We start from the raw sequence: 57,671 nt of genomic DNA on the forward strand, positions 1-57,671 counted from the left end.
GTTGGGCCGATTGCGCCGCCAATGCCTGCAACAGGCGCTGGGTAAACTGCTGATCCACCAGCCCCAGCATCGCCTTGACCGCATCGGCCATCACCTGACCGGCCCCGTAAGCAATCGCCTGATCCAGCAGACTCAGACTGTCGCGCGCCGAGCCATCGGCGCTTTTGGCGACCATGGCAATGGCCGCGTCCTCAAAGGGCACGCCTTCCTGCTGAAGAATGTGACTCAGGTGTTGGCTGATTTGGGTTGGGGTCAGACGCATCAGATTGAACTGAAGGCAGCGCGAGAGCACCGTGGCCGGCAATTTATGCGGGTCGGTGGTGGCCAGCAGAAACTTCACATGCTCCGGCGGTTCTTCCAGCGTTTTGAGCAAGGCATTGAAACTGCTTTTGGACAGCATGTGTACCTCATCGATCAGATACACCTTGTAGCGCCCCTGAGCGGGCGCATATTGCACATTGTCCAGCAGTTCGCGCGTGTCTTCGACCTTGGTTTTCGAGGCCGCATCCACTTCGATCAGATCGACAAAACGCCCCTGATCCACCGACTGGCACACAGAGCATTGCCCGCACGGAGTCGAACCGATGCCCTGTTCGCAGTTCAGCGCTTTGGCGAAAATACGGGCAATCGTGGTCTTGCCGACCCCGCGGGTGCCGGTAAACAGGTAGGCATGGTGCAGTCTCTGCTGATCCAGCGCATTGCTCAGCGCCTGCATCACATGCACCTGACCAACCAATTCGGAAAACTGTTTGGGACGCCATTTTCTGGCCAAAGCGGTCGCGTTCACACCAATCTCACAACGTATCAAAGTGCGGTCATTTTAACGTGAATTCATCCCGTTCGGTGTCTTTTTCACCAGACAGAACAGAGGAAAAACGGGTTAAGGGTCCGGTACGATAAAATGGGAAGCAAAAAGGCAGAAAACTGGAAAGGGAGGCGACCCCGCCCGCCGGATCTCGGCGCACGAATCAGCTGGTACCGTTGCTCCCTTCCGGGCCTGGCGGGATTCCCAACCTATCGTCGCGAGGGACGAACAGGGTCACCATCATGGAAACAGGAAAGCCTGATGTCACAAAATGGCGCCACAAAGAAAAAAAGCCGCTTGAGCGGCTTCTTCATAAAATCTGGCTCCCCAGGCTGGACTCGAACCAGCGACATACGGATTAACAGTCCGGTGTTCTACCAACTGAACTACTGGGGAATAGCGTTCCTGATCAGGCGATGACTCGCTTGATGGGTGTGTATTATAGAGATAATTTTGGTCCTGACAACCCCTTGCCATCAACTTTTTGGGTCAATCTTACAAATTTGCCGACTCTTTGGGCATTTTGCGCTGATGAACCAAGGAACCCTGTTTTATGGCAAGAGAAAAAGCGGCTTACGATGTTTATGTGACGACACTGTTCCATGATCATTGTCAGCCCTGGCCGCAACAAACGGCATTCCGGGTTCAGTGAAACTTGGTTGAGCAGCGTCATGAAAATGTCATGCTGAAATGGGTGTTTTTTTGAATAATGGCTGAAAAACCCGCTACAGGTGTGTCATGTCAAAAAGTAATACGGATGTAACCCGATTTTTTTCAACGCTAAGTTGCGATGAATTCGATGAGCAGATTCGCCCAGCGCCCGAACAAGTCGATTTTGAAGCGCTCATGGAACGCGCGGTCACGCGCCGCAATTTCTTCCGAGGCTCCGCCATGTTATTGGGTACGGGTCTGTTTGCGAAGTCAGCACTTGCAGAGCCATCGCCAACCAAGGCACCAGAAAAGACATTTCATGATCCGGTTGCCCCCCCTTTTCAGTTTGATCCGGTGGCAGCCAATACAGACGATACCATTACGTTGCCCCCGGGCTATCAATGGAAAACGCTTTTAAGCTGGGGAGATGCGCTTTGGTCAGAAGGCGACGCATTTGATCCGACTCAATTAACGTCTGCGCAGTCTGTAATGGTCTAATAAAGTTGGAAGTTGTGATAGCCTTCCCAAACTGTTATTCAGGAGACCACAATGTCAAAAACAGGATCTAAACGCAAAGGACGACTCAACATCAGTCCAAAACAAAAACTGGAATATGCCAAGCTCATGATCGAGGATGGTTATACCAACAAACAGATCATGGAATTGTCCGGTGCCTGTGCCTCGGCGGTGACTCGCTGGAAACGACAATACCGTCAGGAGCTTAACGGCGAGATCCCTGAAGGCAAAACCGCGCTGACCGAAGAGCATCGACGCATTCAGGAGTTGGAACAGCAACTGGCTGACGCCAAGCGGGACAATGCCCTGTTAAAAAAGGCCACCGCCTTTTTCATTCGCGACAATCCAGCATTACAGTGATTGGGCAGATGAAAAAGGCAGACCCAAAACTGACCACTCACCAGCTGTGCAGGCTGTTTGACGTGGCGATCTCGACCTACTATTACCAGATGCAAACGAAACCCGCCAACCGATCAGATCAAGAGGTCATCCAAGCGATGCACAGGCTTCATGAACAGACCCATGGCACCTATGGTCGCCGACGCATGAAAATCGCTCTGGCGCTGGACGGGATGCAGGTGGGGCACTTTAAAATCAGTCGGTTGATGAAAGAACAGGGACTGGTTGCCAAGGCACCTAAAAAGCCCCATTACTACCGCGGCGGCAATGCACACCCGACGACCGCCAACCTTTTAGACCGTCAATTTAATCCCGGCACCGTGAACACCCACTGGGTTGGTGACATCACCTACATTCGAACGCATCAAGGCTGGAGTTACCTGGCTACTGTGATGGATCTGGGCAGCAGAGAAGTTGTCGGTCACGCTCTGTCGACAACGCCAGATGCTCATCTGGCCAAACAGGCATTAACGGATGCCATTACCCGAATACAGCCTAATACCAGAAACCTGATGTTTCACTCAGATCAGGGCGTGCAATACAGCGCCACAATCTTTACCAATGCTTTGGCATGGCACGAAATTACCCCCAGCATGAGCCGACGGGGCAACTGTTGGGATAATGCCGTTCAGGAACGATTCTTTCGCAACCTGAAAACCGAGCGTTTAAACGATCTGAGTTTTATCAACCACCAATCTGTCGTGACGGCTGTTGAGCAATACATTCGATTTTACAACTATCGCAGATTAAATTCCGCCATAGGTTACTTGACGCCAAACATGAAGCGGCAGGAAATGGCCAATGCGGCTTAGAACGCTTCCAAAAAAACTTGACCATTACAGTCACAAGCGTTTGCTTTTGGTGATAATAACGATGGCATGGCGTCATTTTTTCACCAAGGCAGACAACTGCTCGCCATCAACATGAATACATCAATTTTGCTTCGTTTTATCGCAATCGTGCAAACCATCTGCCGCACAATCGAGATGATGTCATCAAGGCCCAAAAAGCGGTCGGTGTCAGCATCATAGAGGTCAAATCGGGCAAGCAAGGTTGGCAAGTGGTGATGGATTCACCTTTCAACCGTAAAGTGACGGCTCACACCCCGATCGAAATTACCGGCCCGGCAAGAGGTCACACCCTGATGAAAACACAGCAAGACCCCAAAGGGGTTGAAGCCTATGGCACCTGGGCGAACTGTGGCAGTGGGCGAACGCCCTGGGGCACCTACCTGACCTGCGAAGAAAACTTTAATGGTTTCTATTCATCTTCCGACCCTGATCTTAAAATACCCGAAGCATTTCAACGTTATGGCCTTTCCCATCAAGACAGAGGCTATGCCTGGGGACAATACGATGAGCGTTTTGACCTGGCACAAAATCCCAATGAACCCAATCGTTCCGGGTATGTGGTCGAGATCGATCCGAGTCAGCCAGCCACAAAACCGAAAAAACGCACCGCGCTAGGCCGCTTCAAACATGAAAATGCCGAAGTCACGCTGGCCAGAAGCGGTCAGGTGGTGATCTACCTGGGAGATGACGAGCGAGGTGAATTTTTGTATCGCTATGTCTCTCACAATGCCTGGCAGCCGGGAGCCGATATCGATGACCTAATGGACAACGGCACCCTTTATGTCGCCAAATTTCATGACAATGGCTCGGGCGAATGGCGCGCCCTGACCCCGGAGACAACGGGCATGAGTCTGGCTGAAATCTGCATTCATACCCGCCAGGCGGCATCCAAGGTAAAAGCCACTACCATGGACCGCCCGGAATGGGTGGCTGTTCACCCGCACAAGGCACAAGCCTATTGCGCGTTAACCAATAATAAAAACCGCGGTTTAAAGCCCAACAAAGGCGGTGACCCTCAGCCCGTTGGCGGACCCAATCCCCGCGAGGCCAATCAATACGGACAAATCATCCGCTGGGTGCCCGTCAACCAGGATCATGGTGCCGACCGGTTTCACTGGAACCTGTTTGTCATGGCGGGCAACCCGGACGTTCATGCGGAAGGTTTGAAAGCAGGCTCGGAGAACATTCACTCTGGCAACCTCTTTAACTCACCGGATGGATTAAGCTTCGACACACAAGGTCAGCTGTGGATTCAAACCGATGGCAAGACGTCCAACCAAGAAGATTTTGCAGGCATGGGCAACAACCAAATGCTGGTGGCCGACCCAAACACGGGTGAAATCCGTCGTTTTATGGTGGGGCCAAAAGAATGTGAAATCACAGGTCTGACATGGAGCCATGATAAAAAAACACTCTTTGTGGGAGTCCAACACCCGGGAGAAAATGGAGGCTCCACCTTTCCAGACGGTCGTCTGGCACGCTCCTGCGTGGTAGCGATTTGGCGAGACGATCAACGAGCCGTTGGTTGATGCAAGGCTTGTGCTTGATGAACTTTACCGAAGAGCAAAGTGGCCAAGGCTAAGAAGGTCTTGAAACCATGCCATAGCCCGGTTGTGGCGCTTTGGAAACAGGATCGATATGACAATGATTCACCAGCACTTCCAGCGCCGCTTGAAGCTCGAGAATTGCCAGCTTCCTCCCCCCGCATACCCGCGGACCGGTCAAGAACGGTAAATACGCAGCATGTTGTGCATTGATTTTTCCTTCGGACGAGGCAGCCCATTCTGGCCGACCTGGCCAAAACCGCATCGGCTGTTGCCAGTGTTTTGGGTGGTTATGCAATCCCACCAACGAAATCGCAACCGCTTGCCCGGCTTGATACGCATCCTCATCCGGTTTGGCAAACTGACACACTCTCGTGATAAAAGGCACAGGTGGATAGAGTCGAAGCACTTCCAAAATGAACTGCTGTGCCAGCGCTGTCGGCTCTCCTGACTCATCGCTGACGCCGCTTTGTTTTAATTCAGAAAGTAACGCAGGTTGTGCCGCTAACAATCGAGCCATCCACTCAACGGTCGCCGCCGTTGTTTCAGTCGCGGCCATCATATTCTGTACCAACTCCAGCTCCGCAGAAAACTCAGTTGTCAGCTTTTGCAGCCACTGAGCCAGCTCTGTATCCTCTCGCCAACGTTGCACAATCTGATCTCGTGCTTTGTACAAATTCCGTTGCGCGGATTCAACTTCTTGTGTGGTACCACCAAACAGATCAACCGCCTGCAACAACATCAGTTCATTGCGCAAAGCTTCCACTTTGTCCAGCGGCCAATAGATCGGTTTAGACAAACCAAATGCTTCCGACACAGCACAAACGGCCGCTTGCAACGCTCCATGAAACACCGCAGATTTAGCACCTGTTCGGGATGGCAAAAAATCCTGATACAGTGCCTTGAGTCTGGCCAAAGGCACCTTCTGCGTCGCACTGTTATAAAAAACCTGGGTCAAACGGCTGCGCTTTTGCCACGCCTCGTTATTCGTGGTAAACCGCCCCTCAGCCAAACTTTCTAGAAACTGATAATTTTTTATAAAACGCTCAGGTTGACGCAATACGGTTTGAATCTGGCTGGGTTCAGTCATAATCGGAATCGGGAAATTCAAACGCCCATCTTTCCCCGCTGCACGCAAATAAAGGTCGTTCAACAAACCAGATAGCTGCGCATAAGCACGTTGATAGGAAAATATGTGCTGAATTCGCCCCAAAATCGGTGGGCGACGCATATCCGGTCGTCCATCCTGAGAAGATTTCAACCTATATATTTTAAGACCGGCACACTGATGGGAAATCGCTTTCGTAATCAGGGGCAAGTAGGCCCTTGAACGCAAAACAAACACTGAGACAATGACAGCACCCGAATTTTGAGTTTTTGGCGCAGGGAAGGACGATTGCGCCCCCTCATACCAACTCTGTGCCTCTGTGGCGTCCGCATGACTCCAACCGGCGTAGCCCACCAATTGACCGTCAGCCCACAACATGACATTGGTCTCCAGTTGCAGATGCTCGCGAACTTTTCCAACCATCAACCGATAAGAAAATCCACTGAAAGGCGGGAACGCCGACACCAGGCGATGCACCGCCATTTCGGTTTCATCGTTTGGCTCCCCCACGATGACTTCAGCGTCTAACGGAGACATGGTTATTGACGTTGCACCACAATGCTTTTAAAGCGCTTGGTGTCAACGCCTGCGCGTTTGGCAGCTGCCACACCCAATAAGGTTACCTGGTTTTCATCCGCCAGTTCTGCGTCCTGGGGAATCTCAATCACCAGGGTACCGTCTTCGGTCATGCTCACGTCAATCTGGCCTGTTTGACCGTTATCAAACGTCACATCAGCCTGAGTGCGTTCTGTTATCACCGCATCAGCCAAATTCGGAGAGCCAACATTCGTTGTTGGCGCTTCAGAGCGGGTTGCCTGCAACGAATTACCGCTGTCCTTAACCGTGACCACACTGTCGAGCGTTAAATCAGCACCTGTGGCTGATGAAAAGATCGGTAATCCTTCAAGGCTCACTTCTTCGGTTTGCACAGAACCCTGACCCAAGTCCATGGTCGACGTGTTTCCATCGACCACGATATTCATGGAAGCCATTGGCTGAGGGACTGTTACTGTTGGTGAACGACTGTCCGTAATCACGGATGCATTATCCAGCCCCGCCAAAGCATTCACACCTGAGTCAGAGCCAATATTGGCGTTTGTTGAATCCCCTGTTTGATTTGATGATGTCTCAGGGTTGTTCAACTCGTTATTGTCTCTAACCGGCTCGATAGGTGCTGGAGTCGGTTCCGGTTCCGGTGCTGGCTCCGGTGCTGGTTCCGGTGCTGGTTCCGGTGCTGGTTCCGGTGCTGGTTCCGGTGCTGGTTCCGGTGCTGGTTCCGGTGCTGGTTCCGGTGCTGGCTCCGGTGCTGGTTCCGGTGCTGGTTCCGGGGTTGGTTCCGGGGTTGGTTCCGGGGTTGGTTCCGGGGTTGGTTCCGGGGTTGGTTCCGGGGTTGGTTCCGGGGTTGGTTCCGGGGTTGGCTCCGGCGCAACATCAGTCCCGATCACCCAGGCTTTGGTGTATTCACCTTCACCCTTATCCTGCCAAGCTAAAAAGGGATAATCTATGGCAAGCGTGCTATTAGCCTCGATATCCCATCCTTCAGAGCCATCTTTAAACGTAGCCAAGGATTGCAGTTCAGCCGTGGTTTTACCATAGTCCGCTTCATCGGCCATACTAGGGTTAGTTGTTTTGTCAAAATAGCTTGTTGTTACACTACCTGTGTTAGACCCAACTAACCCGCGAACAAGCGATGCATCGCTAACAAGCCCTATCGCATAGCTGTTGCTTATTTCACCTGTGCTAGTTCCAACTAAACCGCCACCAATATAAAACTCACCAGTGACATTTCCAGTAGCGTAAGACTGCTCAATGTTGCCGTTCATATTGTGGCCAACTAAACCACCGACAATACCGCTATTTACTCCACCACTTACCATCCCACTAGAATAACTGTTGCTGACAGTTGAGTCTTTATTTCTTCCAGCCAAGCCGCCGACATAACTATTCCCGCTAACATCACCAGTGGCATAACTCTGCTCAATGGTTGAACTATTATTTACTAAACCAACCAAGCCACCAACATAGTCTCCTGTTGCGCTCACGTCGCCAGTAGCATAACTTTCACTAATCTGACCGCCCATTTTATTTTCACCATTCAGCCCGACAAGCCCACCTACATTAGATACATTTGCTGTGTCTTCTTCAAGACCGCCAAAAACATCGCCCGTCGCATAGGAATTTATAATCTTACCAACTTTATCGCCACCAACTTCTTTACTACCAACCAAACCACCGACATTTTCATTACCTCTAACAGTGCCGGTTGAGTAACTATTGCTGATTTCCGCGTCTTCACTCTTCCCAACCAAGCCACCAACATCGGCTGTTCCCACAACATCAATGGATGCGTCTGAGTCTGTTACATCTGAGTCAGAAACACTGCCAAATAAGCCACCCACGTGGTTAGTACCGGTCACACTGCCCGTCTGACCAATAACACCTTCAATCGTATCGCCGGCATTGGCCAGTCTTCCGACCACCAAACCAACATGGTCACCACCGGTTACCTCACCAGAAACCGTGATATTTTTGATGGTTGCATGATTTGAAATGCCGAACAAGCCGACATAATCCTCGTCAGGTCGATTGATGTAGAACTCGCTGATGCTTCTATTCGCACCATCAAACGTTCCCTTAAATTGTCTGTCAAATTGATCAGAATTGTCACCGATGGGCTGCCAGCCACGGTAGATGGGGTTGTTTTCACTATCCACTCCGTCCTGGTTCCAGCTGGCGGTTGCTGAGGCATCAATATCCGCGCCGAGGGTGTAGCGCCCGAACACGGCCTGGTTCATGCGTTGCAGTTGGTTGACGTTGTGGATTTCGACGGAGCCTTGCTGACCAAACACCACATCGTCTTCTCCAGTGTCGGCGGCTTCAAAACGCACGCCACCGTCGTTGGAGCTGGTATTGGCGATTTTGGCGTTGACATTAATTGTATCCGCGTTGAGCGTCAGGGCGTGGTCTTCTGCCCATTCAACATCGGTTAGCAGGACAATTGATGCGGAGCCGCCGGTATTCTCTGTGCGAATTTCGACACCATTCTTGCTTAATCGGTTTTGCAGCGCCGTGGCGGTGATGCCCGAATGTTGTTCCGCAGGCTCTTGCTCATCGACAGCGAAATCAGAGGAAGCTACGAAGGTTAGGCCGCCGTCACCCAGTGTCCAGTTTTCTGTGGTGCCGTTGATGGTGATATGGCTATCACTGTCCGGCGCTTCAAAGTTCAGCGTGTCATTGTTGAAATCGGTTTCATTGATTTGCAGGTTTGATGCGACCAGGCCTGCGACATCAATCTGCGAGTTCGCGCCGAATATAATCCCGCTGGGGTTGGTCAGGTAAACCTGCCCATTGGCCGTCAGGTTACCAAGTATCTCGCTGGGATTATTATTGGTCACGCGGTTCAGCGCCACGGCATTGGCATCGGGCTGGGCAAAGGTGACGGTATTGTCCGCGGCAATATCAAACTGGTTCCAGTCGATGATCAGTTTGGCACCGTTTTGGGTGATGGTCAGGTTATTGCCGTCAATCTCACCAATCTCGCCATCGCCGCTGGTCACCGTGCCACAAGAGGGCATACCGGAGATAATGGCACAAGGTTCTGGTTCTGGGGTTGGCTGAGGTGCAGTAGAACCATCCACCTGGGTAATATTTGTAGGTTTCGTACTGAAAGCAAAAAGAGCGTCATTAGTTGTTGTAGGGTTTACTACATTCAAAGCGTCGCTCGCATCAGTAAAGGTACCTATGGTGCGCGTTGCTGACGTTCTATCGGTATCAGTGCTGAACGCGCTAGCATCGCCCCATAAGTTTAAAATCCCCGAGCCACTTTTAGCAAATGTATAACTATCAATGCATCCATCAGGATGGGTGCAGCTTATTATTGGTGCTTTAATATCACTATTTTCTCCTACCTCTATATTCAAAGTTCCACCTCGTAGCATTATACTATCACCATCAAAGTATAATGATCCTGCTGTCTTTATTGAGGCTTCACCACTTGGAGAAAAACCATAGGCTTCCTTGGTGTTATCAATGGTGTTGGAGCCTTTTATGCTTATAGAGCCATTGCCAGACATAATCTCTTTTGTTCCACCTCCTCCCATGGTGATTCCGACGGATGCTACGCCATAATAGGTTTGTGTTTTATATCCTCCATGCCCTTCAATTTCTATTGTTCCTTCTCCTCCTGTGTAGATACCCGCAGGGGATAGATAAACTCCCCAGTTTCCACCAGTAGCATTAATGGTCGGGCTTCCTTTGCCCCTCATCACTATATTGCCGCCTGTTTGTGAAGCGAGTTCAGATGTGGTACTTTTATCGGCATTCGGGTCTGTTCTGGCATCTACTATTACTGGAGTTGTTGTATCACTTGCTGTTCTAAAGCCTATGCCCATTATTGAGCTTTGGCCAGAAGCTGCCATTCCTCGCATAGAGTCATTGTTTCCTATTGCAAACCCGCTTGCCTGCAAATCACCACCACCCATGGTTATATTTCCACCATAGCTTTTTATATCACTCAACACGGTAATCGAACCATCGACACCGCCTGCCATTCGAGCAGCCAAAATGACATTTAGAGGAGACCCAGTGCTACCCGAAATAGGGGCAGCAATATAGATATTTCGATGAGCCGCCAGGGTTAGTGTTGTTGAGCCGCTGGTTTTGGTAATACTGGAATCCACCGTGATATCGCCATTGCCCTGACCATCGCCCGATGTGCCACCAGTCTGGATGGTCACGTTGTTGCTATTGAGCGCGGTAGATAGGGTGTTGGCACCCATCCCATTATCAGTCAGCTCAGCACCACCGGCACTGATCGTAAAGTCTGTTGGGTCAATCAACCACTCACCGGTTTTACCGTTTTCGGCTTTAGTAGTGACTTTCAAGTCCGGCTGTATCTGGACATTGGCGGCGGAGGTTTCAATAAACCCGCCATCGCCTGTTTCGGGTGCGCTGGCATCAAGCTTGCCATCGGCGACCACCTCGCCCTGACTCATGCCGCCCATCAGCATGATTTTGCCGTCTTTGCTGGCGAGGGTTTGCGCTTGAATCACGCCTTCGTTATTGACCACGTTTTTGTAAATGTCGTTTTGCGCCTGGGTGGTCATGACAACATAACCGCCATCGGCTTGAATCAGCCCGCCGTTTTCCGCCAGCGCATCCAGCACGCCCTGTTCGACTGTGACGGTCATTAAGCCGTCGCCGGTAAAGTCAAGGGTGACGTGATCACCAGCGGCAAGGGCGACATTGCCTTGACTGGCGTCAATCGTGCCCTGGTTATTGACTTTATTGGCAATGAGCGCGACCACTCCGCCGTTGGCTTTGATGGTGCCAAGGTTTTTGATTTCGCCATCACTGAGACCGAGGTTTTTGAAGTTGAGGGTGTTGTTCAAAAAATCTTCGTCAGACAATTCCAGGGTGGAAGCGATCAAGCCTCCCACATCGACTTGAGCATTCTGACCAAAGACAAAGCCGTTGGGATTGGTCAGATAAACCTGGCCGTTGGCATTGAGATGGCCCATAATCTGGCTTGGATTTTGATCTTGAATTCGGTTCAGGGCCGCACTGTTGCTGTCGGGTTGGTGAAAGTTGACAGTGGCGTTTTCGCCAATGTTGAAACTTTGCCAGTTGGTGATGAGTTTGTCGGTGTTTTGATGAATGTTGAGCGTGTTGCCATCCCGGCTGATTTGGGCCTGACCGTGCTTGACGGTCTCGCCTTGCGGCAAGGTATCGGGGTCAATGGCGTAGGCGGCACCTCCACTGCCGATTAACAGGGCGGCGACCGCTCCGACCACACCACTGCGCGGTTTGCCTTTGCCGGTATTGAATTCGGCGACGGCCACAAACATCTGTCTGGCTTGTGACCAGACCAGACGAAAAGTATGGTTAAGGGAGGCGCGTTTGGGTTGGCGGTGTCGGTTGTTCATGAGCAAAACCTCGTGGTATAAATTTCAGAGTGCAACAGTTTTCGGTAAGGGTGACTGGCCTGGTGGCCAGGTCTTAAAATCGGGCCATGGCTTGTAACCAAAAGCGCCCGGAGGTGTCCTCTCCGTCTGAATTGGTGTCAACCAGACTGCGGTCATCAATGTCGTCGTTTATCTTCCATGCGTAACTGGCGCGAAGGCTGTAGACCTGTGATTTGCTTAAACTGAAACCCAGACCGCCGCTGGTCAGCTGGTAGTCATTGACGCCATTGGTGTTTTGATTGGCAGGGTCATAGCCATCCCAGGGGTCGGCTTGCAATGACACATGACCGGTATCGACAAAAGCTTGCAGTTGCAGTGTGGCACCATCCAGATTCAACTCTGGCACTTCGTAACGTGTCTCAAGCGTGGCTTTCCAGCCTTTGTCGCCGGAACCTTCTCCTGTGGTATAGCCACGCACGCCGTTAGGTCCCCCCAGAGTGAATTTTTCACTGGAGTCGAGATTGTCATTGGTCCATTGACCACTGGCACTGGCCAAAAGGCTTAAACGGCTGGTGATTTTCTGCAGCCGCGTCGCCGACAGTTGCAGTTTTTTGAAAGCCCCATGTGTTTGAGCAGAGGCTTGGTCGGCTGAATAATCCAGGCTGTTGCCGGACCGATCCAGATCGCCACGCGTGAGCGCCAGACGGTAGTTGGTCAGGCCGCCTCCATAGAAACGGTCGAGATGATCCCCATGAAGGGTAAGACTGAGGTTGTGATATTTACGATCCTTGATCTGGGCACTGCCTTGCTGATCTTCCAGTGTTTTGTACACATACCCACCGCCCAGATACACATTCTGACGACGGCTGCGAATCAGCGGATAGGTCAGGTCGGCATTGGCCGTGGTGGCGCTTCCATTCAGGTCCAGGTTGCCCAGATCCTTGCCCAGTGCATAAGTCATGTGACTGGCACCAAGGTTGGCGACCAGCCCGGTGTAGCCAACTGGCAGACGGTAGCCCAAGCGACCGTATTTCAGCTCCATGTCTTCGCTAAACGTCTCTGTGGAGACATTTGCCATCACGGACAGTTGGTCTCCCATACCGCTGAGGTTGTTGATCGCGGCTGTGCCATTGGCTCGCCAGCGCCCTGTGTAGCGGCTACCGTAGTTATCCGTCCAGACCGAACCGGTATAGCGGTCGGTTGGGTTCAGTTCTATGTCAACACGTGTGGTACCAGGCTGGCTGCCTTTTTTTAAATCGGACTTGGCACTCACGCCCGCCAGGTCGCTTAATGTTAGAAGGCCTCGCTCAATTTGAGTGCTACGAATGGCCGCGCTTTGCTCGGGATCAAGAGCATGGATCAGGGTTTGGTTCACACGCTTGTCGGTCACATCGACACCGTTTTTTTTGATGTAGCCCTGTGGCCAATTCTGGGCACCATCGATGCGCCCGGGCTGGATCATAATGATCAAATGCCCTTTGCCGATATCCTGTTCGGGCAAAAAGGCATAGGCCAGGAAATATCCCTGGTCTTTCAGATACTGGGTCACGCGATCAGCCAGGTGCTGCAAGCCGTTAAAACCCAGCTCTTTTCCGATGGCATCCTTGATGATTTTTTGCAACTCGGGTTCTGTGGCCAGGCCCTCATGTCCTTGAAAACGGACTGACTGCAGCGTGATGGTTTGGCCTGTGTCAGGCAAAGGAGGTGGCAATTTACCCTGCCTGGCGTCCTGTTCATCCATGCCCTGGTTTAATGATTCCAGGTCTTTCAACAGGGAGCCCGCATCAGGCGTTTGCGCAAAAGCGGGAGACGAGATGGCAGCACTGCCGATACCGGCCAATGCCATGATCGCTGAAACCAGGGCTTTTCTGGAAATAGAGGGGGATTGATTGACTATCACACTGTTCACCACTTTTCATGTTTGTATTTGAAAAGTGTAGTGAATGTGCAAAAGAGGAGTTCTCACCTTTTCTGACAACTTCCATAAAAAGCACGGGGGAAGTGCATTCGGCTTACAGCGTTTCTGACCAGACAAAGCCCAGGCGGTTGTAGGTTTCGACTGGCAATGAAACAGAACTGGTCTGAGCCACCTTTTGCCGCAAACGATAAATCATGGAATCCATATTGCGCAGATTGGACAGGTCCTGACCCATATATAACTCTTCCAACAAAGCTTTTCGACCGAACGCTTGCCCTGGTTGGTGACGCAAACATGCCAGAAAGCGTTTTTCACGGGCCGTTAAATGTACTGAGGCGCCATCCGGACAAATCAGATTTTGTTCAATAATCTGCCAGGCGCTCTGCGCCGATGGTGTGGATGATTTTTTGATGCTCTGTAACTGAATAATCGCCAACAGCTCATCCAAGTCCACAGGTTTGGGCAAATAATGATCCACCCCTTTCTGATAACCTTTGATCCGCTCCGGTGTTTGTCCCAGAGCCGTCATCATTAAAATTTTTCCGGGATGTTTTTGTGCCACTGTCTCGTAATGGTCTAATATATCGCCATCGGGCAATAAACGGTCCAGCAACAGCAAATCAAAACGGGTTGTGTCCAGTTGTGCCAATGCCTGTTGAATAGAACTGACATGGGTCACCTGTACTTTGCGTTTTTGCAGGAAGATGATCATTTCTTCAGCCAGATCCTGGTGATCTTCCAAAAAAAGCAGGCTTAACTGGGTGGATGACGAACATGGCTTGACTGACTTTTCCATAAAAAACATTTACAACTTATGCGACATTTAAAAAATTGGCAACAGCCCTTGTTCATCCACCTGTTTTGGGCAATGTTCCTTGTGGTGGTCTGCAGTCACAACGTTTTGGCCGAGACCAAGCCCGACAACGATTGCCCTCAGGCGGTATCCCTGAACAATGACATGGCTCTCTGGATCGAATCGTCTCCGCTTAATGACGTAAAACAAATTATAGAACAAAAGTTTGACCCCATTGTAAAAAATGTGGGACTCGGGTTTCGTGACGAACCCGTTTGGGTGCGTGTGATGCTGAGCCGCCCTGAAAAGTGTGACCGCACAGAATGGCTGGTTCAGTTTAACCTTACCTACAATGACATGATTGATTTTTATCTTCCTGACTCTCAATCCGGCTGGTCTCATTGGCGCATGGGAGATCAGGTACCCCACCCAGCCAACCTGTCGGCTGAGAGATTTCCGACCATTCCGGTTGAATTGACGGCCGATGCGCCTCAGCCCCTCTACGTCAGAGTTGAGTCACGCAATGCACTGGCGTTTGACCTCACATTGATATCCCCAATGGCGCAACAGATTCAGGAAGCCAAGGTCTGGACCTTGTCGGTCATTGTTGGCATTTTAATGTTGATTATGATGCTGCTGTCCTTACTCGCTGCACTGATTTTGCGCTTTAGAGAAAGCTGGTACTTTTTTTTATACGTGATCGCGATTATAACCATCCTGGGCTTTGTGCATGGCTGGACCAACAAATTTTTGCCTCCCGGCTGGAATGACCCGATTATCGTTTTCAGTCAGATTCTGGCGGTTATGTTCCTGCTTTGGGTCAGCAATAAAATCCTGGCATTGTCTTTCCACCTTCCCAGAATCTATCTTATTCAGCAATCGTTTGTGTGGGGGACATTTCTCGTTTCGATTTTGAGTGTGATGCTGAATCATTATCAGTTTATATTGCCTGCCATTCATTTCCTCATCGTCATCATCATGCTGACTTTGCTGATGCAAACTCTCTGGCTTTGGCGAACGGAAAAACTGGCCAAACTGTTTATGACTCTGTTTGGCGTTTTGTTTGTCGGCATCGGGCTGCGAATGGCGGGATTGCATGGGATCATCGCCAAAACCTTTTGGACGGATAACGCTCTGACCCTGGCATTGGTCATAAAAGTCATTTTAATTTTCGTGACATTGATGCTGGGTTATTTTCGAGAACGAGAAAAAACCTTTCGATTCAAAGCACTGGCGGACCAGAAACAAAAAGAAATCGAACAAAGGCGCACGTTTTTGAACTTGTTGACACACGAACTGATGACGCCTTTGGCCGTCCTGGATTCCAACACCCGAAACCTGCAGGATGAGATTGAAGCGCTATTGCCGAAACAGAACAGGACCATTGGCAAACAACGCAATGCGATCAAACGAATGCGCCATCTGGTTGACTGGTGCTTGTCAAGTGAGAGCAGTCGACATCTGGCTCGCCGACCTGAACCCATCCAACCTCTGATGCATGAATTGGAGCAGGAGATAACCGACTTATTTGCGACCGACAGGTTGGCTTGGTCCCTGCCAGCGGATGTACCACCAAACTTAACGGTTGTGATGCAAAAAGATGCTGTCATAAAGGCACTGTCACTCATTATCGACAATGCACTGAAATACTCTCCTGCCGATAAAAAAGTGACCCTTTCCTGCAAAATATCAGGCAAAAAAATGCGTTTTTGCGTGAAAGATGAAGGAACCGGGTTTCATGAATCCGACTTTGCGCCTGAGGCATTCAAGCGAGGACGTTCTTCAAAAAACACGTCTGGACTCGGGCTGGGCCTTACCCTCGCACAAGAGATATTTCAGGCCAACGACATTGAATTAAGCATTGACTCGACATCCAGAGGCAGTCGTGTCTGTGCATTGATTCATGATCTCAAGTTCGCATAGGTTGAAATAACTCAGACAGTGGGAATTCAGACATTTTTTCGTCGGTCCAGGGTGAACCCGGTTGACAGTTTGAACCACAATGGACGCATTGCACACTTAATCGACAACACCGACCAACTGTAGACGCTTCCGGATGGCGCATTCTAAGCTGACGATCAACTTATCCCTTGTTGAAGCGATTTTCAGCTTTGATTCAGGTTCATCCACTATCATAGGTGTGTTGAAATAAGTCAAAGTGCGCCATGGCCAAATTACTGTTATGCGAAGACGAACCGACGCTGGTTGAGCAGCTTACCGCTCTGCTGGGGAAACAGCACATTGTGGATCACAGTGGCGATGGTCAGGAATCCCTGTATCTGGCAATGGAGTTTGATTACGACCTGATTGTGCTGGACCTGGGATTACCAGGCCTGGATGGTTTGGCGGTACTGACCCGCCTGCGTGAGCACAAAGCCACGCCGGTACTGGTGCTCACCGCTCGCAATGCTTGGCAGGAACGGGTTCAGGGACTCAAGGCCGGTGCCGATGACTATCTGGGCAAACCCTTTCACTTTGAAGAGTTGCAGGCCCGCATTGAAGCGCTGCTGAAACGCCCGCCCCAGCAAGTGCCGCCCTGCCTGACCTATCGCACCTTTGAGCTTTGCGAACACGAGCGCACTCTGATTCAGCGCAACAGTGGGGTCAGTGAACGCCGCTGGTCCCTGACCCGCAATGAATTCATTTTGCTGCATGCGTTCTTTCAGACACCGGGGCGCGTTTTTTCCAAGACCCAATTACTGCAAAAACTGGGCGATCAACATTACGAACGCGACCAGAATCTGATTGAGGTCTACATTCGCAAACTGCGCCAATACCTTGGCAAAACCGCGATTGAAACCCTGCGCGGTCAGGGCTATCGACTGGTGGCGACATGAGGTCCATTGAAAAACAGCTGAATCTGTCACTGGGGCTCAGCCTGCTGGTTGTGTTTGGACTTTTGTGGTGGCTGGCGATCTGGACATTGCACCATCTGGCCGAAGACTACATTCTGCAACGTCTGCACCTGGATGCCGATGCCATCGGTCAGCACCTGTTTGTTCAAAACGGCCAGATGGCCCTGTCAGAACCGAGTTTGAACCCGGCTTACGCTGTGCCTGATTCGGGACACTATTTCGCAATCAAAACCCCGACCGACACCTTGACCTCGTCGTCGCTGGGGGACTTTCCGCTGTATCTCAAACCGCCTGCGGCGACTTCTCCATCCCGGCATTATGAAACACTTGGTCCCAATAACAGCCATTTGCTGATCTACCAGACCCGTGTGGATTTCCAGAACAAGACCTTGACGATTTACGTGGCCGAAGACCACTCCGACATGGAACAGGCCCTGTGGTGGTTCGATGCCATTGTGGCGGTGTTTGTGTTGCTGAGCATGACGCTGATTTACCTTCTGCAAAAACGGCTGCTGCGCCGCAGTTTTCAGCGGCTTGATCCGATTTACGCGGCGTTGGACGGATTGCAGAAAGGCGAACCGTTTTATCTGCAGGCGGAGGATTACCCTGACGAAGTTCAGCCCTTGATCAGCAAACTGAACGACGCTTTGCAAAATGCGCAAAAACAACTGTCTCGCTCGCGCCAGGCCAGCGGCAACCTGGCCCACAGCCTGAAAACACCATTGAACATTCTGTTTCAGTTGCGCCAGCACCCGACCATTGCCAGCGACCCGACCCTGCAAACCACCTTGCAAACCCAGACCGACAACATTCATCAACGCCTGGAAACCGAGCTTCAAGCAGCCAGCATCGCCGCCGAGTCCCCCAACTATCAGCGTTTCTCGCCTGCACAGGATTTAACCGATCTGACCGACTCCCTGCAACAGCTGTACCCCGACAAGCGCCTGCATCTGACCCCTTCGATCACAGATTGGCCGCCAACTTTGCCGTTGGAGCAAAACGACGGCTTTGAATTACTGGGCAATCTGCTCGACAACGCAGCCAAATTCTCCGATCGTCACTACTGGCTGAGCTTTGACCGAGACACCCAGTGCCTACAGATCGACGACGACGGGCCTGGCGTGTCTGAGCCAGACCGAACCCTGATCCTTCAGCGAGGCGTGCGCCTGGACACCACCACAGCGGGACATGGCGTGGGATTGGCCATTGTCCACCAGATTGTGCAGGCCTATGACATCGCTCTGACCTTCTCAGCCTCCCGTCACGGAGGCTTATGTGTACAACTTCGCCTTCACGGAGAAAAGCCATGTCCATGAATACCGCCGCTTTTGAAAGCCGACAGGCCTTGCACAAATTTCTGGCTCTGAGACTGGGCCTGATCGCCGTAGTGTTTGGGCTGATCACCTCCGTCTCTCTCTGGTTTTACGGGATCGAACTGTTGGAGCACGATGCGGTTGAGAAAGCTCAGGAAGTGGCGCAAGAGCTGATCAGCGAACACAGAACAACGTTGGAGATGCTGGACCAAAGCCGGCAAACGCCCGAACAATCCCAGAAGACCTTGCTGGATTGGAGCAACCAACAGATTGACCAGACCTTTACCTTCATCGAAATCTACAATGCCGCTGGCGAAGAAATCGTGGTCGCCCAATCAAGTGACCCGTTTGCCCGTCACCTGGCCGAATCACGCGAACACCTGAACCCGAAAGTGGAAGCGCAATACAAACCCCATTTTGAAAAAAACACCTTGTTTGTTCAAACCTTTACCCCGCTGGAGCTCGGCCAGGACAATCGCATCATTGGCTACCTGGAACTGATGTACACCTACCCACCGCAACTGCTGAAACGCCAGCATGAATATTTGATTGAGGCGGTCATTGCCGTCGTAATCAGCATTTTGCTCACTGCACTGGTGCTCTACCCGATCCTTTTGCGACTGATCAATGTGGTCAACCAGCAAAAACACGCCATCCTGAAAGGCAATCTGGAGATGATGACCCTTCTGGGATCGGCCATTTCCAAACGCGACTCGGACACGGATGCCCACAATTTCCGGGTCACACTGTACGCCATTGCCCTGGCCGAATCGGTGGATTTGCCTTTGAACGAGCGTCAGGCTTTGCTCAAAGGCGCCTTTGTCCATGACATTGGCAAAATCGCGATTTCCGATACCATTTTGCTCAAGCCTGGCCCCCTCAACGACGAGGAATTTTCAATCATGAAAACCCATGTCAGCGAAGGCCTGGACATCATCCACTCGGCCAGCTGGCTCCAAGAGGGCCGTGATGTGGTGGCGTTTCACCATGAAAAAGTCGATGGCAGCGGCTATCCGAATGGGCTGGCACGCAACCACATCCCGATCAATGCCAGAATTTTTGCGCTCGCCGATGTGTTTGATGCCCTCACCTCAAAACGTCCTTACAAGGAGCCGATGCCTTTGCAAAAAGCACTGACCATCCTCCGGGAAGGGCGTGGCAACCATTTCGACCCGGCGCTGACGGACGCGTTTTTGCAACTGGCCCCCGATCTCTACCGGAATTATTATGGTTTGGAGCGCCGGGAACTGGAACAACGCCTGAACCACATTGTTAAAAGGTACTTTTTGTGAAAAACCCACCCCCTCTGTTCAATTCGTCCCATGCTTACGGTCGACTGACCATTGTCCTGCACTGGGCCACGGCCTGGCTTTTTCTGATCGTGACCCTGCTGGGATGGTGGATGGAAGACTTTGACTGGCTGGAAGCGCTCATGACCCAATCACATTACCTGGTTGGACTCCTGGTCCTGCTGTTGGGAGGGATCCGGCTGACCAGCAATGCCCTGCAAGTGCGTCCGGCCGACCTTGGGCAGGACCCAGTCTGGCAAACCACGCTCAAGCAATGGACGCAAAAAGGCTTGCTGGCTTCGCTGATTCTGATCCCCTTAACCGGTTTTCTGACCGTGTTCTGGGACGACGACCCGGCTGAAATCTTTGGCTGGGCACTGCCGCACGGCTCTCACATTGAAGCGCTGAGTGAGTTCGCCGAATCGTCGCATGAATTTCTGGTCAACGTCGCCCTGTTTCTCATCGCACTGCATGTGCTCGGCGCGCTGAAACATCACTGGTTCGACATGGACGACACCCTGAACCGCATGCGCGGAAAATAAACCCGTCTTTCGCCACTGGATTCAGGTTTGTTTCAGCTTGCACTGTTAAAGTGTTCATCAATCGATTAATAAAGGAATGGATCATGGCAACACCGAACCGACTTCCCCGTTGGGCGCTGATCTGTGCAATGGGCTGCCTGCCCTGGACAGCCTCACAGGCGGCCACGACGCTCGCCGACCTGGTCGATCAGGTGGCCAATAAACTGCCACAATCGGCCACACAAACCAGCCTGAACGCTCTGGCCCAAGGCCAGGGCAAGACAGCCAACAGTTGGCGCTCCGGCGACGTTCGGTTGCATCTGACCCATGAAAACGACCAATGGACCGGTGACCAGGACTTGCGTACCTGGGAAACCGGCATTGAAACCGCGATTGCCCTGCCCAGCCAACGTGATGCGACTGAAAAACTGGCGCAAAGCACTCAGGCACAGGCCAAATCGCTTGCGCCCTACCTTCAGTGGCAAGCCGCCCAGAAAGTCCGTCAGCTGGTCTGGACACTGAAAAAGGCCCAAACCCATTACCGCTTTCAGCAAAAAAATCTGACTCAGGCGCAATCCCTGCTCGATACCATCAAGCAACGGTATCAGGCCGGTGAAGCTCCAAAGATCGATTATCTGCTGGCCCAGACCGCCCTGCTGGAGCAGGAGAAAAACGTCCGGCAGGCGCTGGCGGAAAGAGACAAGGCCCAGGCCAACTACCGCTACTGGACAGGCATGGACCAGTTGCCTGCCCAGCTGACAGAATCTTTGGCCGCCAAACCCTGGCACATTGACGCCAGCCACCCGAAGCTGACCTATCTGAAACGCCACTCGGAGTCCGCTCAGGCGCAGAAAGCCTTAGTCAGCGCGGCTCAAAGCGGGCAACCCAGTGTCATGATCGGCAGCAAACATGAACGCAATCGGGACATGAGCGGCAACACCTTATTGCTGGCACAGATATCGATTCCACTGGGCCTTGGCACTGACCGCGACCAGCGGCTGGCCGAAGCCAATCAGACCCTGACCGAGCGCAATGTGGCGCTCAACCAAATGCAACAACGCCTGAACGAGCAACTGATTCAAGCCCGGACCGAATTGCAAACCACGCGCATCCTGCGAACCCAGGCCAGGGAAAAACGCCAACTCTCCAAGCAGGCCATGCAACTGGGCATGAACGCCTACCAGGCCGGTCAAACCAACATCCAGGACCTGTTACGCTTGCGTGAAACCTATTTTCAAGATCAACTTCAAGCCCGGCTGGCCGATCTGGCCGTGGGCGAGGCCATTGCCAACCTGAACCAAACGCTGGGAGCGCCATTGCAATGACATTTTCAAGCATTTTCCGAGGCCCCAAGGCCCCTTTTTCGATCCACAAATCCCACAAAAACCAGCGCAACAGAATCGCACCGTATGGTTGGCTGCTGACGGCCTTTCTGGCTTTGCCCGCCTGGTCATCAGACATGCTCACTGCCTTGATTGATGCCGCACAGCGCGAAACCCTGGGGTTGAGCACGCAAACGCTCTCACCCATCAAACGGTATCTGTCTCTGCCTTATCACGGGCACCTTTTGAGTCCCAACACCCATCAATGGCAACTGGCCACGCCCCTGTCCGGGCGCGTCAGCAGCGTGCATCAACTTCATGGAGCGGTCAAAGCCGGTGACCCGATTGTCACTCTGGAAAGCGCCGATTTGCTGGCTTTGCAAAACCAATACTTGAGTGCGCAAACCGATGCCACGCCTTTGAAAGCCGCCTTTGAACGCGCCCAGCGCCTGAGCCGAACCGGTGCGGTGTCCGACAGGCAATATCAGGAAGCCCGTGCCGCTCTGGACAAAAACCGCCAACGGCAGCAACAACTGAGTCAAACCCTGCAACTGGCCGGATTATCCGACGACGACCTCAAGCGGTTGCGCCAGACCCAAACCCTTCACACCGACAACGTGGTGATACGCGCCCCGGTGGACGGCGTGCTCAATCCCATTGACATTCAGCCAGGCCAGCGTCTGGCCGCCGACACGGCCATTGGGCTGCTCACCCAGAAAAACACCCTGACATTGGAACTGGCACTGCCCAAAGAGCGGGCGCAACGCTTGCGCATGGGCCAGCACGTCCAAATCGCAGAGCAAAAACAACCAGGCCTGGTCACGTTTATCTCCCCCACCATGCATCCGCTCACCCAAACCGTGCTGGTGCGAGTGCGCCACCCCAATACGGAACAGACTCTGATGGCCGGCGAAATGGTCACGGCACAGGTTGTCTGGCAGGCGCCGTTTGTGGAGCCAGCAGCGGTTTACCGGGCGCCGGCCAGAACGATCAGTCAATACCAAGGCAAAACCGTGGTCTACCAGCTGGAAAACGATCGCTTGCAACCATTGCCGGTTGAGATAAAAAGTTACGAAGCGGATCAGGTGGTCTTTGCCCTGAGCACCGACACCCAGGGCTCTGCCGACCTCACCCTCATCACCGCTGGCACCTCCACCGCCAAATCGCTGTTGCAGGCACGCGCAGACACAAGCACGAACCAGGGAGCAACGGAATGAGCCGATTGATCGCCTTTTTTCTGACCCAGCGCACCATGGTGTTGTTGCTGATTTTTGCCCTGATTTCCGGCGGCTGGATGGCCTTTCAGAAAACCCCGATTGACGCCTTCCCCGATGTGTCGCCCGTGCAGGTCAAGCTGATTTTCAAAGCCCCCGGCATGACCCCCAGCGAAGTGGAACAGCGTGTCATTGCCCCGCTTGAACAGGAACTGCTGGGCCTGCCCCAGCAAACCAGCCTGCGCTCCATGGGCAAATACGCCATTGCCGACATCACCCTGGATTTCGCCGAAGGCACCGATGTGTACTGGGCGCGCCAGCAAGTTTCCGAACGCCTGGGCCGTTTCGACCTGCCTGCCGGGGTCTTTGGTGGCATGGCCCCTCTGTCCACGCCACTGAGCGATGTGTTCATGTTCACCCTTGAGGGCGAGACCCTGTCGGACATTGAAAAACGCAGCCTGCTTGACTGGGTGATTCGCCCCGCCCTGCGCTCGGTCGATGGCGTGGCCGATGTCAATGCGCTGGGCGGCAAGGCCAAAGTGTTTCAGGTGCAGCCCGACCCCGCGCGATTACAGGCCCACAATCTGGGCCTGAACCAGCTGAAGGACGCACTGGAAAACAATAACCGCAATGATGGGGCCGGACGTCTGCAACAGGGCGAAGACGCCTTGCTGGTGAGAACCAAAGGCAATCTGACCTCCATTCGCGACATTGAAAACACCGTGGTCACTTATCAGAACCGGATTCCCGTGCGGGTCAAAGACGTCGCTGAAGTTCGCATTGATGCGCTCTATCGCAATGGCGCTGTGACCCAGAACGGTCAGTCTGAGGCCGTACAGGGCCTGGTGATCGCCTTGCGCGGCGCCAATGCCAAAACCGTGGTCAGTGGCGTGGAGGCCAAGATTGAGGAACTGCAACCGGCCCTGCCCGACGGCATCACCTTGAGCACCTTCTACAACCGGGCCGATCTGGTGGACAAAGCGATTACCACCGTGTCCAAAGCGCTGGCGGAAGCGATTGTGCTGGTGGTGCTGGTATTGCTGCTGTTTCTGGGCAATATCCGCGCCGCAGTGACCGTGGCCCTGATTTTGCCGCTGGCGGCTCTGATGACGTTTATTCTGATGAACGCTTACGGTTTGTCAGCCAATCTGATGTCGCTGGGCGGACTGGCGATTGCGGTGGGGATGCTGGTGGATGCGGCCGTGGTGGTGGTCGAAAACATTGTCACCACCCAGGAAAAAGACCGCGCCAGACTGCCCCGATTGCATCTGATCTATCGGGCGTTGCAGGAGGTGTCGGTGCCGGTGATTTCAGGCATCCTGATCATTATGACCGTGTTCCTGCCGCTGCTGACCCTGGAGGGGCTGGAAGGCAAACTCTTTATTCCGGTGGCTCTGACCATCATCTTTGCCCTCGGCAGTTCGCTGTTGCTGTCTTTGACCGTGATTCCGACCCTGGCGTCGTTCATTCTGGGCAAACCTTCCCACAAGGAACCCTGGCTGGTGCGAAAGCTGAGCCGGGGCTATCGGCCATTGCTCACATGGAGTCTGGCGCATGACCGTCTGATCATCGCCATCGCACTGGTCGGTTTTGCTTCGGCCGTTGCGGTCTATACCCAGGTGGGCAAAACCTTTATGCCGCAAATGGACGAAGGCAACCTGATTTTGCAGATCGAAAAAGACCCGGCGATCAATCTCGACCAGACCGTGCGCATGGACCTGCGGATTCAGGAACGGTTGCTGGAACGTGTGCCCGAAATCGAACGGCTGGTGGCGCGTGTGGGCTCGGACGAACTGGGACTCGATCCCATGAGCCTCAATGACACCGATACCTTTATGGTGCTCAAACCCAAATCGCAATGGCGCATGGACTCCAAAGAAGCCTTGATCCAAGCCATTCGCGAGGTAATGCAGGCCGATTTTCCGGGGATGAACTTTGCCTTTACCCAACCGATTCAGATGCGGGTGGACGAAATGCTCACCGGGGCACGCGGCGACATCGCGATCAAGATTTTCGGCGAAGACCCGGACAGCCTCAATGCACTGGCCAATAACCTGGTCACAGAAGTTGAAACCCTGCCCGGTGCGGTGGACGTGTACACCCCTAAAAACAGCGGTTCGCGTTATCTGCAATTACAGGTCAATCACGTTCAGGCCGCCAAACTGGGCCTGGACGTGACCGAAGTCGAAGACCTGCTGCGCGCCCAGATCGATGGGATGCCGGTGGGCACCATTTATCAGGGCATTCGTCGCATTCCGATTCTGTTGCGCGGCGCCGAGACCAGCAAAGCCTCCATTCTGCAGATGCTGCAACAGCCCATTACCGTGACCGGCGGTGACACCGTGCTGTTGTCGCAACTGGTGGACGCCCGGGAAACCACCGGGCCAGTGGCGATCAACCGCGAACAGGGCAAACGCTACGCCACCGTGATTGCCAATGTGCAGGGACGCGATCTGGTCGGCTTTGTGGATGAGGCCAAACAGGCCGCACAATCGCTGGAGATGCCCACAGGCTACTATTTTGAATGGGGCGGGCAGTTTGAAAACCAGCAACGCGCCGCCAAAAAGCTGAGCATTGTGGTGCCGATTGCGCTGGTATTGATTTTCATCATTCTGTTCAGCACCTTTCGCTCGGTCAGTCAGGCGATCATGGTGCTGGTCAATATCCCGTTCGCCCTGATCGGCGGCATCTGGGCCTTGTGGCTGACCGGCGAACATTTGTCGGTGCCCGCGTCGGTCGGCTTTATTGCCTTGCTCGGCATCGCGGTGCTCAACGGCGTGGTAATGATGACCTACTTCAACCAACTGATGCATCAGGGCCTGTCCATGACCGAAGTGGTGATGCAGGGGGCCATGCGCCGCCTGCGTCCGGTCCTGATGACGGCCTCCATTGCCGCACTGGGATTGGTACCACTGGTGTTTGCCAGCGGTGCCGGCTCGGAAATTCAGCGGCCGCTGGCCATTGTCGTCATCGGCGGTCTGGTGACCTCCACCCTGCTGACGCTGTTGATCCTGCCGATCATCTACCGCCGCTTTGGTGCCTGGTCGCTTGGCCGCGCCGACCGTGCACCGACCGCTGAATAACCACAAAAGGACACGACCATGACCGATCAAAACGTGCAATTAACCCTGCGAGCCGATGCCACCCTGGAACACCCTTTGGTGGACGCGCTGCTGACGTTTCAACCGGCCGTGCCTTTTCAGGTGCAGACCGTCAAAAGTTTTCACGCCCATCAGACCCTGACCACCATCAGCGATCAGGTGGCCGGACACCTGCCGCAGATACGGGTGACCATTGAGACCACTGAAAACGCCTGGTCGGCCATACTGGCCCACATCAAAAACGATCTGTCTCATGCCGAGATTCAGTACTGGGTGATGCCGGTGATCACGCATGGTCAGTTATCGATGACTTGATCCACTCATACAAAAAGGAAAGCCGATGACGCCATCGAACCGAACCAAATGATTACCAGGCCTGGTGATTTTGGCATTGAGCGCCACCGCCTGTACCACCACCGGGGATTTCCAGCCCAAACCGGGCCAGGCGCAGGCGGACTTCAAACAAGACCGTGTGCACTGCCAACGCCTGTCAATGGAAAAATGGGAAAACCACAACCGGCTTCAGGCCGACGACAGCATGCACCGAAAAGCGGTACCGGCCAGTTACCGACGTTGCATGGAAACCCTGGGATATTGAACCGGACAGGTCACATCAAGGCTGTCTTTTCCCCAAAGCCAGTCGATTTCTGCCGCCGAGTTTTGCACAAAGACTGTGGATAACCCGGTGCATGATTTGGGTAAGAACGCGCTAAGTGTCTGTGAGGGTTTTGTTTCCCCACCCTTGCTGAAAAAAGCATCAGCAAACCATGATGCCTCATCGGATCACAGCCCCTGAAGCGATAACACCATCATCACCAGCAAGGTGCTTCCCAGTGCGGCCTGAGCTCCGTAGAAAACGCCATTCACAATCCACTCGTGTGTCCTCATATGACCTCCTGCGTTTGAACATCTCATCATGAAACGTTTTGAATGAACGCACCTTCATAATACACATTGAATAACTTATGTACAACTATTAGACAGCTTTTGACCAGGACGCTGATACATTGGTTTTGCTCTATGGGTTCGCGTCGAAAAATCAATTTCTGGTTTTCGGGCAAAATCAGTAGAGTAACGCTATCTTTTCCGATCAAGTGAGTTCGTATGTCAGGCCAGACGTGGGTATTAGCCGGTCACAATCCGCACAAACAGGCGGCCTTTCGCGCACTGGCCAGCCGCTGGGGCAGGACCCTGTTGCCACAGGGGGATTTTGCCCGTGACTCGGTGGTCGAAGACGGCCAGACGTTTGTCGAAAACGCGCTGAAAAAAGCCCGACTGGCCAGCGAGGTCAGCGGCTTGCCGGCCCTGGCCGACGACACCGGGCTGGTGGTGCCTGCTCTCCAGGGCGCGCCGGGGCTCTACACGGCACGTTTCGCCGAGCGCTTCAACGGCCAGCAGAGCAATGACGAAAACAACCGTCAGGCCCTGCTTTCGCAAATGGCCGGTTTGCCTTTCGGCCAGCGGGATGCGTATCTGACCACCACCCTGGTGTGGATCGCCTCGCCGACGGATCCGGAACCCAAGGTGGTGACCGCGCGCTGGCAGGGTGAAATCCTGATGCAATGCCGCACGCCCGACGGGGTGGGCTATGATCCGATTTTCTGGCTACCGCAACATCTGAAAACGCCATCGGAAATGTCACTGACGGAAAAACACCGCCTGGACCAACGTGCCCGGGCGTTTGAACAATTAATGGCCCTGTTTTAACCAGGCCTGGTGATTTTATGATCGAACTGCGCACCTATGTCTTTCTGGATTCACTGCAACCGCAGTTGGCCGCCTATATGGGCACGGCCTCGCTGGGCTTTCTGCCCGTGCCGGGCGACACCTGTCTGTGGATGGAAGTGGCGCCGGGCATGGCCGTGCACCGTCTGTCCGACATCGCCCTCAAAGCGTCCAACGTGCATCTTGGTCAGCAGATTGTGGAGCGGGCTTATGGCTCCATGGTGATTCACCATCGCAATCAGAGCGACGTTCTGACCTCGGGCGATCAGGTGTTGCAATATTTGAAGACCGAATACACCACCCGTCAGGCCTGCAAGATCATGTGGAAGGAAGTGATCCGTGGGGTGACCCCCGACCACGCCACCCTGATCAACCGAGACAATCGTCGCGGCTCGATGATTCTGCCGGGCCAAAGCATGTTGATCATCGAATGCGAGCCGGCCGGTTACATCGTACATGCGGCCAACGAGGCCGAAAAAGCCGCGAATGTGACCCTGGTGGAAGCCAGAGCGGTGGGCGCTTACGGCCGTCTGTTGATGGCCGGACGCGATGGCGACATCAATGAAGCGGTCAACGCCGCCGAACGCGCGCTCAACCAGATCAACGTCGAAGCGCGGGTTCGTCCCGGCTGACCCGAACGGATTCAAACGCGAATTCCGTTCAAATCAACGTTCCCTCCTTCGCTCAATCCCATCCAGCCTCCGCCTCAATCAAGCCATCATTACACCAACCCTTTGCACGAAACGCAGAACCCCAAACAAAAAAACCCGGTTTGATACCGGGTTCCATCTCTCATCACAACCGGAATGCTTCAGTGTTTCAGGCGCAGATAGCCCGTGCCCTTCTCCTGCAGGAAATCGAAAAAGGCTTTACTGATGATCGACATCGCTTTGCCCCGCGGGTAAACCAGATTCCACTCCCGCTCGATCGGAAAACCTTCCACATCCAGAATGGCCAGAGGCCCGTCGTCGCTTTCCAGATTCAATGCATGCTGTGAGACCACGGAAACCCCAAGACCACCGGCCACCCCATGTTTGATCGCCTCATTGCTGTCGAGCACCAGCCGCTCATGCAGCGTCAGCTTCTGCTCTGCAAAACGGTCCTCGACCGCCGAACGGATACCGGAGCCGGGTTCACGCATGATGAATGGCTCCTTGGCCAGTCGCTTCAGCGAAATACGCGGTTTATTGACCAGCGGATGATCGCGGTGGGCAATCGGCACCAGCGGATTGGGCGCAAACGGATGGATTTCCAGATCCAGGTGCAGCGAGGGCACCTGCCCGACAATGTAAAGATCGTCCAGGTTATTCTCAATGCGCTTGTACAGTTTTTCCCGGTTGACCACCGTCAATTGCAGGTCGATTTCGGGGAAATCCTTGCAGAATTCGCCCAGAGCCAGCGGGGCAAAGTATTTCGCCGTGGTCACAACCGCCACCCGCAATCTGCCGCGTGTTTTGCCCCGGAAATCGTCCAGCGTCATTTCCAGATTGGAAAAGGTGTTGAGAATGGTCCGACAGCTGAGGGCCACTTCCCGTCCCACATCGGTCAGGTAGATTTTACGCCCGACCTGCTCGTACAGAGGCAGCTCCACGGCTTCTGACAGGCCTTTGATCTGAGCCGACACGGTAGGCTGGGTCAGATGCAGTTCTTCCGCGGCGCGGGTAAAACTGAGGTTGCGCGCCACCGACTCAAAAATCTGCAGTTGGCGCAGAGAGGTGTGGCGCATCAAACGATGATGCTGTGCGTAATCGGGTATGTCCTGAGCCATAGCGCTCTCCCAGTGTTAGCCTGTTTGTCCGCAGGTTACGAACAATGATCCAGTTTGGAACGGGTCATCACACGGATGTCCGACGCAAAAATCAACAGATGGTGCCCCTGTTTTTCAAACAACTCGAGCGTTTCCACCAGAGAGTCAATCTGCGTTTCCGGCAGGATGATCATAAACATCACATTGCCATCGCCGGCGATTTCACCACTGTGATAGCCAGTTTCGCCATCACCACGCACATCAAACAAAGTATAGCCACTGACGCCTGCCTGTCCAAGAATTCGCTTGATGCGTCCTTCCAGTCCGGTCGAGGCAATCACTTGCAGCATTTTTTCATGACAGTTTGCCATCGTCATAACACCCCCTTACACCCCGGCTGACCATTTGGCCACCTGATAAAACAACGGAATCCCGACCACCACATTGAATGGAAAGGTGATCCCCAAAGACAAAGCCAGATAATACGAAGGGTTGGCCTCGGGCACCCCGAAACGCATCACTGGCGGTACTGCGATGTAAGACGCACTGGCACTGAGGATCGCCACCAGCAAAGTGCCGCCCACGCTGAAGCCCAGAATGACCTGACCGACGAAAATGCCGATGAACCCGCCGATCAATGGCATGATGATCCCGAATGCAATCAGGGTACCGCCCACTTTTTTAAAGCTGTCCAGACGCTTGGCCGCGACCATCCCCATTTCCAGCAGGAACAGACACAACACCCCCATGAAAATTTCCTTGGTAAAAGGATACAAGGTTTTCATGGCTTCCGGCGGCACAATCGCGCCGATGATCAACGCCCCCAGCAGCAACAGCACACTGCCGTTGGTAAAGGCCTCTTTGAGCAGCGGACTCCATTCGGTTTTGGGAACTTCCTGTGCGCCCATCGTCGCCGTGCCATCTGCAGAAAGCTGATTCGCAGCCAGACGTTTGCGTGCCATGGCCGCCAGCACCAGGCCGATGATGATCGCAGGCGATTCCATCATCACCATCATGATGATCGGATAACTTTCGTGGCTGACCCCGGAAGCTTCCAGAAACGCAATCGCCGTCAAAAACGTGCCGGCACTGACCGAACCGTAATGCGCGGTAATGGCGGCGGCATTCAACGGGTCGATTTTATTGCGGAATCGCAACAGCGCATAACCAATGATCGGGATCACAAAGCCGAGGACAATGGCCCAGAAAATCGCATTCATCGCAATCATCAAATCCGACGTGGCCAATTCTGCCCCGCCTTTGAGGCCAATCGCCATCAGCAGGTACAATGACATCCCTTTGGACATGCCTTCCGGGAACTTCAGATCCGAATTCACAAGCTGGGCGATGGCCCCCAGCAGGAAAAACAAAACCGCCGGTATCAATAAACTGTCTAATCCCATGACTCATCTCCCTGAAAATTGGCTTTATTCAATCTTAGAGTGCCAACCATCAGAAATAAAATTGATATTTCAACTGGTACTCATAGAGCAAACCCAATGACAAAAAACCTTTATATTCAGAAGGTTGCAACATCAAAACGGCCGAAGATAAAAAAAAGGCGCTGACTTTTCAGCGCCAAATGGCTAAGACCTTCTCTGAATCCTAATCCGGCCAGACACGCGATTGCGTGGTCATCATCACCGGTGTTTCGGATCCCTTGCCAGCGTTTTCAGACACCGCTTTTTCCGGCGTCCTTTTTTGGGGCGCACGGGCTTGGCTCACACTCTGGCTTTTGGCCGGTGTTTTGCGTTCGCTTGTCTTTGACTTCGTCTCAGCGGTGGGTTTCTGAGTGGTCGTCGCCTGTTTCTGTGCACGAGCGGTCTGAGCGGGCTTTTGCCCGGTCGTCTCAGTGGGTTTTTCCTGGGCCATGATCGACTCCTTATGCCTGTTTGACTTTCTGAAAACCGGCGTCAATGCGGTCCGCCAACTGGTAATCCACATCCGTGAGTTCACTCTCCTCGGAATAAATCACCAGTGACGCATAATCCCGCCCGAAACTGACATTGGGATGATGCGACAAGGCTTCGGCCTGTTCTGCCACCTCATCCAGAAAAGCACGCAAGTCGTCATAAGAATCGAACACAAACTTGGCTTCCATGCTTGCAGGTCGTTGCTTGACTTTCCATGGACTGATTTCGGAACGGGTCATACAAAGCTCCTCCGATTCTGACTCATTGTCTGATTGTGCTGCTGCATCGGCTGTTGCATGGGTTGCGACATCGGTGGCTGATAAGCGGCCAACCATTGCTGGATTCGCTGCAGCTGTGCCTGCTCTTCCTGTAACAGTTGCGTAAACAAAGCCAGGTCATCCTGAGCTCCCACATTGGCACACCAGGCCTGACCCTGCACATACAAATCGATCAGACCCGCTTCGTGTTCGGCGCAGGTCTGCAGGGATTCGATCACATCCACAGCCGGCATCGCCGGTTGCAACACCGAACCTGCTGGCAAAGCACCATGCGCGACCAGACGGTCGGTCAGCATGGAAGCATGACGAAACTCCTCATTGGCCAATGTCAGAAAATCATCAGCGAACTGAGTTTCCTGACGTTGTCTGGCCAGTGAAGATTGCGCCATGTAATGCTGACCGGCACTGAACTCCAGGCTCATGGCCCGACCCAAAAAACCCAGGATACGAGGATCCATGTGTTGATTCTGCCGATGCCTTGGATGTTGACCGATGCCGGGCATCACGCTGCCCGGTGTTCGACTGAACGCTCTCATAATTGAGTCTCCATCATTTGGGCCGGTCTGCACCGACCCGATCGATTACTGACGTTTGGTCGATAGTTGACTGGTGGTTAAAACGGGCTCCACTTCTTTGTGTGGACGCGCAATAATGTGGGCCGCCACCAAACCATCACCAACGCGTTCACACGCATCTGCCCCAGCTCGGACAGCGGCATTGACCGCGCCGGTTTCACCGCGAACCATGACCGTCACATAGCCGCCGCCAACAAAATCTCTGCTGACAAGGCGCACTTCAGCGGACTTGGTCATCGCATCAGCCGCTTCAATCGCTGGCACTAAACCACGGGTTTCAATCATGCCTAACGCAATTCCATATTCCGTGCTCATGGTGTTTCTCCTAATTTAATGGCTGTCGCCCTTGATCATTACGTTTTAATGGATTACTTTTCGATCGTTGCCAATACCGGCTCAACTTCTTTGTGTGGGCGTGCAATGATGTGCGCGGCAACCAGGCCGTCACCAACACGTTCACAAGCGTCTGCACCGGCACGTACGGCCGCATTCACAGCACCGGTTTCACCACGGACCATCACAGTGACGTAACCGCCACCGACGAAGTCACGGCTGACCAGACGCACTTCAGCGGCCTTGGTCATCGCATCAGCGGCTTCAATCGCTGGTACCAGACCACGGGTTTCAATCATGCCCAAAGCAATTCCATATTCAGTACTCATTGTTTACTCTCCTATCAATGCCGCCCTGTGGCGGCGCTAAATTATTTGGTTTCAATCGTCGCCAATACTGGCTCAACTTCTTTGTGAGGACGTGCAATGATGTGTGCGGCGACCAGACCATCACCCACGCGTTCGCAGGCATCGGCTCCGGCTCGCACGGCGGCGTTGACCGCCCCGGTTTCCCCACGCACCATCACAGTGACGTAACCGCCACCGACGAAGTCACGGCTGACCAGACGCACTTCCGACGCCTTAGTCATGGCATCCGCCGCTTCAATGGCGGGTACCAGACCACGTGTTTCAATCATTCCCAACGCAATACCGTAGTTATCAGACATAAATACCTCCTGCTACTCTTTACACTCTTACAAAAACCTGTCTAGCCGCCTGCCGGGCTTGTGCCAATCGGCGGCCAGGCACTTAAAAAATCGCACGATCTCCGGTCAATGATGCCGGCAATCGTCAAATCCGTTAATAATCGGTCATCGCCTGCGGCCGATCGGGCCGCGGAATTGGCGATGGTAAAAATCCAGTCTCCGGGCTTGACCCCAATCGGATCCATGGCCACAACCATTTCACCGTTGACACTGTGCAGCACCTTGATCGACTGCTGCCCCAGCCCTTCCAGTCGCCGGGTCATCACCAGGGTCTGTTTTACCTGATGAATCATCATGCTTCCGGCTCCCATCGGTCGATGATGCCGACAATGGTGAGGTCGCTGGGATACCCCTTGACCCCACTGGCATCACGGGCCGCAGACGATCCGACACAGACCACCCAGTCACCGGGGGTGCAACCGACCGGGTCCACGGCCACCTGGGGTGTGCCGCCTTCCTTGTCGGTGACCACCAGCAAAGGTTTGTGCTCCAGTGTGGCAATCCGGTTGGTCGAAACCAATGTTTTCACGACTTTGAATATCTTCATGTCACACCTCGTACTGCTCTGCCCAGGTTGGTGACAGACGCATGGTTACCACTTCGCAGGGCACAGCTCGCTGATGATCCCTCAGGGTACACAGACTGGTCAGATCCCCGCTGTTTGACAGATCGCTGTATCGTTGATGCAGCGCCTGTTCAATCCGCTTCGCTTTTTCCAGAGCCCGCGTTCGCGAGCCAGGTACCCGTCCGTCGTAATCACAGCGAATCACCACTGGCACTGGCAGGCCTTTGCCCACATTGAGACCTTTGAAAATCTTGATCCCCACATCGACATCCGCCGCGCCTTCTTCCAGCGTGTCCAGAAACCCGTAATAACTAAGGTTTCGCAGCTGCACCTCTTCAAAGCCATTGCCCAGGCCGATGAAACGCTCCGCATGGCCAATATCCGGGTACAGACCCTTTTCAAACTGACGCACATAGGCAATCTGTGAAAAGTTCTGTGCCATCAACCAGACCAGCAAGTCGCGCATCGACGCTCTGGGCGGCGTACTTCCGGCCTGCTCGGCCTGCGCCACCAGAGCCTCTTTCAAATAGGCTCTGGCCTGCTCGGCCGACCAGCCCGCCGTCTGGTCAAACAACGTCTCGGTTTTGATGTAGCGGGCCAGACACAACCGACCGTCCTGATTGGGCAAATGCACCTTCAGGCTGTCATTGTCGGTATTGAGACCCAGCAACATGGGCTCGACCCGCGAACCACAACCAAAGCGGTTTTCAATCGCCTGCTGAAAATCCTCAAGCTTTTGCAACGCCGCTGCTGCCGCTTTCTTTTCATCACTGCCATGAGCCGCGCAACCTTGATGCGTCGGGTCCTTGTCAGAGTAGTGATAGACCGCGATCTTCAGGTAGCGTGTCGATTCGGTCGCCGGGTTGGGAACCCCTTCCCGAAAACGGTCGTGCTCGACAAATACCCAATGACGCACGCTTTCACTCACATCAAACATCACCCCGGCATGGGCCTTGCGGCGCACCATGGCATAAGGCAGACGCAGCACATAACTGACGGTATGCGCCAGACGACCGTCTGCACAGGGCGCAATGCCCACCGCATGGAAACCGGCCGCCATAAAGGCTTGTCTGGCCACCGCTTCCCGGTCGTCTTTCAACGGATCCCGCTGATAAAAATCCTGCGACAGACGCTCAAATTGTTTAAAGATCCCATAGGCGTACAACGCCTTGACGTTCAGCCCGGTTTTCCAGGCATCGGTCAGCAGTGCCTCTGGCCACGGCCAGCCAAATTCCGACTCGGCCAGCGCTTGCGCTCTGATCACAAAGTCGTCCTGAGTCTGCCAGCCTGCCAGACGTTTCAAAGTCGTTTCCAACTGGTCAAAACCGGTTTTGGTGCCAACCTCGTAGTCACGCAAAAGCTGATTGCGACGTGCGTCCACCAATGGATGGTCACTGCGACCAACCGCTTGGGGCACACCCGGCGCGTCAACCGATGCATTTTTGACCAGGCCTGGTGCCGTCCGGGTCTGTCCCGGTGCCGGCACTTTGCGCCAAAACATGGATCTTTGTCTGACTCTGCCTGGACTCATACTGATTCCGCTCCCATTGCTTCCTGCCGGATCAGGCTCGCGCCCCACCTGACAGAGTCACAGTTGCCCCGGATTCGAAATTGCCACTGGAACCGGTAATGGGACTGTTTTCCACTTCCGGTCCCATGGTCTTGCGATAGTCTGCGGCATGATTAAATGCCTGAGACTGATCGCCCCGAATCGACGCATTACGGTTGTTGGACCAGTGTCCTTCGGTACCGGACATACGCGGTCCACGTCCCCAGCCATCGCCTGTGATCGAAAATCCCTGATCACTGCCTTCCCCGGTCACCCCTGAGGCCGCACTCTGAGCCGCTGGGGCTTGAGAAGGCGTCCGCTTGGGCCGGATTGTGCGCGAACTGGAGTTTTCATTGTCACCGGTCACTTTGCCTTTGGCGCTCGAAAACGCGCCGGTAATCTGACCGCTGCCAGCGGGTTCCGATCCCACAGCGACCGCCTGAGGCTGCATCACTGTCGGGAAATCGGGGTCACCCGGTTCCGCCACAGCATTGACATCACACTGGGCAACGGTCTGGTCATGACCCTGGTAGGCCGTTCCCGAAACCGTCTGGCAAGCGCCTTTCTGGCCGCCGGTCACCCCTGAGACGCCAGGCTGAATGCCGCTGACCGCATGGCCGCCGAAAGGCGAACGTTCAGGCTGGCGTTGTGCCATCTGCGTCTGCTCATCGGTCGAACACACCTTGCGTGTCTGCAATGCATCCATGTAAGGGGTGCCAGTCACCGTAGAACATTGCCCGGCTTCGGAACCGGTCGTCTGGGCGGTGCTACCGGCACGATCACCACTGACCGACTGGCCTTTCCCCGTCTGGCCGTACATCACTTTGTTGGCGGCCGCAGGCGGTTCCATCTGACAGACTTCGCGCACACTGCCCGAATCCTGATAACCGGTTCCGGTCACATTCGCACAGTAGCCGGTTTCTTCCCCCGTGACCGTTGGACGGGCACGGTCGTCTTCACGCGGCTTCACCGAAGACACATTCACTCCGGTCAGGGACGTGCCCTTGGCCGTGGTGGACTGGGTGACTTTTTGCGGTGCCTGAGCACGCGCAGCCCCCCCGCCATTGCAGAACAGATCACTCTGATCGGCCGGCAGGTAGTCGGTACCAGTCACACCGGCACAAACGCCGCTCTCATTGCCGGTCACATCCTTGTCTTGCCCCATGGCGGTACCGCTGATGCTCAAACCACGCGTGGTCTGAGAACGGCTGACCTTGGACGGTGCCGCCGAATAATCCGTGGCGCAATACTGCCCAAACTCTTCGGTTCCCAGATACTCGGTGCCACTGACTTTCTGGCAGTAACCCGAATCCATCCCAGTCACCGAGTCGGTTTTACCCGTCTGGGTGCCGGTCATGGTCTGACCGGCCCCCGTCTGGCTTTGGCCGACTTTGCTCGGGGCCACCGAAGACTTCATCGGCTGCTCTGAACGCGGTTTGGGACTCGCCTTGCAGGCGGTTTTGCCTTTGGTGCAGCGTTCGGCACGCACCTGTTTGGCAATCTCACGGCTGCTGGCATCCGGGTTGGCCATACGGGCTTTGGATGCCGAATGACCGCTTTTATTGCGGAATGCCTGCTCCGAATTTTTGCCCTTGGCACATGCCTGACGATGCGCCTTGGACATCAAGCGCCCCTGAGGTTGTTGCGCCGCATCAGGCTTGGTGGCCACACGCTTCTGGCGTGACTCCTTGCGCTGGCTCGGACGCATCGCCCCCAGATCCGGTTTGGCCGAACTGGCGTCTGACGCCGCTTCCGCCTGCTGGGTTTGCAGGGTTTCTTCTGCCTGTTTGGCCATGGCCTTGGCTTTCGCTTTCGGGTGCCAGGTGGCCTGCATATTGTCCGCCTCCAGAGGTTGACCGCCCTGAGAAGTCTGACTGCGGGCTTTGCCCTTGATCAGCGCATCACGACGCGCCTTGGACGCTTCGCGACCGCTGCCATTGGGGTCCACTGTCGGGGGCGTACTGGTTGCCTTGGCTCTTGACACCTGTGTTGTCGAAGAGGACACCGCACCGGGTTTCTGAGAAGGCGCTGCCGCCGCCGGGGCTGTCCCGGCACTGGCTTTGCCTTGAATCATCGACCGACGCCGCGCCAGGGCCTTTTCACGACCACTGGAGACATTTGCCTGTTCACTCATTTTGGCCTCCTGTATTCATTTCATTGGCCTCAAAACGTCGCTTACATGCCCCGCGGACGGTACACCACAAAGTTGTGCCCCTGGCACTGAGTGTAGTTGTCATAGCCGACCAGGCGGATCAAGTGATCCGGGTAGGCCTGACGACAGGCTTCGATCTCAGACAGCACTTCCATCGGGTCGCGCATGCCAAAGAACGGCAGTTTCCACATGCCCCAGTAATGCGCGGCGGCATTTTCCGGCTTGTCATGTTCAATGGATGGCGTCCAGCCCTGGTTGATGATGTAAACCACCTGGTCAAAGATTTCATCCGCAGTCAAATCCGGCAAAAACGAAAACGTTTCCAGGGTGTATTGAGTGCGATAATCATCGGTTTGTAACGCTGACATAATTCTGCTCCTTTAAAAGTCAATCGATTAAGGTCTCACAAGGGATTAGGCATCCAACTTGTCAACGGTGTCGAATTCAAACTTGATCTCTTTCCAGGTTTCCAGCGCCACAGCCAGTTCCTTGCTGTGTCGGGCCGCATCACGCAGGATATCGCCACCTTCACGTTCCAGATCACGCCCTTCGTTACGTGCCTTGACACACGCTTCCAGCGCCACACGGTTCGCGGCCGCACCCGCTGCGTTACCACCCGGGTGACCCTGAGTACCACCGCCGAACTGCAGAACGGAATCGTCACCGAAAATGTTGACCAGTGCCGGCATGTGCCATACGTGGATACCACCGGACGCGACCGCGAACACACCAGGCATGGAGCCCCAGTCCTGATCGAAGAACACACCGCGCGAACGGTCTTCTGGAACAAACGCTTCACGCAACTGATCCACAAAACCAAGGGTGGAGGCGCGATCGCCTTCCAACTTACCGACAACGGTACCGGTATGCAGGTGGTCACCACCGGACAGACGCAGACACTTCGCCAGCACACGGAAGTGAATACCGTGACGTGGGTTACGGTCGATGACCGCGTGCATGGCACGGTGAATGTGCAGCAGAACGCCGTTTTTGCGACACCATTTCGCCAATGAGGTATTGGCTGTGAAACCAGCGGTCAGGAAGTCGTGCATGATGATCGGCATGCCCAGCTCTTTGGCGAACTCGGCGCGTTCAAGCATCTGCTCGGAATCCGGCGCGGTCACGTTCAGGTAATGCCCTTTACGCTCACCGGTTTCGTCCGTGGCTTTGTGTACCGCTTCGGCCACAAACTCAAAACGGTTCTGCCAGCGCATGAATGGCTGAGAGTTGACGTTTTCATCGTCCTTGGTCAAATCCAGACCGCCACGCAAACACTCATAGACCGCACGGCCATAGTTTTTCGCAGACAGACCCAGTTTTGGCTTGATGGTCGCGCCCAGCATCGGACGACCGTATTTGTTCAGCTTGTCACGCTCAACCTGAATCCCGCTTGGCGGCCCCATGCAGGTTTTGATGTAAGCCACCGGAAAGCGCAAGTCTTCCAGACGCAATGAACGAACCGCCTTGAAACCGAACACGTTCCCGACCAGAGAGGTCAGAACATTGACCACCGACCCTTCTTCAAACAGGTCAAGCGGATAGGCGATGAAGGCATAAAATGCTTCTTTGTCACCCGGAACGTCTTCAATTCGATAGGCGCGCCCTTTATAATATTCCATGTCGGTCAACAGATCGGTCCAGACCGTGGTCCAGGTACCGGTTGAAGATTCCGCCGCCACGGCCGCAGCCGCTTCTTCGCGTGGAACGCCCTCTTGTGGAACCACTTTAAAACAGGCCAGAAGATCTGTGTCCAAAGGCACATAATCCGGCACCCAGTAAGTGAGTTGATAGTCTTTTACACCCGCATCAAAGGTTTGATTTGCCATAATGTTGCTCCTTTATGGTTAAAAGGGTCGTGTTGAATTACGGCCTCAATCATAGGAAAAGCCATTCATCGTGACTAATTGAAAGTCCCGATTAAAAAGATAGAGCCGACCCTATGGTTTGCCCGCAACGCATCAGACATCCCTGTCCCCACGCGGGATTTCGCTTTCCGGTCACGATGGTTTTTTTCTGGAAAATGGCCGCTTTTTTATCAAAATAAACTGAAAACACGGCCAGATTTGTTCTTGCTTTCCTTGTCATTTTCCGTCATCCGGTTTTTACCAGGCCTGGTCATTTGTCATTCCCTTTGCGAGCGCAGCCTGATAGAATCGTAAAATTGCGGAGAGGAAACGTTCCATCAACCCATCGCGCAAACCAGAACAACCGACCCAGTCCAATCAAAGAGGATCGACGCCATGAACGAAACGGAAACAAAAATGCAAACCCAAGCGGAGACCGGAACGGAAACCCAGACACGGCTGACCCCGCCGGATACGACTCTGGCCAAGGTGGTTTATATTCTTTATTTTGCGGGGCTGTTTACCGGCATTACCGCGTTCATCGGTCTGGTGATGGCGTATGTCAAAAAAGGCGAGGCCGACAATCCGGCGTGGTTGACGTCGCATTACCGCTTTCAGATCCATACCTTCTGGTTTGGGCTGGCGTATCTGATTATTGGCACGGTCCTGATGCCGGTGATAATGCTTGGATGGCTGGTGTTTCTGTGGTGGCTGGTGTGGTTGATCATCCGCTGTGTCAAGGGACTGACCGCGCTGGACAAAGGACAGCAGATTGAGGGCGGTTTTTTCAGTCTGGCCGAAGTACGCTAAGCGAGTAGGCTAACCAAGTGCGTGAACCGACTGAAAGCAGACCAAAAAAAACCCGCTAACGGATAACCGATAGCGGGTTCAATGCATTAGGTGTTTCGCTTTCGCGAATCAGTGTTTAAACAACTGACACGTTCTCTGCTTGTGGGCCTTTTTGACCTTGTGTCACTTCCATCGTGACCGTTTGCCCTTCCAGAAGGGTTTTACGGCCGCCAGTACCGTTGATCGCTGAGAAATGTACAAAGACGTCTTTGCCGCCTTCCTGCTCGATGAAACCGAAGCCTTTCTCATCGTTAAACCATTTTACGGTACCTTGCGTTAAATCAGACATGCTTTTTCCTTATACTACTAAATAAATACCCTTGGATTCTGACCGGCTCAAAGCCCACAAGACTTCCTGCCTTTCAAAATTCAAGTGTCTTCATTATACCCATTTTTTTGATTTGTACAGACTATCTTTTGAATTTTTTATGACAACACAAGCAGTTAGCGTCGTTTTCCGCTCTCCCAAAGGACGTCAGAAGACGGCATAAGGCACTCTCAACGATACGCTTCCACTTTGGAGCGCAGGGCCAATTCCGCCGGATAAGGGTTCAAAAACACCTGTTCCGCCAGATAATCCGAACCATAATGGCGCAAAAACTGTTGCAATACCTTGATCACCGCAATCATGGGCACAATGCCCTGACGGAATTCCTCACGGGTTTCCTGGTAATGGTTTTTTTCTTCTGCCATCAGCTCGTTTTTGAAAAAGCCGAAAAGGTGATCGAGCACATTGATCACCGCCCCGCGCTTGCTGTGCTCGCCCAGGGCCTGATGCAGCAAGCCTTCGTAGGTGTGCAGTGACGCTTTCAGGTCGCCCTTGCCGGCTGCGGCCACCACCGGCCCCATTTGCCGGAAAATCGCCTCGGATTTGGATTGCAGCAGAAATTTGTGCTGACGGTGAAAGGTCTCAAACGCCTTGACGTCCGGCTGGTTTTGCAGAAATTCACGCCAGCGGGCCTGAGTAAACACGTGCATCACAAAATTTTCCCGCAGCCAGGCGTCTTTCAGACGGCCCTCTTCCTCGATCGCCAGCCAGGGCGCTTCTTTCTGCAACCGCGCGGTAAACAAGCCCTGACCCATTTTGTCCTGGGACCCGAACCACTCGCCCGTGGGCCGATAAAACTTGATCCGCTCCATGCCGCAGGTGGGCGAACGCGACTTGACCACCGCGCCGTCCATGCCCTGACTGAGCAGCTTGGGAATCATTTTGCGATTGTAATCTTCGATCCCTTCGGTCACATCCTGCTCGGTGCGGGTGCCGCGCACACGCAAATCGCCATCAAAATTGACAATGCGGATGGTTTCCCGCGGCGTGCCCAGTACCGGCGCTTCGGGGCAGAACGGATAAAAGCGGGCGTAAGGGGCCAGATCGTGATTGAGAAAATCGTCCTGAGCATGACCGCCGTTGTAGCGGCATTCGGTGCCGCGCAGACAATCCGACACGGCAATGTGCACACGTGGAAATTGAGGTTGGCTCGTCATAACGCTCCTTTTTACCAGGCCTGGTTATTAGGTGATGTTTCTGCTTCTACCACCGTGGCAGTCCCGTCGCCCCGACCGAAACCGACGCAGAGACCACAGCAAGCTGGCATCAGATCAGAGATCAAGCTAACAGGTTGTATAACAATTGTACATCGAATTCCGTTACAATGCCGGGTAAGCCAAATTCCTTTCCCGAACAACAAAGAGACAGTCTCATGCATTACAAAAACTTTACCGCTTACCAGCATGGCACCGAGCCGGCGGTCGGCGTGCTGCTGACCAATCTGGGCACGCCCGATGCGCCCACCAAAGAAGCGCTCAAGCCCTATCTCAAGGAATTTCTGGAAGACCCGCGTGTGGTCGAACCGCCACCGGCCCGCTGGCTGTGGAAACTGATTTTGAACGGGATCATTCTGAACACGCGTCCGGCCAAGTCGGCCGAAGCCTATCAGGAAGTCTGGGGCCATTACGGCGACGGCTCTCCGCTTCTGGACATCGGCAACAAACAGCTGGAAGCGGTCAAAGAAAAAGTCTCTCAGCACTTCCAGGGACGCGTGGAATTCGCTTTGGGGATGCGCTATGGCAACCCATCGATTCCCGATGCGCTGAAGTCCCTGCAGGAGCGCCATGTGCAGAAACTGGTGGTCCTGCCCATGTACCCGCAATACGCCGGAGCCACCACCGCCTCCACCTTTGATGCGGTCACCGACGAATTGCGTCAGTGGCGCTGGGTGCCCGAGTTCCGCTTTATCAAAAGCTACCACAAGCATCCGGGCTACATCAAAGCGCTGGCCAACAGCATCCGCGAACACCAGGCCGAACATGGCCAACCCGACCTGCTGGTGATGTCCTACCACGGCATTCCGCAGCGTTATTACAACAATGGCGACCCGTATGCCTGCGAATGTCGGGCCACCTCGCGACTGGTGGCCGAGGAGCTGGGACTGGGCGAAGACGATTATCTGGTCAGTTTCCAGTCACTGTTCGGGAAAGAAGAATGGATCAAACCCTACACCGATGCGACGCTGAAAAGTCTGCCGACCAAAGGAATCAAGCACGTGCAGGTGATCTGCCCCGGCTTTTCGGCCGACTGTCTGGAAACCATTGAAGAGATCGATCAGGAAAACCGGGAGTATTTCGAGGAAGCCGGTGGCGAACAGTACAGCTACATTCCCGCCCTCAACTTCCGCGACGATCATACTGACATGCTCTCAGAACTGGTTTTGCAGCACACTCAGGGCTGGCCGGAACGGGACGGTTTTGATGCCGAAGCGGCGAAAAAAGAACGGGCCATTCAGGCACAACGCGCGCAGGAAGTGGAACAAAGCCTGCTGGATCAGTTTGGCGAAGAGATCATCTACCCTCAAGGCAAAAAACATTTGGGGTAAAAACCCGGGCTGAGTCCCTTCCGGAACCGGTCAGAATTCAGCCTGTTTGACCGGGTTCCCCTTCTTCTGAGTCGTCACCCGACGCAAAACATTCCTGCTGCAATTGCCCGACTTCCAGTCGGGTGCCGGTCACCACCGGGCTTTGCATCAGATAACACACACTGCGCCAGATTTGATCCAGTCCAATCGCTTCGGGCACCGCATTTTCCTGCAAACGCGCCTGCTTCAAGGCTTCGCTGTCCGCCTCATTGAAAATCACCAGACCGGGTGCCAGCGTATTGCATTTGACCTCGGGCGCCCAGGCACGCGCCAGAGAGCGCATCATCGATTCCAGCCCGGCCTTGGAGGCCAAGTAAGCGGTGTAATCCGGGTGGCCCCGGCTGGCCTTGGCATCGCTGATCGCCATCACATCAGCACGTTCCGTGCTTTGTTGCAGCAAGGGAAAGCAGGCCTGGTTGATTTGGTAAGGGGCACGTACGTGTACGGCCCAAAGCGCGTCCAGATCGGCCACGCCAGACAGGTTTGACTCTTTTTTCCAGAGCGAGGCATTGTGGATCAGCGCGCGCAGACTCTGCACCCGTGTGTGCAACCACTCGATCATGGCCGTGACCGCATCGGCATCGGCAAAATCCACCTGATAGCCGATGGCCCCGGCCTGGAGAAGTCGATCCACGCCCGGCTTGTGGCTGCGGTAGGTAAACACCACCGGATGCCCGGCCTGCAAAAAACGCAACCCCAGGTCCAGTCCGATGCGCTGGCCCGCGCCGGTAATGAGAATGGCGTCTTTGAGTCGGGTCACGCTCAGCCTTTCACCACCAGATTGACCAGTCGGCCGGGCACGTAGATTTCCTTGACCAGCTCCTTGCCCTCCAAGTGTTTGATCACCCGCTCTTCTGCTTTGGCCGCCGCAATGATGCTGGCCTGATCGGTGTCTTTGTCCACCTCGATCTGGCCGCGCAGCTTGCCGTTGACCTGCACCATCAATTCGATTTCGTCTTTGACCAGCGCCGATTGGTCCACCTGCGGCCAGACGGCATCCAGCAGCAAACCGCCCGACGGCGCATGACCCAGGGTTTCCCAAAGTGCCTGACAGGCATGCGGCATCACCGGAGACAGCATCACCACCAGCGCTTCCATCGCTTCCTGCATCAGAGCACGACTCGGGGCGGAGTCGTCTTCAAAACGTGCCAGATCATTGACCAGCTCCATCATCGCTGCGATGGCGGTATTGAAATGCAGACGCCGCCCCATGTCGTCGCTGACTTTCTGAATCGTGGTGTGCAGCTTCAGGCGCAGGGCCTTCTGGGCTTTGTCCAAACCATCCTGACTGGCACAGGGCGCAACCAATCCTGCCTGAGCATGCGCATTGGCCAGACGCCACAGACGACTGATAAAACGATGCGCGCCTTCCACCGACGAATCCGACCATTCCAGCGTCTGTTCCGGCGGCGCGGCAAACATCATATACAATCGCAAGGTGTCGGCACCGTAGCTTTCCATCAATACCTGCGGGTCCATGCCATTGTTTTTGGACTTGGACATTTTGATCACACCGCCATACTGCACTGCGGAACCGTCGGCTTTCAACTTGCCCTTGACGATCGCGCCCTTGTCATCGGTGACCGGCTCCACATCCAGTGGCGAAAACCAGACCTGTTTGCCGTTGTCGTCCTGTCGATACCAACTGCCCGCCAGTACCATGCCCTGGGTCAGCAGGTTTTTGAAGGGTTCGTCCGACGACACCAGCCCTTCGTCGCGCATCAGCTTGTGGAAAAAGCGCGCATAAAGCAGGTGCAGAATCGCGTGTTCGATCCCGCCAATGTATTGATCCACTGGCAGCCAGTGGTCGGCACGCGCATCCAGCATCGCCTGATCATTGTCCTTGGAAGTGTAGCGGGCGTGATACCAGGACGACTCGAAAAAGGTATCAAAGGTGTCGGTTTCGCGTTTGGCCGGACCGCCGCATTGCGGACAGTCACAGTTTTTGAACGCGTCCATTTTCGCCAGCGGCGAACCGGACCCATCGGGCACCACATCTTCCGGCAGGCGCACCGGCAAATCGCTTTCCGGCACCGGCAAAGCGCCACAGGCCGGGCAGTAAATCACTGGAATCGGGCAACCCCAGTAACGCTGACGCGAAATGCCCCAGTCGCGCAGACGGTAATTGGTCTGTTTTTCGCCCAACCCTTTTTCGCCCAGCACCTTGGCCATTTCATGCAGCGCCTGCTTGGATTTGAGGCCATCAAACGGTCCCGAATTCACCAGCATGCCTTTGTCGGTATACGCCTGCTCGGAAATGTCGGGCGCGTCTTCGCCTTTGGGTGCGATCACCGCCTTGATCGGCAGGTCGTATTTTCTGGCGAATTCGTAGTCGCGCTGATCGTGCGCCGGCACCGACATCACCGCCCCGGTGCCATAGCTCATCAGCACAAAGTTGGCTGCATACACCGGCAACACCTCATCCGTGATCGGATGACGCACGCGAATCCCCGTATCCATACCCCGCTTTTCCATTTTTTCCATGTCCGCTTCGGCCGTGGACACATGCGAGCATTCTTCGATGAATCGCTCCAGCGGCTCGTTCTGCACAGAGGCTTTGCGCGCCCAGGGGTGATCCGCGGCCACCGCTAGATACGTCACCCCCATCAGGGTGTCCGGGCGCGTGGTATAGACTTTCAGATTGCCTTGCGACGCATCCAGGCCGCTGGCCACCGGAAACTCAATCTGCAGACCGGTGGATTTGCCAATCCAGTTTTTCTGCATGGTTTTGACCTGCTCCGGCCAACCATCGAGCTGATCCAGGTCTTTGAGCAATTCTTCGGCGTAATCGGTGATGCGCAAAAACCACTGAGCGATTTCTTTGCGCTCAATCGGCGCACCGGAGCGCCAGCCCTTGCCATCGATCACCTGTTCGTTGGCCAGCACGGTCTGGTCCACCGGGTCCCAGTTCACCGTCGACAGTTTGCGATACACCAGCCCCTTGGCCATCAGACGGGTAAACAGCCACTGCTCCCAGCGGTAGTATTCCGGGTGACAGGTGGCGACTTCGCGCGACCAGTCATAGCCCAACCCCAGCGATCTCAACTGATCGCGCATGGTGTCGATGTTCTGATAGGTCCATTTTGCCGGTGCGACCTGATGATCCATGGCCGCGTTTTCTGCGGGCAGACCAAACGCGTCCCAACCCATTGGCTGCAGCACGTTTTTGCCCTGCAACCGCTGATAGCGTGCCACCACATCGCCGAGCGTGTAGTTGCGCACATGGCCCATGTGCAGCTTGCCGCTGGGATAGGGAAACATGGACAGACAGTAAAACTTTTCACGCGCCGGATCCTCACGGGCCTCAAACACCTGATTGTCGGCCCACAGAGACTGAACGGCGGTTTCGATGGCTTTGGGGTCGTAGGTTTGCGGCTGGTCTTGGTCGGAACGCGTTGTCATAATCGGTAATCTTTTTTTGGTATGATTGGTAAAAAGTTCCCGGAATTATAACAAAGAGTCCTTTGCACGAGATCAAACACGGTGAAAAATGGCTAAAATTTCGCTGCTCTGCGTTGGAAAATTGGCCCATGGCCATGCCATGGCCTGCATTTTCCGCCTTGATCAGCAACATTTTTTCTTATTTTTATCCCGTCCCTGATCTCGTGCAAAGGACTCAACAAAAAGGATGCGCATTATGAGCGATAACAAAATGCTGGCGGCCTACCGCCACCTGCTGGAACAGGCCAAAGACAGCCTGTGGAAAGCCGAGTTCAAAAGCTGGGATGCACTGAAAAAAGCGGTCTGGGAATTTGAACGCAAGGATTCACAGTTGCAGGCCTTGACCCAAAAGCAATGGCAACAGGTGCAGGAAGACGTCGAAGCCGACATTGAACAACTGGCCGAGTATCTGGATGAGTTCAACCAAGGCGTGGATGCGTTTCTGGAAATGGACCTGCCGCTGATTGAATCCTATCTGGAAGAAAAAGCGCTGAGCCTGTCCGACCCATCCGAAATCATGATTCTGCGCCTGCGCCTCAATGCGGCCATGAACGATGTTCACAAAGCGGCCAACGACCATTAGCCGCTGGTTTTTCACCAGGCCTGGTAAAAAACCGGCCTAGCAGCCTGTCGGACTCTCAGACACAAAACCGCAGACACAAAAAAACCCGCTGTGGCCGAAGCCAGAGCGGGTTGACAGTTCGCGGCATCGCCGCTGAAACGGATTAACGCTTCGAGAACTGTGGACGGCGACGCGCTTTGCGCAGGCCGATTTTCTTACGTTCAACCGCACGCGCATCACGGGTCAACAGACCTCTGGCACGCAAGGCGGAACGGTTTTCTTCGTTGAACGCCAGCAGCGCTCGTGAAATACCGTGACGCACCGCACCGGCCTGACCGGTGGTACCACCGCCCTGAACCGTGACGTTGATGTCAAACTGTTCCACGCTTTCGGTGGCTTCCAGCGGCTGGTTGATCACCATCAGATCGGTTTCACGGGCAAAATAGTCTTTGACCTCGCGACCGTTGACGGTGATTTTACCGGAGCCTGCACGAAGAAAGACACGTGCGACGGAGTTTTTACGGCGACCGGTTCCGTAGTGTTGTTCTACTGCCATGTTACTTTCCCCTTACAATTCCAGTTCTTTCGGCTGCTGAGCGGTATGCGGGTGATCTTCACCGGCATAAACTTTCAACTTCTTCATCATCGCACGCCCCAGAGGACCACGAGGCATCATGCCTTTAATGGCCAACTCAACCGGACGTGTCGGCTTGTTGCGCATCAGCGTCTCAAAATTACTGGACTTCAGGTTCCCGATGTAGCCGGTCACGTGATGATATATTTTATCCTGACGCTTACGGCCTGTGACCGCAATTTTGTCAGCATTGATGACCACAATGTAGTCGCCGCAATCAACGTGAGGCGTGAACTCGGGCTTGTGTTTACCGCGCAGACGGTAAGCGATTTCGGCAGCCATACGTCCCAGCGTTTTGCCTTCGGCATTGACCACAAACCAGTCGCGTTTGACTTCTGCGGGTTTTGCAACAAATGTCTTCATTACTTTGTCCTGTTTTTTTTTGGCAAGACCGGCACAAACGTGTCCGGCCCTGACGATCCAATCCAATCGGTGACGGTCGGGGATTCCGAACCGTCACACGCACTTACTGTTTAACGGGCAATAAGGGGGATAAGGATTTAAAGCGTGAATTTTAGTGATTTATAAAAACAAGTCAAGCACTTAACCCATCTCTTTTTCAGAATCCGGTGTTGTTCCGTGGATTTCCTGCTGCAGACGCGCGCTTTTTTCGGCCATGAACCCGGCCAGTTCGGCTTCCAGACGGCGATAAGCCTCCATCACGCGCCGCCCCTGCTCGGTCACAAGCGTGCCGCCGCCGTCCTTGCCGCCATGGGCTTTTTCCACCAACGGCTTGGCAAACATGGCATTCATCTCATCCACCAGTTTCCAGGCTTTTTTGTAGGACATGCGCATCGCCTTGGCGGCCTGATTCATCGAGCCGGTGCGCTCGATCTGCTCCAGCAAGGTGATGCGGCCCACCCCGACATAGCCGCCGGAATCCTCGCTGTTCTCTCCGGTGATCCAGAAACGCGCACGCAGGTGCGGTGCAAAGGCATCACCGGGCAATTTTGTGGACGGGGTCTGTCTGGATTTGGGCACACGCGCCTCGCAAGCAAAAACGGATCGAAAGCATTTGATTTCAGCGGTTTATTGCATTATAACGAAGTTGAAACAAAACTTGGTGACGCTGTCACCAAGCCCGAATGTTTTGACCTGAAAAATAATGAGGAGACGTTTTCATGAACGACAACATCGGACAAGTGGATCGCTGGCTGCGTATTATCCTGGGCATCGCGCTGATTGCGGCGGCGGCCACCAACGTGCTGGGCATGTGGGCCTATATCGGGATCATCCCGCTGGCCACCGGCCTGATTCGCTGGTGCCCGGTTTACAGCCTGCTGGGCATGCAGACCACGCCCAAAACGCCTTCGTCGGAGACCTGAAAGCAAAAAGCCGGTGAAGACAGAGTCAACACCGGCTTAAACGGTTAAAAACCGCTGGGATCAGCGGTTTTTTTGTGCCCTTTGCATTATGCCAGAGGGCGTTTTGGCTGCGTTTCTTCAGATGCCGTGGAAGGCCTTGAATTTTTCAATGGTCGCAACCGGTTTTTCTTTTTTGTTGGCGGGGTTCAGTACATAGACCACGGTTTCACCGTTCGGGCCAGCGCCGATGTCGGTGTAACGCAGGTTGTCAATGCCCAGGTCCACATAGCCTTTGAAATCGTCCCAGGTTGAGAACACATAAATGCGGTTTTCTTCGTCCTGATAGACTTCGCCGTAAAAATCCTCGGCTGCTTTCAGGTCGCCCGACATCATCTGTTCACCAATGGACGGCGTGGTTTTCTTTTTGTCTTCTCCGGTCAGACCATACATCACGGTTTCGCCATTTGGACCGGCTCCGATAAAGGTACGACGGTAAGCGGTTTCACCCCGTTCGATGAATTCCTTGTACAGTGCGGCATCGTAAAACACATTCATACGCCCTTCGTGAAACGCCACGTACAAATCGTCGTTATTCGCCACGGATTGCGCCTGTTCGGTTTTCGCCGGTGCCGACGTCTGGGTTTTGGCTTCGTTTGCACAGCCAGCCAAAATGCCCGTCGCCAACATGGCCATCATCAATTTCTTCATTTCGTTCATCCTTCTGAGGTCGTTTAAAAACAATGATATTTTAGAAAGCGGATATAACAACTCCGTGACGCCTGTGTGACAAAAAGATGAAAGCGTGTCGCCATTGCAATTGAGGGCCGCACACGCCAAAATAGCGAGAATCCTCAAAAAGACAAGCTCATGAGCCATTCCCAGTACCCGCCATTGAACCGCTACCAAATTCCGGACGACGAGGCCCGAACCCTGGCCCACCGGGTTCTGGAAGAACTGGAAGCCGCCGGATTTCATGCCGATCCGATCCACTTCACCCTGTTTTACGAATGGCTGGGCCAGCTGGATCCGTCCATGGCCGAAGAAATTGAAACGGCCCTGCACACCCAGACCTATGACGAGCACACCGCCCACCAGTTGTTTCGCCATCTGTGGTCGGAAATGATCAGCGACACGCTGGAATCCAAGCAGTTCAGCGAAGCCATTCAGGCCCTGATGCAGTTCATTGAAACCTGGATGCAACAATCGCAGCAGAAGGCCCGGCAGTTGAACCAACAGGTGAATGCCCTATCACTGGACACGCCGCCGGAAACGCTTCTGGCGCAATTGAAAACCGAGATTCTGCCCACGCTCAACGATTACCAGCGCAACAATGAAGCGCTGCATGAACAGATCCAGAGTTCCAGCCAGGAAATCAAGACGCTGCGCAAGAAACTGGATGAAGCCAACAGCATGGCCAAAACCGATGAACTGACCAGCCTGCCCAACCGACGCGGCTTTCGCGAAACCATGCAGAGACTGATCCAAAACGCCATCGACACAGAAAGCAGCTTTGCCCTGCTGGTGCTCGACATTGACCATTTCAAGCAAATCAATGACGAACACGGCCACTTGGTGGGCGATGCCATTCTGCGCTATCTGGCCAAACTGCTGCACCACCAGACCAAAGGTCAGGACCACATTGCCCGGATCGGCGGGGAAGAATTTGTGGTGATGCTGCCCGACACCCTCTACAGCAGTGCTTTGAGTGTGGCCGACAGCATCCGCAAACAGGTGGCCGCCCGTTCCTTGCAAATGCGAAAGAATCACCACCCCATCCGCCTGACCATTTCCATCGGGGTGGCGATGTTCCAGCTCAATGAACAGTTCGAAGACCTGTTTGAGCGCGCGGACCAGAGCCTGTACCTGGCCAAGAACAGCGGGCGCAATCGTGTCAGAGGGGAAACCGACCTGTGACCACGGCCTTCAATCTGATTTGCGGCCCGCTCGGCTCGGGCAAAACCACCTTGATTCGGCATCTGCTGTCACAAAAACCCGAACACGAACACTGGCTGCTGGTGGTCAACGAATTCGGCGCGGTGGGCATTGATGGCGCGATTCTGCAAAGTCAAAACCACACCCGCGTCGCCCAGATTCCCGGCGGCTGCATCTGCTGCACCGCCAAGGGCGAAGTCGAAGCCACCTTGAAAAAACAAATCGCCAAACACAAGCCCGACCGGATTCTGCTCGAACCCACCGGCCTGGGCGAACCGGACAATCTGGTGGATCTGATTCGCTTTGCCGATTTCAAAGACCGGATCGATATTCAGGCGGTGGTCACGGTGCTGGACAGCGCCCACACCGAAATCGCCGACATAGAGCGCATGACCATTTATCAGAGTTTGCTGAACATGGCCGATGTGATGGTATTGAATAAAACGGATCTGGCGGAACCGGCTCGGATTGACGCGCTGCAAAACCTTTGCCAGGCCTGCTTTCCGCCCAAGGAAGTGGTGGTTGAAACCACACAGGGACGCCTGCCGCTGGAAGCCATCCGGCGTGCGCATTTTACCTCGCCCGGGTTCAGCTTTGCTCAGGGCGAGACGGAACCCTTTTCACCAGGCCTGGTCAAAACGCACTTCCACGCGCCCACTGCGGCCGACTTGCCACCCGTGCAGAATCTGCCAGGCCTGGTAGAGCGTCAGGGCAAGCATCAGGGCGACACCGTCGCGATTGGCTGGGTCTTTGAACCGGACGTGGCGTTCGACTGGCAGGCGTTGCGAACCCTGTTTGAACAACTGGCGACCAACGGACAAGTCAAACGGGCCAAAGGGGTGTTTGGCGTCGGTGCCAGCTCGCGGATGCTGTTTCAACTGGCACAGGGCGAAGTCACACGAGAGCTGATTGCCTACCGCAAAGACTCGCGTCTGGAATTGCTGCTGACCAATGCGGATGCGGGGTTAGTCACCCAACTGGAGCGATCTCTGCAGGCAGCCATAACCGCTTCCTGATCCACGTCCGTTCCTATTTCAGGCCGGGCTCACCGTCTGGGGTTCGGCCTTGAGCACCAACAATGCCGCCAGCGCCACAAACAGCGCCGACACCAGCAAGGTCGCTTCCATGCCCGCCATCTGATAGACCCAGCCCGACAGAATGGTGCCGATCAAACGGCCACCGGCATTGGCCATGTAATAAAAGCCCACGTCTTTGGACGTGCCATCGGCGTCGGCATAAGACACAATCAGATACGAATGCACCGCCGAGTTGAGCGCAAACAGAATGCCAAAAATCACCAGGCCTGCCATCAAAACGGTCTGCGGTGACGCATCCAGCCACCACGCCATGGCCATCGGCACCAGCGCCAACGGCAGCGCCAGTTTCATCGCCGTATGCCGTGTCGGCATGGTTTTATTCGGGTTTCGTATCCCGGTCAATTTGGGCGCGGCGGCCTGCACCACCCCATAACCGATCACCCACAATGCCATAAAGGTACCCACCTGTATGTGCGACCAGTCCAGCATCACTTGCAGAAACACCGGCAGGGCCACCACAAACCAGACATCGCGTGCGCCGAACAGGAAAAACCGGGCCGCCGACAGCCAGTTGATCGCCGCCGACTTGGAAAACACTTCCTGAAATTTGGGCTTGGTTTTGGCCCGGCCCATGGCCCCGTCCAGCAGAAACAGCGACAGAATCAGCGGCACCACAATGATCGCCACCAGCACATACAAAGCGCCAACAAACCCAAGCCAGGCCAACAGCGCCGCCCCCACAAAAAAGCCCACGCCTTTGAGCGCGTTTTTGGAGCCGGTCAGCAACGCCACCCAGCGATAAAGCTGGCCGGAGGCCTCATCGGCCAGCGACTTGATCGCGCTTTTGGCCGACATTTTGTTCAGGTCCTTGGCGATGCCGGACAGGGCCTGCGCCGCCATCACATAGGCCACGCTCAGCATCTCGGCGGGCACGGTCAGCATCATCAGCGCCACCACCTGCAGGCCGAGTCCGATGTTCATGGTCACATTCAGCCCCAGGCGTGCGCCCAGATACCCGCCGACCAGATTGGTGACAATGCCGAAAAACTCGTAAAACAGAAACAGCATCGCAATTTCAATCGGGGTGTAACCCAACTGGTGAAAATGCAGCAGCACCAGCATCCGGATCGCGCCATCGGTAATGGTAAACGACCAGTAATTGAATGTGACCAGACCATACTGTTTCAGCGGATTCATCCGAATTCCTTTACGATTGCGCCAACCGCGTTCAGTTCGCGGCGTTGCCTTTTCCGGCTTTCAGCGCCAGATCCATCATCTGACGCACATAGCCTATTTCATTGTCGTACCAGGCGTACACCTTGACCTGGGTGTCGTTGATCACCATGGTCGAAGGCGCATCAATCACACTTGAACGGCGCTCGCCTTCGAAATCCACCGACACCAACGGGCGTTCTTCAAAGCCCAGAATGCCTTTCAGTTCGCCTTCTGCCGCTTCCTTGAACAGGGCGTTCACTTCCTCGGCTGTGGTGGGACGCTCGACCTCCATCACCAGGTCGGTCAGGGACGCATTCATAAACGGCACACGCACCGCCAACCCATTCAAGCGCCCGGAAAGTTCGGGAAAAATGTCGGCAATCGCTTTGGCCGAACCAGTGGTGGTCGGAATCAACGACTCAAAACTGGCGCGGGCCCGACGCAAATCCTTGTGGCCGTGATCGACCACTTTCTGGGTATTGGTCCGGTCATGCATGGTGGTAATGCTGCCATGCTTGATGCCGATGTTTTCATGCAGCACCTTGATCACCGGGGCAATGCAATTGGTGGTGCAGGAGGCCGCCGACAGAATCGGGTCTTCGCCGGGCGTGAGGATGTGATCGTTCACCCCCATGATCACGTTTTTGACGCCTTCCTTGACCGGGGCCGCGACCACGACCTGCGCCACGCCCTGATCCAGATACGGCTGCAATGCGGCCCGCGTGCGAAATTCGCCGGTGGCTTCAATCACAATGTCCGCGCCCGACCAATCGGTGTCCGCGATGGCCTGATTGGAGGTATACGGAATCAGGCTGTCATTGATCACGATATTGCGGCCATCGGTACCGGTTTCGTGATGCCAGCGCCCGTGCGCCGAGTCAAAATGCAGCAGATGCGCCGACCCCGCCGCATCGGTCGCGGTTTCATTGATGTGCACAAATTCCAACTCGGGCCAGTCAAAGGCCTCGCGCAAGGCCAGACGACCCATGCGCCCGAACCCGTTAATGGCGACTTTGATTTTCATGGTCACGCTCCTGCTTTGTCTGAGGATTGTTTTTCCGATGTTCCGGGCGCATCCGACAGCCATTGTTCGATCTGGGCCACACTGGGCATGCCACCGGAATGCACCACCGTATCGTCAATGACCACACCCGGTGTCGCGGTCACGCCGAAGCTGGCAATCTCGGCCACGTCTTCCACTTTCTGCACCGACACTTGAGCGCCCATTTTGCCAGCCGTTTCTTCAATGCGTGTGACCGTATTGTGACATGTCTTACACCCGGTCCCGAGCACCTGAACCACCAGGCCTGGTGATTTTTCACTGTCTCCGCCACAACAGCCAGCACTGGACGGAGCCGAATCAGAACAACAGCCAGACGATTCGCGTTTTTCTTCTTCGTCACCACCGCAACAGGCGCTGGCTTTGGCGTTTTCATCGGCGCTTCCATCGATATTTGCTTCCGATTTCGGCGTCGCCTTTTGCGGCGCAGGGGCTGTCCCGCAGCTGCCACCGGGACAGCACTCACCGCTTTTGGACAATTTGCCAATCAATTCCGCCGGGCACCAGCCGGTAAACGTGGCCTGAAACCCCATCAACGCGGGCAACACCGCCAGCCACAACCAGTTCGCCGACATCAAATCCGTCTGTCCTGAGAACTGTGCCAGTGCGATGCCGATCAGAATCAGCCCTGTCATCAGACGTACCATTAAATTGCCTTTCATTTTTCACTCTCCTTTGAGGGGTCATTGTCTGTTTTTTCATGGGGGGGCCGGGTCGCATCGCAGGCCTCGCTGTCACACACGACACCACACGCCACACATTCGCCGCGCGCGTTTTTGAACATGGGGCAAAAGCCGGTAAACGTGGCCTGAATCGCATTGATCGCCATCGCAATCATCAGCCACAAAAAACTGAGCCGGGTCAAATCCACCTGACCCATAAAATGCGACACCGCCAGCAACACCAACATCATGCCAGCAAAATAACGCAAAGGCTTATTGCCCTTCACCACAATCTGATTCATTGATCGTTCCTCACAAAGTTAACCAGTTAAACCCATACCCGACCAGTATAAACGCCACGGTTAAGACGCCCACAAACAACGCCAGCGCCGGCCAGCGAATCACTTTGCGCAAAATCAGCAGTTCCGGCAATGAGAGCGCGGCAATGCTCATCATCAACGCCAGACTGGTGCCAATGGGCACGCCTTTGGCCAGCATCGCCTCAATCACCGGGATCACGCCCACCGCATTGGAATACAAAGGCACGCCCAGCAACACCGCCACCGGCACACTCCACCAGCTGGCCGCATCGGCCAGATAGGTGCTGACCCAGGCTTCGGGCACAAACCCGTGAAAGGCCGCGCCCAGACCGATCCCGATCAACACCCAGTGCCAGATGCGTTTGACGATCACCATCACTTCCTGCCAGGCAAAGGCATGACGGGCTCTGAAGCCACCCGTCTGCGCCTGGACTTCGGCCTGTTGACGTCGCTTGATGTCCCACACATAGGCTTCGACCCAGCGTTCCGGTTTGAACCATTCGATCACCATGGATCCCACGTAAGCGACCACCAGCCCGGCCAGCACATACAGCAACGCAATTTCCCAGCCCAGAATCCCGATCAGCAACACCACCGCCACTTCATTGATCATGGGGCTGGCGATCAGAAAGGCAAACGTAATCCCCACCGGAATCCGCGCTTCCACAAACCCGATAAACAGCGGCACGGACGAACAGGAACAAAACGGCGTCACCGACCCCAAAGTAATTGCCAGAGACCGTGCCTGCCATTTGGGTCGCCCCGCCACCACCTGACGGACTTTCTCGGTGGACACAAACGCGCGCAGCAACCCCATCAGATAAATCACAATGACCAGCAGCGCAAAAATCTTGGCCACATCCATCACAAAGAATTGCACCGCCGCGCCCAGCTGGGAGTCGGGGGACAATCCCAGAAGCGTGAAAGCGACCCAGTTGCCCAACTCATCAAATACGGAAAACATACACGGCTCCTTGCCAGGCCAATCCAAAATATCTTTATATCTGCTTATGCAGATACTAACAAAGTTTTTTTGCCCTGACCATCTTTTTTCATGCCCGGTTTACGGTAAAATAAGCGTTTTTGAAATCACTGGTTCCGTTTATGTCACTGGATGCTCTGGCCCAAACATTCAAAGCCCTTTCCGAGCCGCTTCGACTGCGCATAGTGCACCTGCTGATGCAACGCGACAGTCTGTGTGTGTGCGACCTGATGAGCATTCTGGATCAGGGGCAGAGCACCATTTCACGGCACCTGACTTATCTGAAAAACGCCGGTCTGGTTCATCACTGGCGTGAAGGAACCTGGATGCACTATGCGCTGGTCCGGGACGGCCTGGTGCCCCTGCGCCCGGACGATTTGCAACAATGCCTGCAGCAGTTGTCCGACCTGGAAGCCGACCGGGAGGCGCTGGCACACTACGAGCAGACACCCCGTCAGTGCGCACGCTGAAGCACAGAAGATTTTTGATTAAAAAGCGCGTATAATTAAACGCTTATATTTTTTGAACCTTTGTGCATAAGGTTCGCAGATTGCAAGGCAGACACTCATGGAAAATCGCGTATTTGATGTCGTCATTGTTGGCGGCGGGGTCACTGGGACCGCGCTGGCCTATACGCTGGCCAAATACACCAACATCAAATCCACCGCCATTCTGGAAAAATACGGGTCGCTGGCACCGTTGAACTCCAATGCGCGCAGCAACAGCCAGACGCTGCACTGCGGCGACATCGAAACCAACTACACGCTGGAAAAAGCCAAATCGGTCAAACACACCGCCAACATGCTGGTGCGTTATGCCGAGCAAACCAGCAAAAACGACTTTCTGTACAAATACCCGAAAATGATTCTGGCCGTGGGCGAAGACGAGTGCGAACGGCTGGAAAAGCGCCACCATGAATTTGCCGAAGCCTTCCCCTATATGCAACTGTGGGACGCCGCGAAAATCGCCGAAGTCGAACCCAATGTGGCACTCAAGGACGGCCAGATGCGCCCGGAAAAAATTCTGGCCAGCGGCTGCACCGATGAGTACTCGGCGGTCAATTACGGCACCCTGTGCAAATCCTTTATTGAATCCGCACGCAAGACCGGCAAGGACGTGCGCGTCTCACTCAGCTCCAAAGTCGATCGCATTCTCAAATTTGACGACCACTACGAGCTGCAGACCGCCCACGGCACCTACATGGCCAAATTTGTGGTGGTCGCCGCCGGCGCGCACAGCCTGCTGCTGGCGCACCAGATGGGCCACGGGCT

General features: G+C 54.4%; 57 protein-coding genes, 1 tRNA gene and 1 other RNA gene (2 of these 59 cut by a window edge). 23 read left to right on the plus strand and 36 right to left on the minus strand.

Annotated features, from left to right (window positions below; all coding sequences use genetic code 11):
• From dnaX to A377_RS13080, 4 genes are all read right to left on the minus strand, one after another.
• Nucleotides 1-787: the 5' portion of a DNA polymerase III subunit gamma/tau gene (gene dnaX / locus A377_RS0101995; RefSeq protein ID WP_019894443.1), read on the minus strand. Its footprint begins 1,406 nt before the window's first position; the window shows 787 of its 2,193 coding nt (coding positions 1-787); it begins with the start codon at nt 785-787; the stop codon falls past the left edge of the window.
• 153 nt (nt 788-940) lie between these two features.
• Nucleotides 941-1,036, minus strand: an RNA gene (gene ffs, locus A377_RS12915) — signal recognition particle sRNA small type.
• An 89-nt stretch (nt 1,037-1,125) separates the two neighbouring features.
• Nucleotides 1,126-1,201, minus strand: a tRNA-Asn gene (locus tag A377_RS0102000).
• 43 nt (nt 1,202-1,244) lie between these two features.
• The gene (locus tag A377_RS13080) at nt 1,245-1,478 is read right to left on the minus strand and encodes a hypothetical protein (RefSeq protein ID WP_157760684.1); all 234 of its coding nucleotides are present in this window, start codon (nt 1,476-1,478) and stop codon (nt 1,245-1,247) included.
• Nucleotides 1,479-1,543: 65 nt separating this feature from the next.
• Here A377_RS13080 and A377_RS0102005 point away from each other — a divergent pair, with 65 nt between their 5' ends.
• From A377_RS0102005 to A377_RS12540, 3 genes are all read left to right on the plus strand, one after another.
• Nucleotides 1,544-1,954 (plus strand): alkaline phosphatase PhoX, encoded by a 411-nt coding sequence (locus tag A377_RS0102005; protein WP_028485188.1) that lies wholly within the window; start codon nt 1,544-1,546, stop codon nt 1,952-1,954.
• Nucleotides 1,955-2,005: 51 nt separating this feature from the next.
• Nucleotides 2,006-3,183, plus strand: a protein-coding gene (locus tag A377_RS0102015) for an IS3 family transposase (protein ID WP_096777466.1) whose coding sequence is annotated in 2 segments (ribosomal slippage) — nt 2,006-2,303 and nt 2,303-3,183 — 1,179 coding nt in all. Because the reading frame shifts where the segments join, the coding sequence is not laid out codon by codon here.
• Between the two features lie 119 nt (nt 3,184-3,302).
• A complete protein-coding gene (locus A377_RS12540; RefSeq protein ID WP_281168812.1) occupies nt 3,303-4,751 on the plus strand; it encodes a PhoX family protein in 1,449 nt (482 codons plus the stop codon).
• Nucleotides 4,752-4,800: 49 nt separating this feature from the next.
• Here the strand turns inward: A377_RS12540 and A377_RS0102025 are convergent, their stop codons facing one another.
• The 4 genes from A377_RS0102025 to A377_RS0102040 all read right to left on the minus strand — a co-directional run bounded on the left by A377_RS0102025 (nt 4,801) and on the right by A377_RS0102040 (nt 14,437).
• A complete protein-coding gene (locus A377_RS0102025) occupies nt 4,801-6,411 on the minus strand; it encodes a cytochrome P450 (protein ID WP_019894448.1) in 1,611 nt (536 codons plus the stop codon).
• A gap of 2 nt (nt 6,412-6,413) precedes the next feature.
• Nucleotides 6,414-11,798, minus strand: coding sequence for a two-partner secretion domain-containing protein (locus A377_RS12630; RefSeq protein WP_083919063.1), 5,385 nt, complete (start codon nt 11,796-11,798; stop codon nt 6,414-6,416).
• Between the two features lie 73 nt (nt 11,799-11,871).
• Nucleotides 11,872-13,686 carry a ShlB/FhaC/HecB family hemolysin secretion/activation protein gene (locus A377_RS0102035; protein ID WP_245546756.1) on the minus strand — a complete coding sequence of 605 codons (1,815 nt, stop codon included), beginning with the start codon at nt 13,684-13,686 and terminating at the stop codon, nt 11,872-11,874.
• A 103-nt stretch (nt 13,687-13,789) separates the two neighbouring features.
• Nucleotides 13,790-14,437, minus strand: coding sequence for a response regulator transcription factor (locus A377_RS0102040; protein ID WP_169338003.1), 648 nt, complete (start codon nt 14,435-14,437; stop codon nt 13,790-13,792).
• Nucleotides 14,438-14,509: 72 nt separating this feature from the next.
• Between A377_RS0102040 and A377_RS0102045 the strand changes: the two genes are divergently transcribed.
• The 12 genes from A377_RS0102045 (at nt 14,510) to A377_RS0102105 (ending at nt 28,460) form a co-directional block, all read left to right on the plus strand.
• Nucleotides 14,510-16,411, plus strand: a complete 1,902-nt coding sequence (locus A377_RS0102045; RefSeq protein ID WP_019894452.1) for a sensor histidine kinase — start codon at nt 14,510-14,512, stop codon at nt 16,409-16,411.
• Nucleotides 16,412-16,653: 242 nt separating this feature from the next.
• Nucleotides 16,654-17,325 (plus strand): response regulator transcription factor, encoded by a 672-nt coding sequence (locus tag A377_RS0102050; protein ID WP_019894453.1) that lies wholly within the window; start codon nt 16,654-16,656, stop codon nt 17,323-17,325.
• Complete coding sequence (locus A377_RS0102055; protein ID WP_019894454.1) at nt 17,322-18,659, plus strand: ATP-binding protein; 1,338 nt, start codon at nt 17,322-17,324, stop codon at nt 18,657-18,659. The genes A377_RS0102050 and A377_RS0102055 overlap by 4 nt, the downstream gene beginning before the upstream one ends.
• A complete protein-coding gene (locus A377_RS11625) occupies nt 18,650-19,948 on the plus strand; it encodes an HD-GYP domain-containing protein (RefSeq protein WP_157760686.1) in 1,299 nt (432 codons plus the stop codon). Before A377_RS0102055 ends, A377_RS11625 begins: the two co-directional genes overlap by 10 nt.
• Nucleotides 19,945-20,487, plus strand: a complete 543-nt coding sequence (locus A377_RS0102065; protein ID WP_019894456.1) for a cytochrome b — start codon at nt 19,945-19,947, stop codon at nt 20,485-20,487. Before A377_RS11625 ends, A377_RS0102065 begins: the two co-directional genes overlap by 4 nt.
• A gap of 83 nt (nt 20,488-20,570) precedes the next feature.
• Complete coding sequence (locus tag A377_RS0102070) at nt 20,571-21,791, plus strand: TolC family protein (protein WP_083919065.1); 1,221 nt, start codon at nt 20,571-20,573, stop codon at nt 21,789-21,791.
• A complete protein-coding gene (locus A377_RS0102075) occupies nt 21,788-23,005 on the plus strand; it encodes an efflux RND transporter periplasmic adaptor subunit (RefSeq protein WP_019894458.1) in 1,218 nt (405 codons plus the stop codon). The genes A377_RS0102070 and A377_RS0102075 overlap by 4 nt, the downstream gene beginning before the upstream one ends.
• Entirely contained in the window at nt 23,002-26,085 is a 3,084-nt protein-coding gene (locus A377_RS0102080) for an efflux RND transporter permease subunit (protein ID WP_019894459.1), read from the plus strand. The genes A377_RS0102075 and A377_RS0102080 overlap by 4 nt, the downstream gene beginning before the upstream one ends.
• Before the next feature lie 18 nt (nt 26,086-26,103).
• Nucleotides 26,104-26,418 (plus strand): DUF3240 family protein, encoded by a 315-nt coding sequence (locus tag A377_RS0102085; RefSeq protein ID WP_019894460.1) that lies wholly within the window; start codon nt 26,104-26,106, stop codon nt 26,416-26,418.
• 70 nt (nt 26,419-26,488) lie between these two features.
• Nucleotides 26,489-26,701: a hypothetical protein gene (locus A377_RS0102090; RefSeq protein WP_157760688.1), complete on the plus strand. Its 213-nt coding sequence runs from the start codon at nt 26,489-26,491 to the stop codon at nt 26,699-26,701.
• 506 nt (nt 26,702-27,207) lie between these two features.
• Nucleotides 27,208-27,810: a non-canonical purine NTP pyrophosphatase gene (locus A377_RS0102100; RefSeq protein ID WP_019894463.1), complete on the plus strand. Its 603-nt coding sequence runs from the start codon at nt 27,208-27,210 to the stop codon at nt 27,808-27,810.
• Between the two features lie 17 nt (nt 27,811-27,827).
• The gene (locus A377_RS0102105) at nt 27,828-28,460 is read left to right on the plus strand and encodes a BMC domain-containing protein (RefSeq protein ID WP_019894464.1); all 633 of its coding nucleotides are present in this window, start codon (nt 27,828-27,830) and stop codon (nt 28,458-28,460) included.
• A 179-nt stretch (nt 28,461-28,639) separates the two neighbouring features.
• On the opposite strand, the gene A377_RS0102110 is transcribed toward A377_RS0102105, so the two are convergent.
• From A377_RS0102110 to A377_RS0102180, 15 genes are all read right to left on the minus strand, one after another.
• Nucleotides 28,640-29,596, minus strand: coding sequence for a LysR family transcriptional regulator (locus A377_RS0102110; protein ID WP_019894465.1), 957 nt, complete (start codon nt 29,594-29,596; stop codon nt 28,640-28,642).
• 35 nt (nt 29,597-29,631) lie between these two features.
• A complete protein-coding gene (locus A377_RS0102115) occupies nt 29,632-29,952 on the minus strand; it encodes a P-II family nitrogen regulator (protein WP_019894466.1) in 321 nt (106 codons plus the stop codon).
• Nucleotides 29,953-29,961: 9 nt separating this feature from the next.
• A complete protein-coding gene (locus A377_RS0102120; protein WP_019894467.1) occupies nt 29,962-30,978 on the minus strand; it encodes a sodium-dependent bicarbonate transport family permease in 1,017 nt (338 codons plus the stop codon).
• Nucleotides 30,979-31,180: 202 nt separating this feature from the next.
• On the minus strand, nt 31,181-31,447 hold the full coding sequence (locus A377_RS0102125; protein WP_019894468.1) for a hypothetical protein: 267 nt from the start codon (nt 31,445-31,447) through the stop codon (nt 31,181-31,183).
• Between the two features lie 10 nt (nt 31,448-31,457).
• A complete protein-coding gene (locus A377_RS0102130) occupies nt 31,458-31,727 on the minus strand; it encodes a 4a-hydroxytetrahydrobiopterin dehydratase (RefSeq protein WP_019894469.1) in 270 nt (89 codons plus the stop codon).
• Nucleotides 31,724-32,224: a ferritin-like domain-containing protein gene (locus A377_RS11630; protein ID WP_019894470.1), complete on the minus strand. Its 501-nt coding sequence runs from the start codon at nt 32,222-32,224 to the stop codon at nt 31,724-31,726. The genes A377_RS0102130 and A377_RS11630 overlap by 4 nt, the downstream gene beginning before the upstream one ends.
• A 123-nt stretch (nt 32,225-32,347) precedes the next feature.
• Entirely contained in the window at nt 32,348-32,656 is a 309-nt protein-coding gene (locus A377_RS0102140; protein WP_028485191.1) for a BMC domain-containing protein, read from the minus strand.
• Nucleotides 32,657-32,709: 53 nt separating this feature from the next.
• Nucleotides 32,710-33,003: a BMC domain-containing protein gene (locus A377_RS0102145; RefSeq protein WP_028485192.1), complete on the minus strand. Its 294-nt coding sequence runs from the start codon at nt 33,001-33,003 to the stop codon at nt 32,710-32,712.
• Between the two features lie 41 nt (nt 33,004-33,044).
• Nucleotides 33,045-33,341, minus strand: a complete 297-nt coding sequence (locus tag A377_RS0102150) for a BMC domain-containing protein (protein WP_019894474.1) — start codon at nt 33,339-33,341, stop codon at nt 33,045-33,047.
• A 41-nt stretch (nt 33,342-33,382) separates the two neighbouring features.
• Nucleotides 33,383-33,676: a carboxysome peptide B gene (locus A377_RS11635; protein ID WP_051083133.1), complete on the minus strand. Its 294-nt coding sequence runs from the start codon at nt 33,674-33,676 to the stop codon at nt 33,383-33,385.
• Nucleotides 33,673-33,927: a carboxysome peptide A gene (locus A377_RS0102160; RefSeq protein ID WP_019894476.1), complete on the minus strand. Its 255-nt coding sequence runs from the start codon at nt 33,925-33,927 to the stop codon at nt 33,673-33,675. Before A377_RS0102160 ends, A377_RS11635 begins: the two co-directional genes overlap by 4 nt.
• Before the next feature lies 1 nt (nt 33,928).
• Nucleotides 33,929-35,446: a carboxysome shell carbonic anhydrase gene (locus A377_RS0102165; protein WP_019894477.1), complete on the minus strand. Its 1,518-nt coding sequence runs from the start codon at nt 35,444-35,446 to the stop codon at nt 33,929-33,931.
• A 61-nt stretch (nt 35,447-35,507) separates the two neighbouring features.
• A complete protein-coding gene (locus tag A377_RS0102170; RefSeq protein WP_019894478.1) occupies nt 35,508-37,628 on the minus strand; it encodes a CsoS2 family carboxysome shell protein in 2,121 nt (706 codons plus the stop codon).
• A 41-nt stretch (nt 37,629-37,669) separates the two neighbouring features.
• Nucleotides 37,670-38,014 carry a ribulose bisphosphate carboxylase small subunit gene (locus A377_RS0102175; protein WP_019894479.1) on the minus strand — a complete coding sequence of 115 codons (345 nt, stop codon included), beginning with the start codon at nt 38,012-38,014 and terminating at the stop codon, nt 37,670-37,672.
• Between the two features lie 45 nt (nt 38,015-38,059).
• Nucleotides 38,060-39,472, minus strand: coding sequence for a form I ribulose bisphosphate carboxylase large subunit (locus tag A377_RS0102180; protein WP_019894480.1), 1,413 nt, complete (start codon nt 39,470-39,472; stop codon nt 38,060-38,062).
• 414 nt (nt 39,473-39,886) lie between these two features.
• Between A377_RS0102180 and A377_RS0102185 the strand changes: the two genes are divergently transcribed.
• The gene (locus A377_RS0102185) at nt 39,887-40,300 is read left to right on the plus strand and encodes a DUF4870 family protein (RefSeq protein ID WP_019894481.1); all 414 of its coding nucleotides are present in this window, start codon (nt 39,887-39,889) and stop codon (nt 40,298-40,300) included.
• Nucleotides 40,301-40,415: 115 nt separating this feature from the next.
• Here the strand turns inward: A377_RS0102185 and A377_RS0102190 are convergent, their stop codons facing one another.
• The gene (locus A377_RS0102190) at nt 40,416-40,628 is read right to left on the minus strand and encodes a cold-shock protein (protein WP_019894482.1); all 213 of its coding nucleotides are present in this window, start codon (nt 40,626-40,628) and stop codon (nt 40,416-40,418) included.
• A 209-nt stretch (nt 40,629-40,837) separates the two neighbouring features.
• Complete coding sequence (locus tag A377_RS0102195; protein WP_019894483.1) at nt 40,838-41,824, minus strand: YbgA family protein; 987 nt, start codon at nt 41,822-41,824, stop codon at nt 40,838-40,840.
• Between the two features lie 215 nt (nt 41,825-42,039).
• Here A377_RS0102195 and hemH point away from each other — a divergent pair, with 215 nt between their 5' ends.
• Entirely contained in the window at nt 42,040-43,212 is a 1,173-nt protein-coding gene (gene hemH / locus A377_RS11640; RefSeq protein WP_019894484.1) for a ferrochelatase, read from the plus strand.
• A 37-nt stretch (nt 43,213-43,249) separates the two neighbouring features.
• Here hemH and folM read toward each other — a convergent pair whose 3' ends face one another.
• Nucleotides 43,250-44,011 (minus strand): dihydromonapterin reductase, encoded by a 762-nt coding sequence (gene folM, locus A377_RS0102205; RefSeq protein WP_019894487.1) that lies wholly within the window; start codon nt 44,009-44,011, stop codon nt 43,250-43,252.
• A 2-nt stretch (nt 44,012-44,013) separates the two neighbouring features.
• Complete coding sequence (leuS, locus tag A377_RS0102210) at nt 44,014-46,653, minus strand: leucine--tRNA ligase (RefSeq protein ID WP_019894488.1); 2,640 nt, start codon at nt 46,651-46,653, stop codon at nt 44,014-44,016.
• Nucleotides 46,654-46,888: 235 nt separating this feature from the next.
• Here leuS and A377_RS0102215 point away from each other — a divergent pair, with 235 nt between their 5' ends.
• Nucleotides 46,889-47,275: a zinc ribbon-containing protein gene (locus A377_RS0102215; RefSeq protein WP_157760692.1), complete on the plus strand. Its 387-nt coding sequence runs from the start codon at nt 46,889-46,891 to the stop codon at nt 47,273-47,275.
• Between the two features lie 142 nt (nt 47,276-47,417).
• Here the strand turns inward: A377_RS0102215 and rpsI are convergent, their stop codons facing one another.
• From rpsI to A377_RS0102230, 3 genes are all read right to left on the minus strand, one after another.
• Complete coding sequence (rpsI, locus tag A377_RS0102220; RefSeq protein WP_019894490.1) at nt 47,418-47,810, minus strand: 30S ribosomal protein S9; 393 nt, start codon at nt 47,808-47,810, stop codon at nt 47,418-47,420.
• A gap of 12 nt (nt 47,811-47,822) precedes the next feature.
• The gene (gene rplM, locus A377_RS0102225) at nt 47,823-48,251 is read right to left on the minus strand and encodes a 50S ribosomal protein L13 (protein ID WP_019894491.1); all 429 of its coding nucleotides are present in this window, start codon (nt 48,249-48,251) and stop codon (nt 47,823-47,825) included.
• Nucleotides 48,252-48,431: 180 nt separating this feature from the next.
• On the minus strand, nt 48,432-48,869 hold the full coding sequence (locus A377_RS0102230; protein WP_019894492.1) for a winged helix-turn-helix domain-containing protein: 438 nt from the start codon (nt 48,867-48,869) through the stop codon (nt 48,432-48,434).
• A gap of 140 nt (nt 48,870-49,009) precedes the next feature.
• Between A377_RS0102230 and A377_RS0102235 the strand changes: the two genes are divergently transcribed.
• On the plus strand, nt 49,010-49,213 hold the full coding sequence (locus A377_RS0102235) for a YgaP family membrane protein (RefSeq protein ID WP_019894493.1): 204 nt from the start codon (nt 49,010-49,012) through the stop codon (nt 49,211-49,213).
• A gap of 117 nt (nt 49,214-49,330) precedes the next feature.
• On the opposite strand, the gene A377_RS0102240 is transcribed toward A377_RS0102235, so the two are convergent.
• Complete coding sequence (locus A377_RS0102240; protein WP_028485193.1) at nt 49,331-49,900, minus strand: hypothetical protein; 570 nt, start codon at nt 49,898-49,900, stop codon at nt 49,331-49,333.
• Between the two features lie 159 nt (nt 49,901-50,059).
• On the opposite strand from A377_RS0102240, the gene A377_RS0102245 reads away from it, so the two are divergent.
• Both A377_RS0102245 and A377_RS0102250 read left to right on the plus strand, forming a co-directional pair.
• Nucleotides 50,060-51,106, plus strand: a complete 1,047-nt coding sequence (locus A377_RS0102245; RefSeq protein ID WP_019894496.1) for a GGDEF domain-containing protein — start codon at nt 50,060-50,062, stop codon at nt 51,104-51,106.
• A complete protein-coding gene (locus tag A377_RS0102250; RefSeq protein ID WP_019894499.1) occupies nt 51,103-52,140 on the plus strand; it encodes a CobW family GTP-binding protein in 1,038 nt (345 codons plus the stop codon). Before A377_RS0102245 ends, A377_RS0102250 begins: the two co-directional genes overlap by 4 nt.
• Before the next feature lie 18 nt (nt 52,141-52,158).
• Here A377_RS0102250 and arsJ read toward each other — a convergent pair whose 3' ends face one another.
• The 5 genes from arsJ to A377_RS0102275 are packed head-to-tail and all read right to left on the minus strand — an operon-like array spanning nt 52,159 to nt 56,382.
• Entirely contained in the window at nt 52,159-53,358 is a 1,200-nt protein-coding gene (gene arsJ, locus A377_RS0102255) for an organoarsenical effux MFS transporter ArsJ (protein WP_019894500.1), read from the minus strand.
• A 31-nt stretch (nt 53,359-53,389) separates the two neighbouring features.
• Complete coding sequence (locus A377_RS0102260) at nt 53,390-54,400, minus strand: ArsJ-associated glyceraldehyde-3-phosphate dehydrogenase (RefSeq protein ID WP_019894501.1); 1,011 nt, start codon at nt 54,398-54,400, stop codon at nt 53,390-53,392.
• A gap of 2 nt (nt 54,401-54,402) precedes the next feature.
• On the minus strand, nt 54,403-55,098 hold the full coding sequence (locus tag A377_RS12920) for an MTH895/ArsE family thioredoxin-like protein (protein ID WP_019894502.1): 696 nt from the start codon (nt 55,096-55,098) through the stop codon (nt 54,403-54,405).
• The gene (locus A377_RS0102270) at nt 55,095-55,400 is read right to left on the minus strand and encodes a YgaP family membrane protein (protein ID WP_019894503.1); all 306 of its coding nucleotides are present in this window, start codon (nt 55,398-55,400) and stop codon (nt 55,095-55,097) included. Before A377_RS0102270 ends, A377_RS12920 begins: the two co-directional genes overlap by 4 nt.
• A gap of 10 nt (nt 55,401-55,410) precedes the next feature.
• Nucleotides 55,411-56,382, minus strand: a complete 972-nt coding sequence (locus A377_RS0102275; RefSeq protein WP_019894504.1) for a permease — start codon at nt 56,380-56,382, stop codon at nt 55,411-55,413.
• 140 nt (nt 56,383-56,522) lie between these two features.
• Here A377_RS0102275 and A377_RS0102280 point away from each other — a divergent pair, with 140 nt between their 5' ends.
• Nucleotides 56,523-56,870 carry an ArsR/SmtB family transcription factor gene (locus A377_RS0102280; protein WP_019894505.1) on the plus strand — a complete coding sequence of 116 codons (348 nt, stop codon included), beginning with the start codon at nt 56,523-56,525 and terminating at the stop codon, nt 56,868-56,870.
• Between the two features lie 97 nt (nt 56,871-56,967).
• On the plus strand, nt 56,968-57,671 hold the 5' portion of the coding sequence (locus tag A377_RS0102285) for an FAD-dependent oxidoreductase (RefSeq protein WP_019894506.1). The gene runs 640 nt beyond the window's last position; the window shows 704 of its 1,344 coding nt (coding positions 1-704); it begins with the start codon at nt 56,968-56,970; its stop codon lies off the right edge, out of view.

Source organism: Hydrogenovibrio halophilus DSM 15072 (genome assembly GCF_000384235.1).
In the GTDB taxonomy this organism is placed as follows: Bacteria; Pseudomonadota; Gammaproteobacteria; order Thiomicrospirales; family Thiomicrospiraceae; genus Hydrogenovibrio; species Hydrogenovibrio halophilus.

Coding starts and splice junctions, on each gene's coding strand:
- A377_RS0102025 (WP_019894448.1), bottom strand. CDS start 6,411: ATGTCTCCGTTAGACGCTGAAGTCATCGTGGGGGAGCCAAACGATGAA.
- arsJ (WP_019894500.1), bottom strand. CDS start 53,358: ATGAATCCGCTGAAACAGTATGGTCTGGTCACATTCAATTACTGGTCG.
- A377_RS11635 (WP_051083133.1), bottom strand. CDS start 33,676: ATGATGATTCATCAGGTAAAACAGACCCTGGTGATGACCCGGCGACTG.
- A377_RS0102050 (WP_019894453.1), top strand. CDS start 16,654: ATGGCCAAATTACTGTTATGCGAAGACGAACCGACGCTGGTTGAGCAG.
- A377_RS0102075 (WP_019894458.1), top strand. CDS start 21,788: ATGACATTTTCAAGCATTTTCCGAGGCCCCAAGGCCCCTTTTTCGATC.
- A377_RS0102130 (WP_019894469.1), bottom strand. CDS start 31,727: ATGACCCGTTCCGAAATCAGTCCATGGAAAGTCAAGCAACGACCTGCA.
- A377_RS0102160 (WP_019894476.1), bottom strand. CDS start 33,927: ATGAAGATATTCAAAGTCGTGAAAACATTGGTTTCGACCAACCGGATT.
- A377_RS0102235 (WP_019894493.1), top strand. CDS start 49,010: ATGAACGACAACATCGGACAAGTGGATCGCTGGCTGCGTATTATCCTG.
- A377_RS11625 (WP_157760686.1), top strand. CDS start 18,650: ATGTCCATGAATACCGCCGCTTTTGAAAGCCGACAGGCCTTGCACAAA.
- A377_RS0102165 (WP_019894477.1), bottom strand. CDS start 35,446: ATGTTTTGGCGCAAAGTGCCGGCACCGGGACAGACCCGGACGGCACCA.
- A377_RS0102280 (WP_019894505.1), top strand. CDS start 56,523: ATGTCACTGGATGCTCTGGCCCAAACATTCAAAGCCCTTTCCGAGCCG.
- A377_RS0102275 (WP_019894504.1), bottom strand. CDS start 56,382: ATGTTTTCCGTATTTGATGAGTTGGGCAACTGGGTCGCTTTCACGCTT.
- A377_RS0102150 (WP_019894474.1), bottom strand. CDS start 33,341: ATGTCTGATAACTACGGTATTGCGTTGGGAATGATTGAAACACGTGGT.
- A377_RS0102140 (WP_028485191.1), bottom strand. CDS start 32,656: ATGAGCACGGAATATGGAATTGCGTTAGGCATGATTGAAACCCGTGGT.
- leuS (WP_019894488.1), bottom strand. CDS start 46,653: ATGACAACGCGTTCCGACCAAGACCAGCCGCAAACCTACGACCCCAAA.
- A377_RS0102190 (WP_019894482.1), bottom strand. CDS start 40,628: ATGTCTGATTTAACGCAAGGTACCGTAAAATGGTTTAACGATGAGAAA.
- A377_RS0102100 (WP_019894463.1), top strand. CDS start 27,208: ATGTCAGGCCAGACGTGGGTATTAGCCGGTCACAATCCGCACAAACAG.
- rpsI (WP_019894490.1), bottom strand. CDS start 47,810: ATGGCAGTAGAACAACACTACGGAACCGGTCGCCGTAAAAACTCCGTC.
- A377_RS0102070 (WP_083919065.1), top strand. CDS start 20,571: ATGGCAACACCGAACCGACTTCCCCGTTGGGCGCTGATCTGTGCAATG.
- A377_RS12630 (WP_083919063.1), bottom strand. CDS start 11,798: ATGAACAACCGACACCGCCAACCCAAACGCGCCTCCCTTAACCATACT.
- A377_RS0102195 (WP_019894483.1), bottom strand. CDS start 41,824: ATGACGAGCCAACCTCAATTTCCACGTGTGCACATTGCCGTGTCGGAT.
- A377_RS0102125 (WP_019894468.1), bottom strand. CDS start 31,447: ATGGCCCAGGAAAAACCCACTGAGACGACCGGGCAAAAGCCCGCTCAG.
- A377_RS0102115 (WP_019894466.1), bottom strand. CDS start 29,952: ATGACGATGGCAAACTGTCATGAAAAAATGCTGCAAGTGATTGCCTCG.
- A377_RS0102085 (WP_019894460.1), top strand. CDS start 26,104: ATGACCGATCAAAACGTGCAATTAACCCTGCGAGCCGATGCCACCCTG.
- A377_RS13080 (WP_157760684.1), bottom strand. CDS start 1,478: ATGACGCTGCTCAACCAAGTTTCACTGAACCCGGAATGCCGTTTGTTG.
- A377_RS0102240 (WP_028485193.1), bottom strand. CDS start 49,900: ATGAAGAAATTGATGATGGCCATGTTGGCGACGGGCATTTTGGCTGGC.
- A377_RS0102055 (WP_019894454.1), top strand. CDS start 17,322: ATGAGGTCCATTGAAAAACAGCTGAATCTGTCACTGGGGCTCAGCCTG.
- A377_RS0102185 (WP_019894481.1), top strand. CDS start 39,887: ATGAACGAAACGGAAACAAAAATGCAAACCCAAGCGGAGACCGGAACG.
- A377_RS0102245 (WP_019894496.1), top strand. CDS start 50,060: ATGAGCCATTCCCAGTACCCGCCATTGAACCGCTACCAAATTCCGGAC.
- A377_RS0102005 (WP_028485188.1), top strand. CDS start 1,544: ATGTCAAAAAGTAATACGGATGTAACCCGATTTTTTTCAACGCTAAGT.
- A377_RS0102270 (WP_019894503.1), bottom strand. CDS start 55,400: ATGAATCAGATTGTGGTGAAGGGCAATAAGCCTTTGCGTTATTTTGCT.
- A377_RS0102180 (WP_019894480.1), bottom strand. CDS start 39,472: ATGGCAAATCAAACCTTTGATGCGGGTGTAAAAGACTATCAACTCACT.
- A377_RS0102120 (WP_019894467.1), bottom strand. CDS start 30,978: ATGGGATTAGACAGTTTATTGATACCGGCGGTTTTGTTTTTCCTGCTG.
- hemH (WP_019894484.1), top strand. CDS start 42,040: ATGCATTACAAAAACTTTACCGCTTACCAGCATGGCACCGAGCCGGCG.
- rplM (WP_019894491.1), bottom strand. CDS start 48,251: ATGAAGACATTTGTTGCAAAACCCGCAGAAGTCAAACGCGACTGGTTT.
- A377_RS0102145 (WP_028485192.1), bottom strand. CDS start 33,003: ATGAGTACTGAATATGGAATTGCTTTGGGCATGATTGAAACCCGTGGT.
- A377_RS0102170 (WP_019894478.1), bottom strand. CDS start 37,628: ATGAGTGAACAGGCAAATGTCTCCAGTGGTCGTGAAAAGGCCCTGGCG.
- A377_RS0102215 (WP_157760692.1), top strand. CDS start 46,889: ATGAGCGATAACAAAATGCTGGCGGCCTACCGCCACCTGCTGGAACAG.
- A377_RS0102105 (WP_019894464.1), top strand. CDS start 27,828: ATGATCGAACTGCGCACCTATGTCTTTCTGGATTCACTGCAACCGCAG.
- A377_RS0102260 (WP_019894501.1), bottom strand. CDS start 54,400: ATGAAAATCAAAGTCGCCATTAACGGGTTCGGGCGCATGGGTCGTCTG.
- A377_RS11630 (WP_019894470.1), bottom strand. CDS start 32,224: ATGGATCCTCGTATCCTGGGTTTTTTGGGTCGGGCCATGAGCCTGGAG.
- A377_RS0102175 (WP_019894479.1), bottom strand. CDS start 38,014: ATGTCAGCGTTACAAACCGATGATTATCGCACTCAATACACCCTGGAA.
- A377_RS12920 (WP_019894502.1), bottom strand. CDS start 55,098: ATGAAAGGCAATTTAATGGTACGTCTGATGACAGGGCTGATTCTGATC.
- A377_RS0102110 (WP_019894465.1), bottom strand. CDS start 29,596: ATGGCTCAGGACATACCCGATTACGCACAGCATCATCGTTTGATGCGC.
- A377_RS0102045 (WP_019894452.1), top strand. CDS start 14,510: ATGCGACATTTAAAAAATTGGCAACAGCCCTTGTTCATCCACCTGTTT.
- A377_RS0102080 (WP_019894459.1), top strand. CDS start 23,002: ATGAGCCGATTGATCGCCTTTTTTCTGACCCAGCGCACCATGGTGTTG.